The organism is Saccharopolyspora antibiotica, from assembly GCF_047200635.1.
In the GTDB taxonomy this organism is placed as follows: Bacteria; Actinomycetota; Actinomycetes; order Mycobacteriales; family Pseudonocardiaceae; genus Saccharopolyspora_C.
In genome coordinates this window covers 1-56,485 of the sequence record NZ_JBJZOI010000014.1, presented here as the reverse complement: position 1 = coordinate 56,485, position 56,485 = coordinate 1, and the positions used below count along the sequence as shown (strand labels likewise).

Sequence of the window (56,485 nt, the reverse complement as noted above, 5' to 3'; positions counted from 1 at the left end):
ACGTCCGCCCGTGCCGTCCTATCCCCGCGCGGCGTCGCGGAGCACTGCGGAAGGTTGTCCATGAGCACCGAGCGTCCCCACGTCGACTTCTACTTCGACCCGCTCTGCCCCTTCGCCTGGGTCTCCTCGCGCTGGATGCTCGAAGTCGCCCAGGTGCGCGACATCGAGCTGAACTTCCGGGTGATGAGCCTGGCCGTGCTGAACGAGGGGCGGGACCTCCCGGACGACTACGCCGAGCTGATGCGGCGCGCCTGGCGTCCGGTGCGGGTCGCGATCGCCGCCGCGCGCGACCACGGCGAGCAGGTGCTCTCGCCGCTCTACACCGCGATGGGGACCCGGATCCACGACGGGGGCCGGAAGGATTACGACGAGGTGATCCGGGAGGCGCTGGCCGAGGTGGAGCTGCCCGCGTCGCTGGCCGAAGCGGCGGACGGCACCGACCACGACGAGGAGCTGCGGGCCAGCCACCACCGGGGGATGGACCCGGTCGGTGACGACGTGGGCACCCCGACCATCCACGTCGACGGGGTCGCGTTCTTCGGCCCGATCACCACTCGCATCCCGCGCGGGGAGCAGGCGGGCGAGCTGTTCGACGCGGCCCGCGTGCTGGCCTCGTACCCGTACTTCTTCGAGCTCAAGCGAACCCGCACGGAAGCGCCGCAGTTCGACTAGTCCGCGGTAGCGTGCCGGGGCCGTCGGAGTCGGGGAGCTGAGCGTGCTGGAGCCCGAGGTGATGGTCAGCAGTCCCCGGGACCGCGTGCCCGGGGCGCCGACCCTGCTGTGCCTGCCGGGCACCATGTGCGATCCGGCGATCTTCGACGGGCTCGCCGAGGCGACCGGCAGCGACGTGGCGGTGGCTCCCTGGCTGGAGTGGCCGGGACCGCACGAGGTCGCCGCGCTCGGTGCGCGGATCGCCGGGCTCGCGCGTCGGCACGCCCCGGTGGTGCTGCTCGGCCACTCCACGGGTGGTGTGCTCGCACTGGCCGCCGCGCTGCACGACCGGGCACCGGTGCGCGGCGTGCTCTGCTGCGACACGGGCGCCAACATGCGCGGGCACGGCGACGTGGACGCCATCATCGACCGGGTCGCGCGTCGGTGGGGGCCGGAGCTCTGGCGAGCGGTCGCGCTCCGCTCGGTGCGGGACCCGGCCTTCGCGGCGCGGCTGGAGGACTATCCGGCCCGGTTGTCGCGGGAGGCGGTGCTCGCGGTCCTGCGCAGCCAGCGCGACACCGACCTGGGGCCCCGGCTGGGCGAGCTCGCCGGTATCCCGTCGCTGGTCGTGCACGGCAGGTTCGACGCCGCCCGCACCGCGGAGCACGCCCGTGAGCTGGCCGGGCTGCTGGGGGACGCGGAGGTGGTGCTGCTGGAGTGCGGGCACACCCCGCCGCTCGAACTTCCGCAGCGCTTCGGCGCGGAGGTGGCGCGCTTCCTGCGGGGGTCGTCCCGCTGATCCGTCCGCGATGCCGGGAGCGGAACGCCGCACCCGGCGCTCCGGTCGCGAGCGCGTGCCCGGGGTGGCGGGGTGGCCGAGGTCCGGCAGTGGCGCGCGCCGCGTTCCGGGGACGGCTTCCCGACGCGGGCCCGCGCGGCGGCCGGGCCGGACGTCGCCGCTGCCGAGGTGATCCCCGGGGGCCCGGTGCTCGGCCCGGCCGAGCTGTCCGTGCGCTCGGCCGCGATGCGCCGGATCAGGAATCCCGGGCGGGGAACCAGGCGGGGACGTGCTCGGGGGCTCGCGGAAAGCGTTCCAGCTCCAGCGCGTAGTCCGCCTCGGACGGCTCGGCGGTCCACCGCGGCCGCTTCGCGGTGTTGAACTTGAACGCGGTGTCGTCCGGGAAGCGCAGTTCGTACTTCGCGCTCAGCCAGGTTCCGGTCGTGCCGTCCGCCATGGCGGCGCGGAGCAGCCTGAAGTCGTCGCGGAGCTGCGGCGGGGGAGACCACGGAGCGAGCTGTCGCGTGACCAGGTGCACCACGGCCGCGATCTCCTCGTGCGCGCCGAGCGCCCGGTACAGCACCTGGGCGTACTCCCACCCAGCCGGAAGCGTCAGCGCGAGCCGATTGGTGAGGTTCTCGCGCAAGTCGTCGATCGAGGGGCTGTGGCTGTTCATGGCGTCCCTATCCGATCCGCTCGTGGGTTGCTGAAATCATTTTCCTTCGGTGATTTCCTTCAGCCACTGCGGGATGTTCTCGTCGAGGCGCGGGAATTCTTCCAGGTCTTCCGCGAAGGCTTCGGCTGGGAGGGGCGGATCCCACATCGGATCCAGGTTGCGGTTGTACACGGCGAAGAACTCGTCCGGAGGGTCGATCATGTAGCGCAGCGAGAGCCAGGTCCCCCGGCCGGGCTCGTACATCTCCCTCCGGAGATCGGCCAGCGCGGGGACGAGCCCCTCCGGGACCTCGATGGCCGGGCTGCTGCCGTCGCGCATGATGACCGCGCACCTGATGTCGCGCGCCGAAGTGGTCATCGCGGCGCTGAAGTCGATGCGCCGCCACCCCTCGGGGGCGTGGTTGACGAGTTGCGCGCAAATCCAGCTCGCCAGGACTTCAGAGCGCTCCGGGGCGTCGTGCGGGGGCGGGGTTCGGGACATTGTCGAAGCTCCTGTAGTGGACGGTGCGTACGCCGTTCGTCACCTGTTCCCAGAGTACGTGTGCGCGGTCCGGGACATCTCCGACGGTCGCCGCTTCGTACCAGATCCTGCGGTGGATGTCGGTTTTGAACTGCTGGCCCATGAGCATTCCGTCGTATTCCATGCGGCGCCAGCTGAGGTCCTTCTGGTGCTGGCTTCCGGTGAAATTGTTCTGCACGTAAGCCTGGGGCGTGATGTTGATTCTTTCCATCGGCGGATGGGGGGAGTTCCGGTGGTCCTTGCCGTGCCCCCCTCTCCCGGTCTCACCGATGTGCTCCTGGTAGATGTGACCGATGCGGCGCTGCGCGTCCTGATTTCCGCGGCTGCTGCCGGACTGGCTGTAGTCGGTCGTGAACGCGAGCGACCCGTTGCCGTGCTCGTCGACGTGGAAGTGCGTCCCGTCGACCTCGTACTTGACGCCGTTGATGGGAAGTCCGTCGGGGCGGGTGTTGGCGATGTCCTGCATGGTGTTCTTGTCGCCGAGCTCCGGGTTGAGCTGGGAGGTTCCGGCGCCGGTCCACGTGCTGATGTGGGTGAACCGAGGTGGTGAGTCACCGTTGGTGTAGAAGTCGCCGTGCCACTTCAGGTTCCCGCTCCCGTCCTGCGTGTACAGGCGGTACGCGGTGTTCGGGTCCAAGTTCTTCCGGTCCACGTTGCTGAACGGGCCGTGCTGGTCGAGGTCCCACACGCGGTCGACCGGGGTGACCGCGTCGGGGGAGTCGGCGGCGTCGTCGAATTCGTCGTCCGCCACCGGTGGCGAGTCGAACTCGTCGAGATCGAGCACCGGGTGGCCGTTCTCGTTCGTCTCGAAGGTGAACAGCCCGTCGCCCGTGTCGACCTGGTAGGCGATGTCCGGGGTCAGGTGCTGCGCGTCCGGGTTCTGGATCGACTCCGGGGTGGTCGGGGTGACGGGTTTGCCGTCGATGTCGTGGTTGCCGAGCTCCGCGTTCGGGCTGCGCCCGATCCGGTGGTTCGGCGTTTCGGCGTGCACGTGGGTGATGCGGGCCGGGATCTCGTCGTTGGTGTAGAGGTAGGTGACCCGCGGCGGCCGGTTCGTCGGGGCCGGGTCGTCCACGACCGCGTACCTGGTCTTCGGCAGCAGATCCGGCCGCGGTGCGGTCGGGTCGCGATCGGCCAGGGCCTGCTGGACGAGCAGCGGGCTGCGCTCGTTCGGCGGCGCGGTGACGGTCTCCTGGCGCGTGTAGTGCGGTCGCTGCCAGTCGAGTTCTTCCGGCGACGGGTACTGCCGTCCCCGGCTCTCCGCGTCCTCCGGCGCGGCGCCCGGGTCCTCGCCGTCGCGGGAGGGGTGGAAGCCGTCGGCGCTGGCCGGGGTGTCGGTGCCGTCGGGGTGGTGGGTGTCCCAGCCTCCGTTGGGGGGCCAGCCGGGGCGGCCGTCCGGGCCGAGGTCGGTGGCGAAGACGCGGCCGCTGCCATCGGTCCAGGCGAGGCCGCGCGGGGCCGTGACGGGCACGCCGAGCTCGCGCGCCAGCTCCCGGGCGAGCCCGCTGCTCCCCGCGTCGCAAGAGAGCAGGCGCACCGGGCCGCCGTCCCAGTTCGGATCGCGGCGCAGCACGTCCGCGAACTCCCCGGCGCTGAAGGTGCGGTCACCGATGCGGACCCTGCCGTCGGGCAGGGCGTGCGCGTCGACCGTGTGGTGGACGCCGTCGCTGGGAACGCGCTGAGCGAGGTCCCGCATCGCCGGGTCGTGGTGGTAGGAGGAACCGCCGGGAGTGCGCTCGCGGGTGGCCTCGGCCTGATCGATCTGGTGCTGACGCTCCGGGGTCCCCGGCTCGGCGTCGCGGTCGGACGCCGGGTCGTCGTGGCGCTCGGTGCCCGGGGACTGGTCGGTGTCGTGGGTCCGGTCCGCGTCGTGCGGGCGGTCTGCGCCGGGGCGCCGCTCGGTGTCGCGCGGGGGTGCGTCGTGCGGGCGGTCCTGCGGCGCGCGCGCCGCGTCGGTGGTCGGCCGGTCGGCGTCGGGGCGCTGGCCGGGGACCTCGGCGCGGGGGCCGTCGGGGGAGTGGTGGCGCCCGCCGGAGCCGGCCGGGTCCGCGTGCGGGGCGTGCCGCCCGCCGGGCTGGGGCGAGGTCGCGGGACGGGCGGGGCCGTCCACCGGGCCGCGCGCGGCGGGGGCGTCCGGGCGCGCTGCCGCGCTGGGCGACCGCTCGGGGCGCGGGGTGCTCGGGCGCGCGTTCTCGCCGCCCAGCGGGCGGTGCGCGGAGCCGGGGGAACCGGACGTGCCCGTCCAGCCACCGCCCGCGCCGGGGCGGCCGCCGCCGGACCCCGCAGTGCCCGCGCCGCCGGGCGCACCGCTCGCGGGGGCACCGGCCACGCCGCCGCCGGTCGCGGTCTGGTCGCTCCGGGCGGGGGCGGGCTGCGCCGCCGGGCCGATCACGGGTTCCGCCGGTCGCGCCGGGGCGCCCGCATTGGACGCGGACTCGGTCCGGGCCGGGCCCGGCGGGGCCTGGTGGCGCCCGGACGCCTCGCCACCGCCGTGCGGGACCGACCCAGCGGCCCCGGAACCCGCACTGCCGGAACGTCCGGAGCCGGAGCTCCCGGGCCCGTCCGCTCCGTCGTCGCGGGAGCTCGCCGCGCCGGAGCCCTCGCCCGACCGGCCGCCGGAGTCCGCCGCGCTGCCGACCTCGCCGCGCGCTCCGGAACCGCCCGCCGCGGCACCCGAGCCCGCGCTCGGGGAACCGGAGTCGTCCCGCGCGGACCCGCCGCCGGAGCCGGACGAGCTCGCGGGCTCCCCGGCGCCGCTCGCCGCCTCGGTGTCGGACGGGCGGGCGGAGCTCCCTCCGGCGTCCGACGTGCGCGCGGTGGTCGCGTCGGTGTCGGTGGATCGCGTCGACCCGCCGTCGGGATCCCCGGAACGGGCGGCACCCGCGTCCGAGCCCTCGGATCGCGTCGAGCCCGCCTCGGCATCGGCGGAGCGGGTGGAACCGGAGTCGCCGTCGGTGGAGCGGGTGGGAGCGCCCTCGGCCGATCCGGAGCGCGCTGAGCTGGACTCGGCATCGGTCCTGGTCGCGCCGCCGCCCGAGTCGGCGCCCGCCGATCCGTCCTCGGCGGCCGGGCGCGCGGAGCCGCCGTCGGCGTCGGCCGCGCGGGCCGAGGGCGCGTCGCCACCGTCGGAACCCGCGTGCTGCGCACCGCCGGGGGAGTCCCCGGACGAGGCCGAGCTCGCGGAGGAATCGGAGCCGCCCGAGCCTGAATCGCCGGACAGCATGTCCTCGATGGACGGACGGCTGCGGGACCCGCTGTCGGAGCCCGGGTCGGAGCCGCCGGAGGAACCGGTGCCGGAGTCCGAGCCGCTCGAGGACGAGCTCTCCGCCGACGTGCTCGACGCCGATCCGGAATCCCCGGATCCGGAGCCGCCGGAACCGGAATCCCCGCCGCTCGAACCGGAATCGCCCGCACCGGCGCCCGGATCCCCGCCGTCCGAGCCCGCGGCCGACCGGGACGACTCGCCCCCGCCGCCGTCCCCGGACCCGGCCGCGCCCACGTCGGGCGCGTCGAAGTGGTTCGACAGCGCCGCACCCCCGGCGCCCATGCCCGCGCCCATCGCACCGCCGGAGAGGGCGCCGGTGCCCACCTCGCTCCAGTCGATCTCGCCCTGGGTGATGAGCTGCTCGGCCGCGCTGCCGATCGCGCCCTGGGCAGCACCGCTGATGCCCTCCTTCACCGCCTCGGCGCCGATGCTCTTGGCGGCGCTCTCCCCGGCCGCGCTCGCCGCCTCGCCCGCGGCCCGGCCCGCGGCGCCCGCCGCGCTGCCGGCCGCCTCGCCCGCCGCGTCCCCGGCGGCCCGCCCGGCCGCGCCCGCGGCACCACCGGCGGCGTCCCCCGCCGCGTCGCCGAGCGCCCCGGCGGCCTTGCGCGCGGCGACGTTGCCGACGCCCTCGAACACGCCGCCGACCGCGCCGCCGATGGCTCCGCTGATCGCGGCGTCCTTGAACTTCCCGCCGTCGAGGCCCGTGCGCTCGCCGGAAGCGATCTGCACGCCCTGCACCGCGGCCTCGATCGCGACCGAGGTGGCGACCTCGATGGCGACGTTCTTGGCGATGCTCAGCACCAGCTGCTTGAAGATCTGCATCACCACGGTGCGGGTGATGCCCTGCGCGATCGGGATGCCCGCCGTGGAGGCGCCGAAGCTGAACGCCGCGCTCGCGATCATCGCCGCGATCTGGATCGCGAGCGCGATCAGCGAGGCGATGATGGTGAGCTTGGTGTGCTCGACCTCCAGCGCCGCCCCGTCGCAGCCGTCGCCGAGCTGCTGGCACGCCTCCCGCAGCTTCGGCAGCGCTGCTTCACCACCGCTGGCGATGTCCTTCCAGAGCTCGTCGAAGGCGTCGTGCGTCCGGCCTTCCATGCCGCTGAGGGCCTGGCCGGCGCCGCCGTTGGCGTCCTCGGTGACGTCCTCGACGCCCTCGGCGGCGGCGCGCCACGCGTCCGCGAGCCTGCGCAGCGCGTCCTCGTCGCCCTCCGGCCAGGACTGGCCGACCACGATCGGCAGCAGCCACTTGACCTCGTCGGGCATCTCGATGCTCATGGCGGTACGACTCCCCAGTCGGTGTTCGGCGTGCTCAGCGCGGCACGTTGCCGATGTCGGTCGCGGACCGCTGGTCGCGCCCCTCCGTGTCGTCGGCGGTGCCCTGGAGGTTCTCGTCGATGGTGCCGAGGGCCTCGGCGAGCTTCGCGAGGCCGTCGGTGACGTCGCCGCTGTTGGTGACGTAGTCCTTCGCGAACTGCTGCCCGGCCTCGTCGTCGCCCCAGCACTCGCCCTCGCCGTCGAGGCTGGAGCGCAAGGTCGCCAGCACCGAGCTCAGCCGCTCCCCGGCGTCGCCGATGCGCGCACCGCCCGCCCGGATCTCGTCCGGGCGCATCCGCATCCGGCCGCTCACCAGCGCCCCTCCCGCAGGAAGGACCGCGGCGGTTCGTCGTCCTCGTCGTCGGACCGCCGTGCGGGCGCTTCCCCGCCCGCGCGCGCCGCCCGCTCGGCGGCGGGGTCGGGCGGGGTGACCAGCGGCCCGCTGCTGGGCAGGAAGTCGGTCAGCGAGGGGGCTCCGGCGAACAGGTCCGGCAGTTCCGGGTCCTCGGCGAGCGCGGCGAACTCGGAGCGCAGCGACTGCTGCGCGCCGCCGGTGGCCTCCCGGACGACGCTGGTGATGCCGCGCGCCAGCTGCTCGGGCGTGGTGCGTTCGAAGGCCTTCGGGGAGAGCAGCAGCTGCTCCAGCGTGCCGGTGGCGTCGACCCGCGCGGTGATGACGCCGTCCTCGGAGGTCACCTCGTGGATCCTGCTCGCGGCCTCGGTCTGCTTCTGCTGGATCTCGGCGGTGCGGCGGCGCAGGTCGGCGAGCATTCCGTCGATCTGCCCCCGCAGCGCGTCGTTGCTCGCCCGCAGCTCGTGCCGCCGGGCTTCGCCGGATCGGTCCGGAACGGACACTCGCCCTCCCAGTCGGTCGCTCGCCGCACGACGGCGATGGTGTGGATCGGCCCAGCGCAGCGCGCCGCGCGGGCCGGTGGCCGGGTGCAGTCCGACCGCTGCTGAGCTTGACGCCGCCGGTCGGCGATCGGTGCCCTTAGCGGTGGAATTGACGCCGAACGGCCCAGCAGGAAGGGCCGAACGGCCCAGTGCGCCTAGCTGGTCCGCCGAAGCGCCTGCTCCGTCGTCGGCTCCGGGTAGGGGGATTCGCGCAGCGCTGCCGCCGTGCTGATCTCCCCGCGCGCGTGCGCCCCGCACACCCGGGCCAGCAGCAGCAGTTCCGCTCGCTGCTCGCGGACGAAGGCGGCGTCGACGGGGCAACCGTGCCCGGGCACCACCAGCGCCGGATCCAGCGCGAGCAGTCGGCGCAGCGCCTCCGGCCACTCCCGAGGTGCGGCGTCCTCGAAGTCCGGCGGCGCGCCCTGCTCGACGAGGTCGCCGGCGAAGACGACCCCGACGTCCGGGACCTCGACGACCAGGTCGTGCCCGGTGTGCCCGGCGCCGAGGTGCAGCAGCCGCGCGGTGCGACCGCCCAGGTCGATCTCGGCGGAGCCGGTGACCTCGCGGTCCGGGAGCACGACGGTGGTCGCGCCCAGGGCGGTGGCCACCTCGGGCCGCCCCTGCTCCCGGTACCGCTCGCTCCACTCCGCGCGCTGCCGCTCGGCGTGCTCGCGCAGGTAGCCGGTGCAACCGCGATCCGCCCACACCGGTGCGGGCAGGAACGCGGCGGTGCCGAAGCAGTGGTCGAAGTGGCCGTGGGTGAGCACCACATCCCAGGGCAGCGGGGTCAGTTCCCGCACCTCCGCCGCGAGCTCGGCGCCCTGGCGGTGATCGCCGCCGGTGTCGATCACCAGCGCGCGCCGCTCGCCGATCACCAGCCCGGTGGTGAGGTCCAGCTCCGCGTGCCGCCGCACCAGCACCCCGGCGGCCACCGCCTCCCAGCCGTCCATCACGCCTCCAGCGCTCCTGCGCGCAGGGCCGGGGCCGCACCGCTCACGTCCGCCTCGGCCGCCAGCCGCACGTCGTCCGCGAAGCCCAGTTCCCGCAGTTCCGCGCCGGATTCGCAGTCGAGCAGCAGCGGTTCGAGCCGGTCCGCGACGGCGGCGTGCGCGGCGGCCGCCACCTCCGCCTCCGGGCTCCGCGCGCCGGGCAGCGCGCTGATGATCGCTCCCGCGCCGAGCAGGTCCTCCACCGCTGGGCGCAGCGGCCCGCTCACAACGCCCCAGCGCTCACCCGCCGCGATCACGCCGACCTGGCCGGCACCAGCGGCGGCCGCGGCGGCCGCGGCGAGCGCGCCCGCGTTGCGGAGGCAGCCGACGAGAACCGCGACCCCGAGCTCGGCAGCCTCCGCGCACAGCGTCGCCCCGTTCGGCGACGGCAGCGCTAGCAGCAGGCCGGCCGGGACCGAGCGCAGCGAGGACGGGCTCAGCGACCAGGACTCGCGGCTGCGCGGGCCCGCGAGCACCGCCCCGGCGTCCTGCGCGGCGGCCGCGGCGTCCGGTCCCGACATCGGCAGCGGGAGCACCCGGGCGGCCGCGGTGGTCGCGATGTCGACGGCGGTGCTGAACGAGAGCACGTCCACGACGACCAGCGCCGCGCAGCGCGGCGCCAGGTGGCGGACCCCGTTCCTGCCCCAGTCGAACAGCACCTCGCTCATGCCGGGAACCCTAACCAGGGTGCGCAGCGGTGGTGGGGGGTTTGGGACACTGCCTGCGTGCGCGTCTACCTAGGATCTGATCACGCAGGCTTCGAGCTCAAGAACCACCTGGTCACGTGGCTGACCGAGCGCGGTCACGAGGTGACCGACGTGGGCCCGGCGGCCTACGACGCCCAGGACGACTACCCGCCGTTCTGCGTCGAGGCGGCGCGTCGCGTCGTCGCCGACGAGGGCAGCCTCGGGCTGGTCCTCGGCGGTTCCGGCAACGGCGAGCAGATCGCCGCCAACAAGGTCCCCGGCGCCCGCGCGGCCCTGACCTGGAACGTCGACACCGCGAAGCTGGCCCGCCAGCACAACGACGCCCTGCTCGCCGGGATCGGTGCGCGGATGCACTCCGTCGAGGAGATCGAGGCGATCGTCGAGGCGTTCCTCGGCACCGAGTTCGAGGGCGGCAGGCACCAGCGCCGCATCGACCTGCTCTCCGACTACGAGCGGACCGGCGAGCCGCCCGCGCTGCCCGCCGAGTGACCAGGACATGACCGAGCAACGCCCCGCCACCGCCCTGCTGACGCCGCTGACCTCCTTCGGCGTCGCGGTGGTCGGGGTGCTCGTCCTCTTCTTCGGCCAGCGGGTCCTCGCGCCGTTCCTGGCGGGAGGACCCGGCGCCACCTGCACGGCCCCGGACTGCGCGCTGGGGCTCGGGTTGTGGCTGATCCTCGGCGGGTTCCTCGCCGTCTGCCTGGCCTTCGTGATCGGTGTCGTGGTGGCGCTGGTGCGCGGCGCGGCCCCCGGCGCGGTCCGCCGCGGGCTGTTCGTCGGCGGTGGGTGCGTGCTCGCGTACCTCCTCGAGTCCGCCGTGCTGTGGGTGTTGTTCTGAGCGATGCCTGAAGGTCATGCGTTGCACCGCCTCGCGGTCCAGCACGACGAGTCGTTCCGCGGATCGCGGGTGGCGGTGACCAGCCCGCAGGGCCGGTTCGCGGCCGGAGCGGCCCGGGTGGACGGCGCCGTCTTCGAGCGCGCCGAGGCGCACGGCAAGCACCTGTTCCACGTCTACCCCTCCGCGATCGTGCACGTCCACCTCGGGCTCTACGGCGCCTTCACCGAATTCCCGGTGCCCGCGCCGGAACCGCGAGGCCAGGTGCGGATGCGCGTGACCGGCCCGGACGGTGGTGTGGACCTGCGCGGGCCGACCGCCTGCGAGGTGCTGGATCCCACCGAGGTGGCGGCGCTGCGCGATCGGCTCGGCCCGGATCCGCTGCGCGCCGACGCCGATCCGGATCGCGCCTGGGCGCGGATCTCCCGCTCGCGCAGCTCGATCGCCGCGCTCCTGCTGGACCAGAAGGTGCTCGCGGGCGCGGGCAACGTGTACCGGGCGGAAGTGCTGTTCCGGCACGGAGTTCCGCCGCACACCCCGGGCCGCGATCTCACCCCGGGGCAGTGGGAACCGCTGTGGCGGGACCTGGTGGAGCTGATGGAGGCCGGAGTGCGTCTCGGGCGGATCGACACGGTCCGGCCCGAGCACGAGCCGGAGGCGATGGGGCGCGAGCCGCGCCAGGACCGGCACGGCGGCGAGGTCTACGTCTACCGGCGCGCCGGCGCCCCCTGCCTGATCTGCGGTACGCCCGTGGCCACGGGCGAGCTGCTCGGCCGCAACCTCTACTGGTGCCCCACCTGCCAGGACACCCCGGCGGCCTGACGAGGGAGCGGTCCGCTCGCCGGAGCGGGATCAGGCGTTCGGGCCGTGCGCACAGCTCCCGCTGCCGGTGGATCAGAGGCCGAAGTCGCCCAGATCGAGATCGCCGAGGTCCCCCAGGTCGCCAAAGTCGCCCTGGTCGCCCGAGTCACCTTGATCGCCGAAGTCGCCCGGGTCCTGCAGACCGTCGCCCTGGGCCGCTTCCGGAACCCCCGACATGCCGCTGAACAGGCTGCTCATCAGCAGGAACGAGCCCGCTCCCCAGGCGCCCGCGACGAGCGCCGGCTTCCACCACGGCTCGCTGTACCAGCCCTCGGGCACCGGGCGCCCGGCCACGCGGCCGCCCGGGTAGTAGTGCGGGGTCCGGTCGCCAGGGGACGGTGAGGCGATCTGCTGCCTGCCCTCGACCTCGACCTCGCGGAGTTCGCTGACCCTGCCCGCGCCGTGGCTGAGGTCCGGCAGCTCCGGGCCGGGGTCGAGGCCCATCGCGGTGCGCGCGGCCCGCACGTAGTGCAGGCCCTCCAACGCGGTGCGCGTGGTGAGCCGGCACTGCTCGGGGGAGGACGCGCGGTCGAGTTGCGTCACGGCGGCGCCGTGGCGCTCGGCGGCGTCGGCCATGGCCTGCTTCGAGGCGTCGTCGGTGCCGTCGAGGTTGAGCACCTGGCCGCCCAGCCGCTCCACCCACCGGCGCGCTTCGGCCCGGGCGTCGTCCAGTTCGGTGCGCTCGCGCTGCAGGTCCTGCCGCCGGGTCCACCACAGGGCCGCGACGAGGACCACCGCGGCGGCGATGATCAGGATGACTGCGCCCGTCATGGCTCCTCCGAACTGCGGTCGACGCGGCTTCCGTGCTCTCGAAGGTACGCGCGCGACGGTCCGCCGCGCCGGTGTCCGCCCGGCGGCCCGTGCCCGGCACCGCTCGCGCTCCCCGTGCGCCCGGTGCGCGGGCGGGCCGTCAGCCGAGCGGGACCTGGGCGATGGTCTCCCACTCCGAGCAGGAGTGGTCGCGGTTGAGGCGAACCAGGGAGACCGCGCTGGACTTCGCCGTGGTCGGGTCGACGTCGGTGCCGCCGAGCGTGGCCACGGCGAAGATCGCCGGACCTTCGGTGGTGGAGAAGGCCAGGCTGATGTGCCGGTCCACCTCCTCCGGTTCACCGGGCACCTGGTCGGCGCCGAGGACGTCGGCGGTGGCCGCGCGGAGCCGCTCGCGCAGCTCCAGCAGCGAGGTCTGCGGTTCCGCCGGCAGCGACAGCGACTCGGGCAGCACCACCGCCCGGTGGAACGCCAGCGCGAGGGGCGAAGTCCCGGCGAGGCGCTCGCGCGCGGCGGTGACGAGCTCGTCGACCCGTTCCGGCGCGATCTCGTCGGTGAACCCGACCTCCTGCACCAGGACGTGCATCCACTCCAGGGGGACGAGGTCGAATCCGGGGAGGTCGCGCAGCGCGTACTGGTACTGGTTCACCAGGTTGCGCAGTCCCTGCTGGTCGGCGAACGGCACCAGCCACGCGTAGCTGGTGCGCCCCGAGTGCCAGCCCGGGCGCCAGCGGGCGTGGTTGCGGACCTGGTCGGCGTGCGGCAAGTCGGTCACCCTTCAAATAGTGCACCGGCCCGAAGCGTTGTGGGGCGACCTTGAGCTATCTCACGGTGGTGGTGTCGGCCTGCTTCCGGAACCGCCTGCGCCCCCGGCGGGCGGTGGGGTCGAGGGTGGCCGCGGCGTCCGCGTTGCGGACCCGCAGGGAGAGCAGCAGCCCCAGCGCACCGAACCCGATCGAGGTGAGGAAGGCGCCCCGGTAGGCCGCCATCTGCACCTGCTCGGCGGCGCCGGGCGCGGTCAGGTCGGCGGCGGCCGAGTAGGTCTCGACGAGCGCGACGAAGATCGTGGCGCAGACCGCGGTGCCCAGCGCGGTGGCGACCTGCCGGCTGGCGTTGAACAGCGAGCTGGCGTGGCCCATCGCCGAGCCGGAGATCCGGGCGAACGCGGCGGTCTGCAGCGGCGTCATCATCAGCCCCATGCCCAGCCCCAGCCACATCAGCAGCAGCACGAGGAACCACACCGGGGTGCGGGTGTTGAGCAGCTGCAGCGCGAGGCCCACCGAGATGAGCACGGTGAACCCGATCAGCAGCAGCGGCCGGGGCCCGACGCGCCCGTAGAGGCGGCTCACCACCTGGGTGGTGGCGAGCATGGCCAGCGCCTGCGGCATGAGCACCAGCCCCGACTCGAACGGCGAGTAGCCGCGCAGGTTCTGCAGGAACAGCGGCAGCAGGAACAGCGTCCCGAAGATCGCTCCGGTGGAGCAGACCAGCAGCGCGTTGCCGGTGCCGAACAGCCGGTCGCCGAGCAGCCGCAGGTCGAGCATCGGTTCCGGGGTGCGCAGCTCCCGCAGCACCAGACCGCTGAGGAGCGCGGCGGCCGCCAGGAGGGTGCCCCACACCGGCGGGCTGGTCCACCCGGCCTGCGCGCCCTGGTCCAGCCCGACCAGCAGCGCGGCGAGCCCGGCCCCGGCGAGCACGAACCCGGGCAGGTCGAACCGGCCGGGCCGGTCCCGCTGCTCCTCGCGCAGGAACAGCACGGTGAACAGCAGGGCGATCGCGCCGACGGGCACGTTGATGAAGAAGATCCACCGCCAGCTGGCGTACTCGACGAGGACGCCGCCGAGCAGCGGCCCGAGGGTGGGCGCGATGGTGATCGGGACGGACAGCACGGCGGAGGCCTTGGCGCGCTCGTCGGCGGGGAAGGCGCGGAACAGCATCGCCTGGCCGACGGGCACGAGCATTCCGCCCCCGACGCCCTGCAGGATCCGGGCGCCGATGAGCATCCACATCTCGGTGGCCAGCCCGCAGAGCACGGAGGCCAGGGTGAACAGCACGACGGCGAGCTGGAAGGTGCGCTTGCTGCCGAAGCGGTCGGCGATCCAGCCGGAGGACGGCACGAACACCGCGAGGCTGATCATGTAGCCGGTCAGCACCCACTGGAGGGTGCCCTCGCCCACGTGGAACTCCCGCCCGAGCGTCGCGAGCGCGACGTTGAGGACGGTCATGTCGAGGATCTGCATGATCAGGCCGAGGACGAAGGTGATCCCGACCAGCCACTTGTACTCAAGACGTCGCACGGGTTGTCTCCGGCCCTCCTCTGGAGCGACTGCCGTTCCCGGGCAGCGCGGGCGGTCCACCCCGCCCCGCCTCCAGCATGGGGTATCTCACCGACAGCGAGCCATGAGTTCTCCCCGCGCCGGGAAGCGGCGGCCGCACCCGCCACACCCGTACCAGCCGGAACCGCGGACCCCGGGGCGAATCGGTGAAGAACGGCCCGAACGGGGCCGGGGGCCCGCGGCCGGTGCGGTCGCGGGCCCCCGGTTCGACGTGGGGTCGGGCGGGTCAGCGCCCGGTGGGGCGGTGCAGGTAGCGCCCGGTGGGCTCGCCGAGGACCGCCCCGCCGTCGAAGATCCGGCGACCGCGCAGGAAGGTGGTCTCGACCGTGGCGCCGATCTCCGTCCCGCGGAACGGGGTGTACTCCTGGGTGGACTCCGACGCGGCCGGGTCCACGACGAACGACCGGTCGGGGTCGACCAGGGCGATGTCGGCGTCGAATCCGGGCGCGATGTCGCCCTTCGTCGGCAGGCCGAGGCGCTGGGCGGGGTTCGTCGAGATCAGCTCGGCCACGGTGGACATCGGCAGGCCGCGCCTGCGCCCCTCGCCGACGAGGCCGGGCAGCAGGTACTCCGTGCCGCCGAAGCCGGACTTCGCCGCGAACACGTCGGAGGGGTCGTCGCCGAACTTCTTCTCCTCCTTGCAGCAGGCGTGGTCGGACACGACCCAGCTGACGTCCCCGGCGAGCAGGTGCTCCCAGAGCGCTTCGACGTCGGCGCGGGGCCGCAGCGGCGGGTTCACCTTGCCGCCGACGCCGTCGGCGGTGGTCACGTCGGTGAGCAGGTGGCCGATCGTCACCTCGCGGCGGAAGTCGACGTGCGGGAACGCCTTGGCCATCACCATCGCGGCCTCCATCGCCTTCGCCGACGAGAGGTGCAGGAGGTTGATGGTCGGCAGCCCCGTCTCGTGCGCGAGGTAGGAGGCGATGGTCACCGCCAGCCCCTCCGAGTGCGGCGGGCGCGAGGCGCTGTAGGCCTCCAGCCCGGAGAGGGTGCCCTCCTCCTCGACCAGGCGGGTGTAGGCGGTCATGATCTCGGCGGTCTCGCAGTGCAGCGACAGGGAGATCTGGTCGGCGATGTCCGGGTTGGCCTCGCGGGCGGCCTGGATGCCGCGCATGACGAACTCGAAGTGGGCGATGTCGTAGCGCTCGCCCTCCGGGATCATCAGGAAGTCGCTCTGGTCGGTGGAGCGGCCGTGCAGCCCGTGGCTGCCGTAGAACATGAAGATCTTGAACGAGGTGACGCCGTGGTCCCGGACCAGCGCCGGGATCTCGTCGATGTGCGAGGACTGCATCGGCGCCAGGTGGAAGGCGTAGTCCACGTAGGAGCGCCCCTCGGAGGAAGCGAGCACCTCGGGGAAGACCTCGGAGTACGGGCCGCCCCGGTTCAGGTAGTACTGCCCCGTCCGCATGTAGGTGAGCGAGGTGGTCACCCCGCCCTGGGCGCACGCCCTGCTCTCGGTGGCGGTGTCCTCCGACAGCGGGTTGTAGATGCCCCAGTGCTGGTGGGCGTCGACGACGCCGGGGAAGGCGAGCAGGCCGCGGCCCTCGTGGACCTCGGTCCCCTCCGGCACCGCGAGCCCCGGGCCGACCTCGGAGATCACCCCGCCGGTGATCGCGATGTCGGCGGGGACCGGCTCGCCCCCTCCGGGACGGACGACGCGGACGTCGCGGACGATCAGATCGGGTCGGCTCATCAGGCACCTTCCGGGGTGGGGTTGCGGGTGGGGTCGAGGGACCGGGCGAGGTGCCCGGCGGCCAGGTAGGCGAGGCCCAGCGCGGGGAGCAGGCCGTTGCCGGCCAGGTATCCGGCCGCGCCGTGCCCGGAGATCCCGGCGGCGGCACCGCCGGAGGCGTACAGGCCGGGGATCGGTTCGCCGGCGGTGTCGAGCACGCGGGCGTGCTCGTCGACGAGCAGCCCGCCCTGGGTGTGGAACAGCGCGGGGACGATCTCGACGGCGTGCAGCGGCGGGACCAGCGCGGTGGCCGAGGTCCGGCCGAACCGGTCCGCGTCGTCCCCGGCGGCCACGGCGGCCAGCTCGGCGAGCTCGGATTCCAGCGGTCCGGGCGGGACGCCGAGCTCTCCGGCCAGCTCCGCCGGGGTCCCGGCGCTGCGCACCGCGCCGGCGGCCAGCACGTCCTGGTAGTCGCCGAAGGCGCGGCACGCCCGGTCGATCCGCTCGTCGAAGACCATCCAGCCACGCCCGCCGGGGCGTCCGGCGAGGACCGCCGCGTACTCGGAATACCCCGCCGTCTCGTCGCCGAAGCGGGTGCCGCCGGCGTCGACGACGGCGGCACCGTGCATCACCGCCGTCCAGGTCACCAGGGTGCGGGCGGCGGCCGACAGGGCGGCGTGGCCCTGGTAGGCGTCGAGGAAGCCGGTCGCGGCGCCGAGCTCCCGGCCGATCCGCAGCGCGTCGCCTCGCGAGTGCTCGCCGCCGTGGTAGTGGGCCTGCGCGATGTCGGGCAGGTGGGTGGCGACCAGACCGGTGTCGGCGCCGTAGCCGTTGGTGGCCAGCAGCACCGCGCGGGTGGTGATCTCCTCGCGCTCCCCGGCCGGGTTCTCCAGCACCGCCGTCCGGGCGCCGTCCGGGCCCGCCTCGACCGCGACCAGCCGGGCCGGGATCAGCAGGTCGATCCGGTCCTCCCGGCCGACGGCATCCAGCAACCCGTTCAGCAGCGCCGAACCGTGCCGTCCGGGGATGCTGTGCACCCGGGGCACCGAGTGCCCGGGGTAGCTGAAGTCGGTCGGCAGTTCGATCGGCAGCCCGGCTTCGTCCGCGAGCCACTCGACGAGTTCACCGCCGACGCGGGCCAGCGCGGTGGCGATCCGCTGGTCGGCGGTGCCGCCGGTCTTGCGCTCGATGTCGGCCAGGAACAGCGCGGGGGAGTCCTCGACCCCGGCGGCCTCCTGGAAGCGGGATCCGGGGCCCGGGATCATCGCCGTGGACATCGACGTGTTGTTGCCCCGGCGGAAGTCCGCGTCGGAGTCGACCACCAGCACGTGCAGACCCAGCCGCGCCGCTCGGAGCGCGGCGGTCAGCCCGCCACCAGCTCCGGCGACCACGAGATCGGCATCGATCGTCATCGCTTCTCCTCACTGCCAGCCCGCACGTCGTTCCGCTCAGCGAAACAAGCGCGACCCTGGTTGGCATCTCGATAAGAGCACTTGGCCTGGCGCGATGCAAGAAGCGGGCCGAAACTTCTTGACATCGCAAGGGTGATGACCGCACTGTCGTTCCGGTAAGCGGTACGGGACTCGGAGGGGATGACGTGGCGGAGATGACCGGGGGCACCGGGGCCACCGAGCGGGTGGCGGACGTGCTGCTGCTGTTCACCGCGGGCCCGCCCACGCTCGGCGTGAGCCGGGTGTCCCGCGAGCTCGGCCTCTCCAAGGCCGTGGTGCACCGGATCCTGCAGTCGCTGACCTCGCGGGACCTGATCGCCTACGACCAGGAGAGCCGGGAGTACCGCCTGGGGCCGGCCGCGGTGGCGCTCGGCAGCCGCGCGCTGCGCGAGTCCGACCTGCGCACCACGGCCCTGCCGTTCCTCGCGGAGCTGCGCGACCGGTTGCACGAGACCGTCACGGTGAGCGCGAAGGCGCACGGCGGGCGGATCTACCTGGACCAGGTCGTCGGCACCCACGAGATCACCATGTCGGTCGAGCTCGGCCGCCCGTACCCGCTGCACGCCGGGTCCTCGGGCAAGTGCATCCTCGCCCACTCCTCCCCGGACGAGGTGGAGCGGCTGCTCGCGGGCGAGCTCGCCGCGCTCACCCCCTCGACCCCCACCGACCCGGACGCGCTGCGGCGCGAACTGGACCGCATCCGGGAACTCGGCTACGCGGCCTCCGCGGGCGAGCGCCAGAGCGACGCCGGATCGGTCGCCGTCCCGGTGTTCGGTCCCGGCGGCCTCGTCGGCGCGGTCTCCGTGTGCGGTCCCCGGTTCCGGGTCACCGACGAGTTCGTCGCGGCCACGGCACCCGAGCTGATCGAGACCGCCGACCGCGTCACCGCCCGCCTCGGCGGGATCGCCCCGGACCGGGCCCGCCCGATCACCAGCGGAAGGACACGATGAGCCACGAACACCCCGCGGCGTTGGACGGCCTGAAGGTCCTCGACGCCTCCACCCTGTTCGCCGGCCCGCTGGCCGCCACGCTGCTGGCCGACCACGGCGCCGACGTGATCAAGATCGAGCACCCGCGCGGCGACCCCGCGCGCACCCACGGCGCGCAGAAGGACGGCGTCGGGCTCTGGTGGAAGATGCTCTCCCGCAACAAGCGGGCGATCACCCTGGTGCTGTCCACCCCGCGCGGACGGGAGCTGTTCCTGGACCTCGCGGCCGACGCCGACGTGGTGATCGAGAACTTCCGCCCCGGCACCCTGGAGCGCTGGGGGCTCGGCTGGGAGGAGCTCTCCGCGCGCAACCCGCGGCTCGTCCTGGCCCGGGTCACCGGGTTCGGGCAGAAGGGCCCGTACTCCTCCCGCCCGGGCTTCGGCACCCTCGCCGAGGCCATGAGCGGCTTCGCCGCCATGACCGGAGAACCCGACGGGCCCCCGACGCTGCCGCCGTTCGGGCTGGCCGACGGAGTCGCCGCGCTCACCACCGCCTTCGGAATCCTCACCGCGCTGCGGGCCCGCGAGAGCACCGGGCGCGGGCAGGTGCTCGACACCGCGATCATCGAGCCGCTGCTGCACCTGCTCGGGCCGGGCCTGATCGCCTACGACCAGCTCGGCGTGCTCCAGCCGCGCACCGGGAACCGCTCCTCGAACAACGCCCCGCGCAACACCTACCAGTGCGCGGACGGTCGCTGGGTCGCCGTCTCCACCAGCGCCCAGTCGATCGCCGAGCGGGTGATGCGGCTGGTCGGCGCCCCGGAGCTCATCGACGAGCCGTGGTTCGCCAGCGGCGCCAGCCGCGCCGAGCACGTGGAGGAGCTGGACGCGGCGGTCGGTTCGTGGATCGCCGCCCGGGACCGGGACGAGGTCGTCGCCGCCTTCGAGGAGGCCCAGGCGGCGGTCGCCCCGATCTACACCGCGGCCGACGTGCTGGCCGATCCGCACTTCAACGCCCTCGGCAGCATCGTGACGCTCGACGACGAGGAGCTGGGCCCGGTCCGCTTCCAGAACACCCCGTTCCGGCTCTCGGAGACCCCCGGCTCGGTCCGCACCACCGGCCCCCGCCTCGGCGCGCACACCGCGGAGATCCTGGGATCCCTCGGCGTCGACGCCGCCGAGCTCGACCGGCTGCGCGAGCAGGGGGTCGTGTGAGCGCCCTCGGGCGGGCGCGGAGCTGGCTCTACGTCCCCGCCCATCGCGACGACCTGGTGGTCAAGGCGCTGGACGGAGCGGCCGACGCGGTCGTGCTCGACCTGGAGGACGCCGTTCCCCCCGCCTCGAAGGACCTCGCCCGCGAGGTCGCCGCGGCCAGCGGTGGTCGCCGCGGGGCGGACCGGATCTGGGTGCGGATCAACGGCGCCGGGACCCCGTGGGCCGAGGCCGACGCCGCCGCGCTGGCCGGGTCCGGCATCGCCGGGCTGCGGGTTCCCAAGGCGGAGGACCCGGACGCGGTCGCCGCGCTCGCCGAGCGGACGGGCCTCCCGCTGCACCTGCTGGTGGAGAGCGCCCGCGGCCTCCGGCGGGCCTTCGAACTCGCCGAGAGCCACCCGCTCGTCGGCGGGATCTCCCCGGGGGAGACGGACCTTGCCGCCGACCTGCGGATCCGGGACCGCGCCCAGCTCGGCTGGGCCCGGGCCCGGATCGTGGCCGCCAACCGCGCCGCCGGGCTGCCCAGCCCGGTCGCCAGCGTCTGGACCGAGCTGGCCGACACCGCCGGCCTCGCCGCCGACAGCGCCGCGCTGCGCGACGCCGGTTTCTTCGGCCGGTCGGTGATCCACCCCCGGCAGATCGCCCCCGTGCACGAGGCCTTCACCCCCGACGCCGGGGAGGTCGCGCGGGCGCGCGCCCTGCTCGCCTCCGTCGGCGCCGCGGGCGACGCCGCCTGGGTGGACGCCGACGGCCGCTTCGTCGACCCGGCCGTCGTCGCCGGGGCCCGCTGGGTCACCGAGCTCGCCGACGCGCTGGAGCAGCCAGCCGACCACCACGAACCGGGCCGCGCGACGGCCGGGGAGGAGAAGCCGTGAGCGCCACCACCGATCTGCTCGACGCCGTGCGCGCCGGGACCCGGATCATCGAGCTCGGGCACCCGCTCTACACCGGGATGGCGGGCTCGCCGAACCACCCGGGCTTCCGGATGACCCTGGAACGCCGCCACGGCGACGCGGTCCGCCCGGACGGCGGATCGGCCTCCAACGAGGTGATCGTCACCGGTGGGCACACCGGAACCCACGTCGACGCGCTCGCGCACGTCAGCCACGAGGGCAGGTTGCACGGCGGCGCCGACGCGGCCGAGTCCCAGCGGGGCGGCAAGCACACCGTGCACGGCGCGGAGACCATCCCGCCGATGGTCACCCGCGGGGTGTTCCTCGACGTGGCCGCGCTGCACGGCGTCGACGTGCTGGAAGCCGGCTACGGCATCACCGCCGACGACCTGGCGCGGGCCGCCGCCCGGGTCGGCGCCGAGCCCGGGCCGGGCGACGTCGCCGTGGTGCGGACCGGCTGGGGGAGGCTGTTCGGCGATCCGGCCGCCTACGTCGGCAAGGAGACCGGCGTGCCCGGGATGACCGTCGACGGCGCCCGCTGGCTCGTCGAGCGGGGGATCGTCGCCACCGGCACCGACACCACCGCCTACGAGCAGATCCCCGCGGGCGCGGGGCACCGCGTGCTGCCGGTGCACCGGGTGCTGCTGGTGGAGCACGGCATCCACATCGTCGAGCACCTCGCCCTGGAGGACGCGGCGGAGGCCGGGCTCGGCGAGTTCCTCGCCGTGTTCGCCCCGCTGCGGATCGTCGGCGGCACCGGCGCCCCGGTCCGCCCGCTGGCGGTGGTGCGGTCATGACGACGCCAGCGCAGCGGATCGGCGAGGTCGGTGCCCGGCTGGCCGCCGGGGGCGTGGACGACGAGCTCGCCGAGGACGTGGTCCGCCGCATCGTCGACGTGCTCGGGAACTCCCTCGCCGCCACCCGCGAGGAACCCGCCCGGATCGCCGGGGCGGTCGCCGCCGAGTGGGGCGGCGGCCCCGCCGCGACCGCGATCGGACTCTCCGGCCGGGTGCCCGCGCCCTCGGCCGCGCTCGTGAACGGAACCCTGGCGCACAGCCTCGACTTCGACGACACGCACCTGCCCTCGGTGCTGCACCCCTCGGCCTCGGTCGTTCCGGCGGCGCTCGCGACGGCGGAGCGCACCGGTGCCGGGGGACGGGCCGTGCTGGCCGCGACCGCGATGGGCATCGAGGTCACCTGCCGCCTCGGCATGGCCGGTTACGACGAGGACCTGGGCAACTCGGTCTTCTTCGAGCACGGCCAGCACGCCACGGCGATCTGCGGCGCGATCGGAGCCGCCGTGGCCTCCGGCATGGTCCAGGGGCTCGACGCCGACCAGCTGACCTCCGCGGTCGGCATCGCCGCCAGCATGGGCGCCGGGGTGATCGAGGCGAACCGCACCGGCGGCACGATCAAGCGGGTGCACTGCGGGTGGGCCGCGCACTCCGGGGTGGCCGCCGCCGACCTGGCGCGCCACGGGCTCACCGGCCCGCCGACGGTGATCGAGGGCAGGTTCGGCTTCCTGCGGGCGTTCTGCGGCGAGCGGGTGCACCCGGAGCGGGTCACCGACGGGCTCGGCGAGCGGTGGGAGACCCCGGGCGTGTTCTTCAAGCCCTACCCGTGCAACCACTTCACGCACGCGGGCATCGACGCCGCGCTCCGGCTGCGGGAGCGGGGCGTGACCGCGGAGCGGGTCCGCGAGCTGGTGCTCGGGGTGCCCGCCCCGGTGCTGCGCACCATCGCCGAACCCGCCGAGGAGAAGCGCCACCCGCGTTCCGGCTACCACGCAGCGTTCTCCGGTCCCTACACCGTGGCCGCGGCGCTGCTGGGCGGTGGCGGGCTCGGCGTCTTCCACGAGGACTTCACCGACTCCGCCGCGGCCGACCCCCGGCGCCTGGAGCTGGCCGGGCGGGTCCGGGTCGTCGCCGACGAGCGGGCCACGGCCGGTTTCCCCCAGCAGTTCCCCGCGGTGCTGACCGCCGAGCTGACCGACGGCGGCTCGGTGACCGAGCGGATCGCGGAGAACCGGGGCGGCCCGCAACGGCCGCTGTCCTCCGCGGAACTGGCGGCGAAGTTCACCGGCAACGCGAGCCGGGTGATCGAACCGGACCGGGCGGCGGAGGTCGTCGCCTCGGTGTGGGACCTGCGGGAGGACCGCCCGATCGGTGAGGTGATGACCGGCGTCCAAACCGCGCTCGCGGCCGGTCGCTGAACCGGCCTGCCAGGTGGCGGAGGCCCGGCGGTGCCCTCTCCCCGCGGACATCGCCGTCCTCGCCGGAGCTCCGCCGGTAACCCGCCGCGGTGCCTCGGAGACCGCCGCCCGAGGGCTCGACCAGGCCCGGACGAGTGGGCCCCAGCGCCCGATCCACCCCAGACAGGACAACGACGTCTCGTCCGCTCCGCGCTGAGGAGCGAACGATTCCCCACCGGAATCAAGGGATTACGAGCATGAGCACACGGTTTCGCTTCGTGACGCTGGGGCTGGTGGTCGGCCTCATCGTCATCAACTACATCGACCGCAGCGCGGTCTCCTACGCGGTGGAACCGCTGGAGCAGGCGTTCGGGATCACCACCGCGCAGTACGGGATCATCAGCTCCGTCTTCTCCATCGGGTACATGGTCGCGGCGTTCGTGTCCGGACCGCTGGTGGACCGGTTCGGGACCCGCCGGGTGCTGCTCGCCGCCATCGCGCTGTTCTCGGTGACCACCGCGCTCATCCCGGTCGCGGGGTCGTTCGCCGGCCTGCTGGTGATCCGGTTGCTGCTGGGCATCGGTGAGTCCCCCGCGTTCCCGGCCGCGACCCGGACGGTGAGCCGGTGGCTGCCGATCCGCGAGCGCGGCGTGGCGCTGGCGCTGTGCGGCGGGGTCGCCGTCTCCGGCAGCCTGCTGATCTCCGGGCCGCTGCTGACCTGGCTGACCGATCTCGTCGGCTGGCGCGGGATGTTCTGGACGCTGGCGCTGCTCGGCGTGGTGTGGGCGCTGTTCGCCGCGGTGCTGCTGCGCGACCTGCCGGAGGAGTCCTCGCGGGTCAACGACGCCGAGCGCGCGCTGATCGCGGAGGGCCAGGAGGCCCAGTCCTCGGCGGGCCGGTCCCGGGTGCGGTGGCGCCCGCTGCTGACCAACCGGAACCTGTGGGTGGTCGCCGGCGGCTACTTCGCCTGGGGCTTCATGTTCTGGGGCTTCATGTACTGGCTGCCGTCCTTCCTGTCCAACGCCTACGGGCTCAGCGTCGAGCAGGCCGGTGCGTTCTCCATCGCCCCCTGGGCCTGCGGCATCGTCGGTGCGCTGGTCGGCGGGTACGTCGTGGACCGCGTGTACCGGCGCAGCCCGCGCATCCGCACCCGCTTCGCCGTGATGGGCGTGGCCCTGCTGCTGGCCGGGTGCTCGCTCATCCCGCTCGCGATCGCCCCGACGCTCACCGTCGCGCTCATCTCCATCTCGCTCGGCGTCGGGTTCGGGTTCATCACCGGCGGGATCTGGTGGGTCGCCTCGATCGACGCGGCCCCGGACCAGCCGGGCAGCGCAGCGGGCTTCGCCGACGCGGCCTTCGCCTCCTCCGGCATCGTCGCCCCGTCGGTGATGGGCTTCATCGTGGCCGGAACCGGCAGCTTCACCAGCGGGTTCATCGTGATGGCCGGGCTGGCCGTGGCGGGTGCGCTCCTCATGCTGCTGGTGCCCCGCGAGCCCGCCGCCACCGCGTCCGCCGCCCGCCCCCTCAGCGAGCGGGCATGACCGGGACCGGTGCGGTCCGGGACGCGGTCGGCGGGCTCGGCCGGTGGGCGTCCGGGCTGCGCTGGCCCGACGTCCCAGCCGAGGTCCGGGAACGGCTGCTGACCGTGCTCGTGGACGCCGTCGCGGTCACCGCCCTCGGGGCGCGGGAACCCGCGCAGCGGGCGCTGGTCGAGGCGTGGGACCCGCCGGAGGGTCCGTCCCCGCTGTACGGCACCGGCCGCACCGCCGAGGCGGACGCCGCCGCCTGGCTGAACGCGATCGCCTCGGTCCGGCTCGAACTCGACGACGGCCACCGGCTCGCCGCCGGACATCCGGCCGCGCACGGCTTCCCCGCCGTGCTCGCGCTGGCCGCGCGGCGGGGCGCGAGCGGCCCGGAGCTGTGCTGCGCCCTGCTCGTCGCCTACGAGGTCGCCGCGCGGTTCGGCCGGGCCACCCGGCTCCGGCCGGGCACCCACCCGCACGGCAACTGGGGCGTCACCGGAGCGGCGGCGGGGTGCGCGCGCCTGCTGGGACTGGGGCCTGCGGAGACCGCGATCGCGATCGACGCGGGCGGCGGGATGCCCGTCGCCGGGCCGTTCTCCGCCGCGCTGGACGGAAACCCCGTCCGGGACGCCTGGGTCGGTGCGGCCAACCAGTCCGGCCTGGTCGCGGCCCGGCTGGCCGCCTCCGGCGGCGGGCACCTCACCGGGGTCGCCGGGGACGCGCTCGGCGAGCTGCTCGGCTCGCTCGACCACGCGGCGCTCACCGAGGACCTCGGCGAGCGCTGGGAGGTGCTGGGCGGCTACTTCAAGCAGCACTCGTCGTGCTCGTTCACCCACGCCGCCATCGACGCCGCGCTGTCCCTGCGCGACCGGGTCGGCGCCGAGCCCGGGGACGTCCTCGTCGAGATCCACTCGCTCGGCGCGGGGCTCGACCGGACCAGCTGGCCGACCGCGCTGGCGGCGCGGTTCTCGCTGCCCTACGTCGTGGCGACCGCGTTGCGGCGGGGGAGGGTCGGACCGGACGAGTTCTCCGCCGAGGCGCTGGCCGATCCCGCGACGGCCGCCCTCGCCCGCCGCGTCACCGTGCGGGCGGCCGCGGACCTGGACGCGCGACTTCCGGCGGAGCGGCCGGTCCGGCTCAGCGCGACCGGACCGGAGGGCCGCCTCGTCGCGGAACGGCCGAACCCGGTCGGCGACGCCTCGCACCACCCGTTCTCCGCCGAGGACCGCGTGCGCGTCCTGGGCGAGCTGCTCGGCGCCCCCGAGGCGGTGGCCGGGATCCGGGAGCGGTGCACCGCGCTGCCGGACGCGACGGACGCCGCGGCGGCCCTGCGCGCGCTCGGCGCGCTGACCCACGTTCGATGAGGAGGAACGCCATGCTCGTCCGCGCCGTCACCCCGATCGTCGTCGGGCCCCAGGAGGTCGCCCGGCGGCAGGCCCGCTACGACGCGCTGTCCCCGGCCGGGGTGCGGGTCGTGCTGTCCGACCTGCCCCCGGGAGGCCCGCGCGCCCTCAACACCGCCGACGACATCGACCGCTCGACGGCCCTGGTGGCCGAGGCCCTGGCCGCGGTGCCCGACTGCGACGCCGTGCTCCCGGACTGCGTCCTCGACCCGGCGATCCCCGCCCGCGGCGGCACGATCGGCGGCCGCCCGGCCCTGGGGCTGCTCCGGCTCACGGTCGGCGCCGCCGTCGCCGCGGGCCACCGGATCGGCGCGGTCACCCGGAACGAGGCCATCGCGGCCGAACTCCGGCGCCGCGTCACCGACTACGGCTGGGCGGACGCGTTCGGCGAGGCGGCGGTCCTGGACCTGACCGTCGACGACATCACCGATGCCGCCCGCTGGTCCGACGCGATGCGCCACCCCCTGCGACGCGCGGCGGAGAACGGCACCACGGCAGTGATCAACGGCTGCTCGGCGGTGGAAACGGCCCAGGCGGAGAACGCCCCCCTCGTCCTGGATCCCATCCGGACGGCCCTGGGCGTCCTGGGCGCCCTCACCTGACCCGGGACCGGGAGAACGAGAAGGCCGAGCACGCCCCGGGCGCGCTGCGCGGGGGCCCGCGGGACCGGCCCGCGAAAACGAGCCGGGCCGGAGATCTCTGATCTCCGGCCCGGCTCCTCACTTGAGCGGGCGACGGGAATCGAACCCGCGTAGCCAGTTTGGAAGACTGGGGCTCTACCATTGAGCTACGCCCGCGTGCCTGGTCAGGCGATCGTCCCGGCGACCTCGCGCCGAGCTCTTCCCGACCTTGCGTGCCCCAGCTTAACGGGTCGCGATAGGCTCTCCGCAACGCACCCGGGCCTCTCGGGTGCGGCGCAGGTGAGACGGGGTGTGGCGCAGCTTGGTAGCGCACTCGCTTTGGGAGCGAGGGGCCGTGGGTTCAAATCCCGCCACCCCGACGGGCGGAGACACCGTTGCGAGCGGTCCGCCGGAGGCGTCCGGCAGTGATCTCGCCGCTCCCCGGTGACCGGCGGGCCGGATGGTCCTCTCCGCGAGCTGATGTCGCCGGGAAGCCGCGCGTCCCGCTGCTCCGGGACGCGGTCCTCGTGCCGCTGGTCGCGCCCGGCAGCGACGCACGACACTCCCCGACGCGGCGGCCCGAGCTCGTTCGGGAGCGCTTCCGGCGGGTCGACTCGGGAGACGCCGCGCCTTCGCGGCGCCGGGGCGCGGAGCTCGTCATCGCGCGGGCGCCGCGGCGGTGCGCCCGACTCGCTCGCGGGACCCGTTCCCGATCTCACGCACCGTGATTCGCGCGGGTGACGGTTCTCGTTCCCGGTAACGCTCAGCAGCGGCCCGCCGATTCCGTCGACGTGCACGTTCACTTCGCCGTCTCCCGGCTCGCGCGCCGCGTCCGGATCCCCGCCCTGCTGGTGGGGCTGGCGCTGGCGCTGGCGGTGCTGCTGCTCGTCGGGGTCTCGTTGTTCGTCGAGGTCCCGGGTTCGCGGATCGTCCCGCCGACCGCCGGGTTGGGGACGGCGGTGAACCCGACCCCGCTGGGCTCCGCCGTCCCCGGGGCCGTCCCCGGGCTGGGCGACGCGGTGTTCCCGGGCGAGGGCCTCCGCTGAGACAACCCCCCAGGGCCCCGGCGTCGCCAGGGCAATAGACTCGGAGGTCAGCCCGGCGTCGCCGGAGCGCGCCCTACGCGGGTCGCGTTCCCGCCGGCACCGCCGGGGTCCGAAGCACGTTCGCACTAGGAGACCACGTGAAGAGCACCGTCGAGCACCTGAGCCCGACGCGCGTACGGATCAACGTCGAGGTGCCGTTCGACGAGCTCAAGCCGAACTTCGACCGCGCGTACAAGGCACTGGCCAACCAGGTCCGCATCCCGGGCTTCCGCCCCGGCAAGGTTCCCGCCCGCGTGCTGGAGAGCCGCATCGGCCGCGCGCCCGTGCTCGACGAGGTCGTCAACGAGGCGGTTCCGGCGAAGTACATGGAGGCCATCAACGGCTCCGAGGTCCGCACCCTGGGCCGCCCGGAGATCGAGGTCACCAAGATCGAGGACGGCGACCAGATCGAGTTCACCGCCGAGGTCGACGTCCGCCCGGAGATCACCATCCCGGCGTTCGGCGAGCTGTCGGTGTCGGTGGACGACGTCGAGACGACCGAGGACGAGGTGCAGGAGCAGCTGGACGAGCTGCGCGCCCGCTTCGGCACGCTGACCGGCGTCGAGCGTCCCGCCGAGCAGGGCGACTTCGTCAGCATCGACCTGTCGGCCACCGTCGACGGCGAGGACGTCGAGGAGGCGCGGACCAGCGGCCTGTCCTACGAGATCGGGTCCGGTCAGCTCATCGAGGGCATCGACGACGCGCTGATCGGCGCGTCGGCGGGTGACACCAACACCTTCACCACGCAGCTGGTGGCCGGCGAGTACGCGGGCCGCGAGGCCGAGGTGACCGTGAAGCTCGTCTCCGTCAAGGAGCGGCACCTGCCCGAGGCGGACGACGAGTTCGCCCAGATGGCCAGCGAGTTCGACACGGCCGAGGAGCTGCTCGCCGACCTCCGCGAGCGACTGGGCCGCGTCAAGCGGATGCAGCAGGGGATGCAGGCCCGGGACAAGGTCCTGGACGCGCTCCTGGAGACCATCGAGGTCCCGCTGCCGGAGAACGTGGTCCAGTCCGAGGTCGACGCCCGCGTCCACGACGCGATCCACCCGCACGACCACGACGAGGACAAGTTCGGCGAGTGGCTGGAGCAGCAGGACCAGACTCGCGAGCAGTTCGACGCCGAGACCCGCGAGGAGGCGGAGAAGGCGGTCCGCACCCAGCTGGTGCTGGACACGATCGCCGACGCGGAGGACGTGTCGGTCTCGGACAACGAGCTGACCGAGCGGATCATCTACCAGGCGCAGCGCTTCGGCGTCAGCCCGGACCAGTACGTCCAGCAGGCCCAGCAGTCCGGCCAGCTCGGCGCGATCTACGCCGACGTGCGCCGCAGCAAGGCCCTGTTCTCGGTGGTCCGGCAGGCCACCGTGGTGGACGCCTCGGGCACCGAGCTGGACCTGGACGAGCTGTTCGGCTCCCAGGACGACTCGGCTGAGCCGGAGGTCGTGGCGGGCGAGGTCGAGCAGGCCGCGGACAAGGACGAGACCGCGGGCGCGGCGAAGTCCGAGTGACGATCCCGCGGCGGTGAATTTCGCTGTCGGCAGAAGGAATTCGCGGGCAGCGGAAGGAATCCGCGAGCAGCGGGAGCGATGCGCAAGCTCTGAGCGAACGTGGGCGGTACCGGGAAGCTGGTGCCGCCCACGTTCGTTAGGGTCGGTTGCAAGCGGATCACCAGACGCGGACCAAGTCCGGAACGCGACAAGCAAGGCATCCCGAAGGGGTCGGCGGCGATCTGCGCCGGTCCACTGTGGAAGCTCTCATGGAAGAAGGCAGGGGAGACGTGACGCAGCACCTGACTGTTCCGGCGTCGGACTCGACGCCGCACATGCGGTCGACGAACGGGCTCTCGCTCAACGACTCGGTTTACGAGCGGTTGCTGCGGGAGCGGATCATCGTCCTGGGGTCTCAGGTCGAGGACACCATGGCCAACCAGATCTGCTCGCAGCTGCTCCTGCTCGCGGCCGAGGACCCGGAGCGGGACATCTCGCTCTACATCAACTCGCCGGGCGGTTCGGTCACCGCGGGCATGGCGATCTACGACACCATGCAGCTGATCAAGCCGGACGTGGCCACCGTCGCGATGGGCTTCGCGGCGTCGATGGGCCAGTTCCTGCTCTCCGCCGGTGCGCAGGGCAAGCGCTTCACGCTGCCGCACGCGCGGATCATGATGCACCAGCCGTCGGCGGGGCTCGGCGGCACGGCCTCCGACATCGCGATCCAGGCCGAGGTCTTCTCCAAGCACAAGCGGGAGATGGCGGAGCTGATCGCGGCGCAGACCGGCCAGACGGTGGAGAAGATCACGGCCGACTCCGACCGGGACCGCTGGTTCACCGCCGAGGAGGCCCGCGAGTACGGCTTCGTGGACCACATCGCCACCGCGGCCAACCTGCCCGGCTGACCCCGCGCCCGGAACGATTAACGAGGAGTCACCTGTCGTGAGCTCATTCCAGCTTCCGCAGTCCCGGTACGTGCTGCCCTCCTTCGTCGAGCGCACCGCGTACGGGGTCAAGGAGTCCAACCCCTACAACAAGCTGTTCGAGGAGCGCATCGTCTTCCTCGGCGTCCAGGTCGACGACGCCTCGGCCAACGACGTGATGGCGCAGCTGCTGTTCCTGGAGTCCGACGACCCGGACCGCGAGATCCAGATCTACATCAACTCGCCGGGCGGTTCGTTCACGGCCCTGATGGCCATCTACGACACCATCCAGTACGTCCGGCCGGACGTGCGCACCATCTGCCTGGGCCAGGCGGCCTCGGCGGCGGCGGTCATCCTGGCCGCGGGCACCAAGGGCAAGCGGCTCGCGCTGCCGAACTCCCGGATCCTGATCCACCAGCCCTCCACCGAGGGCATCTACGGTCAGGTCTCCGACCTGGAGATCCAGGCCAACGAGGTGCAGCGGATGCGGGACCTGATGGAGTCCACGCTCGCCACGCACACCGGCAAGGACAAGGAGCAGGTCCGCCAGGACGTCGAGCGCGACAAGATCCTGACGGCCCAGCAGGCGCAGGAGTACGGGATCGTGGACGAGGTCCTCCCGTACCGCAAGCTCTCCGCGCAGTCCTGATCGCGCCCGTCGGGCTCCGCTCGGCGGAGCGGGTGGCGGAACCCGCGGCGGCCCTCCCGGCGACGTCCTCGTCGGTGCGGAGGGCCGCCGGGAGCCCGTTCCCGGCGCGGAGCGCCTCGCGGCGAGTCGCGGGCGGTGACGTTCCGGGATGTGGGATGCTCGATCAGCGGCACGCCGAGCGAGCGCGACACGCCGGAGGGTGACCGCGGTGGCCACCGGCCCCGGGCCATGACGGAGACTGGCAGGGAGCGGAGCCCGTGACTCTCCCCGAATCCGGGGAGCGACAGGTACCGTCGAAACGAGCACATACGGTCAGGCACGTCACCGGACGGCGTGCCGGAGGGGACGGGGTCAGCGGTCATGGCACGTATCGGTGACGGCGGCGACCTGCTGAAGTGCTCCTTCTGCGGGAAGAGCCAGAAGCAGGTGAAAAAACTCATCGCCGGCCCCGGCGTGTACATCTGCGATGAGTGCATCGATCTCTGCAACGAGATCATCGAAGAGGAGCTGGCGGAGGCCGGTGAGGTCAAGCTCGACGAGCTGCCCAAGCCGACCGAGATCCACGAGTTCCTGGACCAGTACGTCATCGGGCAGGACCCGGCGAAGCGCAACCTCTCGGTCGCGGTCTACAACCACTACAAGCGCATCCAGATGGGCGAGCGCACCCGGGACACCCGCGAGGAGAACGTCGAGCTCGCGAAGTCCAACATCTTGATGCTCGGCCCCACCGGCTGCGGCAAGACCTATCTCGCGCAGACGCTGGCGAAGATGCTGAACGTGCCGTTCGCCATCGCCGACGCCACGGCGCTCACCGAGGCGGGTTACGTCGGCGAGGACGTCGAGAACATCCTGCTCAAGCTCATCCAGGCCGCCGACTACGACGTCAAGCGCGCCGAGACGGGCATCATCTACATCGACGAGGTCGACAAGATCGCTCGCAAGAGCGAGAACCCGTCGATCACCCGCGACGTCTCCGGCGAGGGCGTGCAGCAGGCGCTGCTGAAGATCCTGGAGGGGACGACGGCGAGCGTGCCGCCGCAGGGCGGTCGCAAGCACCCGCACCAGGAGTTCATCCAGATCGACACGACGAACGTGCTGTTCATCGTGGCCGGTGCGTTCGCCGGGCTGGAGAAGATCGTCGAGGACCGGGTGGGCAAGGCCAGCGTCGGCTTCGGCGCCCAGCTGCGCTCGAAGGAGGAGGCGAACTCCGCCGACCGGTTCTCCGAGGTGCTGCCCGAGGACCTGATCAAGTTCGGTCTGATCCCCGAGTTCATCGGCCGGTTGCCCACCGTGGCCAGCGTGACGAACCTGGACAAGCCCTCCCTGGTGAAGATCCTCACCGAGCCGCGCAACGCGCTGATCAAGCAGTACAAGCGGCTGTTCGAGATGGACAACGTCGAGCTGGAGTTCACCCGCACCGCGCTGGAAGCCGTCGCCGACCAGGCGATCCTGCGCGGCACCGGCGCTCGCGGCCTGCGCGCGATCCTGGAGGAGGTGCTGCTGCCGGTGATGTACGACATCCCGAGCCGCACCGACGTCGCCAAGGTCGTCATCACCGAGCAGACCGTCCGGGAGAACGTCAATCCCACCATCGTGGCCAGGCAGGCCACTCGCCGGGAGCGGCGCGAGAAGTCGGCCTGATCGCGGGCCGGACGCAGCAGCGATGTCGCGCGGGCGGGTGAGTTCGGGGCGGTGATCCTCGAACTCCCCCGGCGGCATCCGCGGTCATGCCCGATCATGCTCGTCGGAGAGCGTTGTCCGGTCGAGCACGCCGAGGGAGTGGCCCGATGAGCGAGTTGCACGTGCTGCTGCTTCCCGGCGGTTCGGACCCGGGACCGTGGCACTGGCAGCGGTGGCTCGCCGCCCGGGCGCGGGAGGCCGGAGCGGTCGTGACCAGGTGGGCGGACGCGGACGGGCTCGGTGCCCTGCGCGCCGGGCTGTCGCGGGTTCCACCGGACGCGGAGCTCGCCGTCGTGGCGCACCGCGGCGGAGCGGACGCCTGGCTCCGGCACGTCGCGGCCCCGGCCCCGTCGGCACCGGCCGCCACCGCGCCTCGTCGCGCCGATCGGGTCCTGCTCGTCGCTCCCCCGCCGTCCCGGCCGGGGAGCTCCGAAATCGACGCTCCCGCGCTGCGGCACGCCGGCGGCCCCACCAGGCTGGTGGTGGGGGAGGCGGATCCGGTGCTGCCGGAACGCGCCGCGGCGGCCCTGGCGCGGCGGCTGCGGGTGGAACTCGACGTGCTCCCCGGGGTCGGTGAGCTCGACACCGCGGCCGGGTACGGCCCGTGGCCGGCGCTGTTGCGCTGGGTGCTCTACGGCTCGGTCCCGGTGGCCGATCGCGTCGAGGCCGCACCGCGCACCGCGGGCTGCTCCCCCGTCCCGGAAGGCGCCCGCTGACCCGACGTGCCGGGGGCGTCGGGGTAGCGACCCGGCCCGCTGGGACGATGGGGGGTGCGGAGGGGAACGAGGGCCCGGAGGTGCCATGCAGCGCGGGGAGCCGCGGAACGTCCCGATGCTGAACCGGCGCACGCTGCTCGCCTCGGGTGTGGCCGGTGCGGGGGCGCTGGCGCTGGGGCTCAGCAGCGACTCGGGCGGTGCTCTCGTGGAGGCCGAGCCCTCGGCGCTGGCCCAGCAGAGCAACGTCTCGGTCGAGCGGGTCCACTCGCAGGCCCGCAACCGCGAGGTCGAACTGGTCACGATGTACCCGAGCGGGGTGTCCCGCGACCGGATCCCGGTGTGCCTGATGCTGCACGGCCGCTTCGGCGACGCGCGCAGGTCCGCGGGCGGGCTGCCCGCCTGGCTCACCAACGCGGTGAAGTCCGGGGAGGTACCGCCGTTCGCCTTCCTCGCGGTGGACGGCGGCGGCAACAGCTACTGGCACCAGCGCTCCGGCGACGATCCGATGTGGATGCTGCTGGAGGAGGTGCCGCGCTGGCTCGCCGAGCGCGGGCTGGGCGGCCAGGACGGGCAGCCGTTCGCGGTCTCCGGGATCTCGATGGGCGGGTTCGGCGCGCTGCTCTACACGCGGCGCCGCAACGAGCTCGACGACCCGGTGCGCGCGACCGCCGTGGTCTCCCCGGCGCTGATCAACGACTGGCGGGAGATGTCGAAGCGGCGGGCGTTCGCGGACGAGGCGGAGTGGAACTCGATCGATCCGATGAAGCACGTCGCCGCGCTGGGCGACGTGCCGCTGGGCGTCTGGTGCGGGACGCGGGACCGGTTCATCGCGGGTACCCGCCGTTTCGTCCGCGAGGCGAAACCCGAGGTGGCCTCGGTGAGCACCCCGGGCGGGCACAACAGCCGCTACTACCGGCTCGCGCTGCCCGAGGTCGTGGACTTCATCGGTGGCCACGCACCCGACCGCGCCTCGCACGGCTAGCGGCCGGGGCCATCAGGGGGCCGGGGCCGGTTCGGTCTCGGTGATCCGCTCGGCTCCGGTGTAGACGTTCATCGAACTCCCCCGCAGGAAGCCCACCAGCGTCATCCCCTGCTCCTCGGCGAGCTCCACGGCCAGCGAGGACGGCGCCGACACGGCGGCCAGCGCCGGAACGCCCGCCATCGCCGCCTTCTGCACCAGCTCGAACGAGGCGCGGCCGGAGACCATGAGCACGCAGCCGCGCAGCGGCACCCGCTGCGCCAGCACGGCCCAGCCGAGAACCTTGTCCACCGCGTTGTGCCGCCCCACGTCCTCCCGGCACACCAGCAGCTCGCCCGCGGAGTCGAACAGCGCCGCGCCGTGCAGCCCACCGGTGGAGTCGAAGACCTTCTGCGCCGCTCGGAGCTGGTCGGGCAGCCCGGAGAGCAGCTCGGGGCTGATCCGCAGCGCGTCCTCGGCGGGGGAGTGCCGGGTGCTCAGCCGCACCGAGTCGAGGGCGGCCTTGCCGCACACCCCGCAGGACGAGGTGGTGTAGAAGTTCCGCTCCACCGAGGTGTCGGGCGGGGCGACGCCGTCCGCGAGCACCACGTCCAGCACGTTGTAGGTGTTGCGCCCGTCCGGGCCGGGGCTGTCGCAGAACCGGGCGCCCCGCACGTCGTCCCCGCTCGCGATGACGTTCTCGGTGAGCAGGAAGCCGTGCGCCAGTTCGACGTCGTGCCCCGGGGTGCGCATGGTCACCGACAGCGCCCGGCCGCCGATGCGGATCTCCAGCGGCTCCTCGGCGGCGAGCGTGTCGGGCCGGGTGCGGGAGCCGTGCTCGGTCACGCGCAGCACGGGGCGGCGGACGGTGACTCGACCCATCGGGGCCTCCTGCGTGGGTGGCGGGGGTTGCTCCGCACAGTACGCCCGCCGCCTGCGCGCCTCCCGGCGCCGTCGCGGGGACCGCTGCTCCGTTCGGGTGTGAGCCGGGGGCGACCTCGTGCGGTCGGCGCCGCGGGGTCGGGGCGGCTCGCTACTGTCTCGCCGGGCGTCGCGCGCTGCCGCGGCGCCGCCCGCGCAACCCGGCGACAGCGAGGAAGCCACGCCATGCCCAGTGCCCCGGTCCGCCAGAGCCTGCGGTTCGTCGAGTCCGACGAGCCGATCCTGGAACCCGTGACGAAGTTCGGCGGTCAGCCGGTGTGGCTGCGCGCCCCGGCCTGGCCGCTGTCGGAGTCGCTGGGCAGGCCGATGCGGTTCCTCGGCCAGATCCGGCTGCCGGGGGAGCAGGTGCGGCTGGCGTACCTCTTCCTCACCGAGGACTACCCGGAGGACGACCAGGACGTCGTGGACACCTTCGAGCCGGACGGCGGGGAGAACGCCTTCTTCGCCCAGCCCGGCGAGCCCGCCGAGTTCTACCAGGTGGCGAGCATCGCCAAGGGCCCCACGTTCGGCCCGGACCACCGGGTCGAGTTGACGCCCTTCGACGGCGAGGTGAACGTGGACGACTTCGCGACCCGGTTGTTCGGCTCGCCGCAGTGGTTGCAGGGAGACGAGGCCCCCGGCGCGCCGTTCCGGTTCATCGGCCAGTTCGACAGCGCGACCGACTTCCCCTTCGAGGTCAACTTCGGCGACGCCGGGGTGGGCTACGCCTTCCTCGACGAGGAGACCGGGCAGGGCCGCTTCCTCTGGCAGTGCAGCTGACCGCTCGCCCGTGGCGGGCCTGCGCGGGCCGGGAACGCGCCGGTGAGGCCGGTGGGCGGTGAGCTCCCCGCCCCGGTCCGAGCGGGACGTTCGTCGGCTCAGCCGGGGTGCTGGCAGGTGCCGGCAGCGCCGTCGCCGGACGGCGCGGAGGAGAGCGGCGGATCGCCCGGTCACGCGGTGCGGGGGAGGGGGCGGGCGTCGCGGGCGGCGAAGAACCCGGCGACACCGGGGGCCGCGCGGTGTTCGCGCAACGCCGCCGCGAGCTCGTCCAGCCTGCCGCACACCCGGGCCGAGGACAGCGCGGCCGCCTCGGTGAGCACGGTGATCCCGGTGTCGGCGGCCTCGTCGTACCGCCCCGACTCGCAGAGGACCTGCGCCAGCGCCACCATGCTCAGCGCTCGGCTGCGCACCCGCTCCAGCGGCCGGAGCCGGATCGCCTCGCGGGCGTGGAGCTCACCCCGCCGCAGCTCGCCGAGGCTGCGCCAGCACTCGGTGGTCTCGCTGGACAGCGAAGCCAGGTCGAAGGGCGCGGTCCAGGCGCTCGGCGCGCCCCGCCCGTCCAGGCTCGCCCTGGCCAGCGCCAGTTGCTGCTCGGTGCCGCGCCGGTCGCCCTGCGCGGCCAGCGCTCGCGCGTGCAGGGCGTGCAGCCGGGCGACGAGCTGGCTCGAACCCTCGGTCCGCCGCACGTGGGCGAGCCCGTCCAGCGCGTGACCGGCGGCCTCCCGGGGGCGGCGCAGTTCGGTGCTCAGGTGCGAGAGGGAGGCGCACGCGTGGGCCACGAGCGCGTGATCGGCGGCGGCCGTGGCGAGCCGGTGGGCCGTGCGGAAGTGCCGCTGCGCGGGACCGTCCTGGCCGCTGTCGTGCGCCATCCAGCCCGCGAGCTCGATCACCGAGGCCGCCGCGGACAGCACCGCGGCGTCGTCGCCCTCGCGCCGCACCAGCGGCAGCACGACGGTGTCGAAGTAGTGCCGGACGGTCCCGTAGAGGGTGCCGCCACCGATGCGCCGGTCCGCGGCCTGGAAGGAGTTCGACACCACCCGGATCGCGTCGACCGCGCTCGTCGGCGGCGGAGGTGCCGGGGAGGCCCGTCCCCCGCGCGGCCGGAAGCCCAGCGCTTCGTCGTCGGCCGAGCCCAGCACCGCGCGCAGCGCCGCGCGGTAGGCGGCCGTGGGCCAGCGGACCGCGCCGCGCTCCCACTTCGCGATGTGGTGCGCGGAGAGGGTGTAGCGGCGGCCGGTGGACTCCCAGAGGTAGGCGTTCACGGCCTCGGCGAGCTCGGCGCGGGACAGCGGTTCCCCGGGAGCGACGCGCGAGGGCCGCGCCTCCCGGGCCTCCCGCAGCCGGTCGTTGCGCTCGGGCCGGAACCCGGGGCTTCGGGGCATGATGATCGACCTCCTGAACGTGCGCGGAGTGTATCCAGCCGAACTCGCTCGGTCATCATTCTTGCCTCAGGTTGCCCCGAAGGATCTTCGCCCGATCCGCTGTTCCCCCGTCCTGCCAGCAAGGTTGGCCTGATTCGGAAGGTTCCCCGGGTTGCCCCGCCGGAGCGCCTGCGGAGCGGGTCCCGCCGTGCCGATGAGGAGGACATGCGGTGGCAGCGAGCCCGGGTCGTGTCCCTGACGAGCGTGCACGACGGGTGTGATCACTTCGTCGACGATGTCGAGATGGCGGCGGGTCTCGCCGGGGGGCAGGGGCGGTATCGGGCGCTCTGCGGGCGGATCGTGCTCGCCGCGGACCTTGCCCGTCCGCCGCTCGCGCCCTGCTCGCGGTGCGTCGCGGTGCGGTCCCCGCGTCGCGGCCGCCTGGCGCGCTGAGCGGATCGCTCGCGCGCCGGGTGCCCGCCGCCGCGTCGTGCCGCGGCGTTGTCCCCGCGCGGCACGGCGCGGCGGCCCCGGCCGGTGCGGGCGGCGGTCACGCGCGCCCCGCCGCCCGCGCCGGTCCGCTCCGCGTCCGGGTCGTGCCGTGGCGGAACCGCTCAGCTCTCGACGCGGTCCAGGCGGATGAGCACGGCCTTGGAGACCGGGGTGTTGGACTTCTCCGCGACCGAGCCCAGCGGCACGAGCGGGTTGGCCTCCGGGTAGTAGGCGGCGGCGCAGTCCCGGGCGGTGGGGTAGGCGACGATGCGGAACCGCTCCGCGCGCCGCTCCTCCACGGTGGACTCACCGCTCGGGCCGGGCTCGCCGGGCCACTCCGAGACGAGGTCCACCAGATCGCCCTCGGCGAAGCCCAGCGCGGCGATGTCCGCCTCGTTGACCATGATCACCCGTCGGGCGTCCTCGATGCCCCGGTAGCGGTCCGAGAGCCCGTAGATCGTGGTGTTGTACTGATCGTGGCTGCGCAGCGTCTGCAGCAGCAACCTGCCCTCCGGTACCACCAGCGGCTCCGGCGTGTTCACCGTGAAGTTCGCCTTGCCGGTGGCCGTGGGGAAGGTGCGGCTGTCCCGCGGCGGGTGCGGCAGCACGAAGCCGTCCGGGCGGCGCACCTTCTCGTTGTAGTCCTCGCAGCCCGGCACGACGGCGGCGATGTGCTCGCGCACCGCGTCGTAGTCCCGCTCGAACTCCTCCCAGCGCACCGGGTGGTCGTCGCCGAGCAGCTTGCGGGCCAGCCGGGCCACGATCGCCACCTCGGACAGCAGCGATTCGGAGGCGGGCTTGAGCCGGCCGCGCGAGGCGTGCACCACCGACATCGAGTCCTCGACGGTGACGAACTGCGGCCCGGTCTCCTGCACGTCCCGCTCGGTGCGGCCCAGCGTCGGCAGGATCAGGGCGGTGCTGCCGGGAACCGCGTGCGAGCGGTTCAGCTTCGTCGAGACCTGCACGGTCAGCTGGCAGCCGCGCAACGCCTTCTCGGTGCCCTCGGTGTCCGGCGTCGCCGAGACGAAGTTGCCGCCCACGGCGAAGAACGCCTTCACCCCGCCGCGCCGCATCGCGCGCAGCGTGTCGACGGTGTCGTGGCCGTGCTCGCGCGGCATCGGGATGCCGAACTCGGCCTCCATCGCCGCCAGGAACTGCTCCGGCATCTTCTCCCAGATGCCCATCGTGCGGTCGCCCTGCACGTTGGAGTGGCCGCGCACCGGGCAGACGCCCGCGCCCGGCTTGCCGATCATGCCGCGCAGCAGCAGCAGGTTCACGGCCTCGCGGATGGTCGGCACGGCCTTCTTGTGCTGGGTGAGCCCCATCGCCCAGCAGATCACGGTGCGCTCGGACCGCACGAGCAGCCGCGCGATCTTCTCGATCTGCTCCCGGGGCAGGCCGGTCGCCGCGATCGTCGCGTCCCAGTCGATCTCGGCGGCCTGCGCGAGGAACTCCTCGGAGCCGTGGGTGTGCTGGTCGATGAACTCGCGGTCGAGCACCGTGCCCGGGGCCTCCTGCTCGGCCCGCACCACCAGCGCGGTGAGCGCCTTGAACAGCGCGAGGTCGCCGCCGATGCGGATCTGCGCGAACTCGTCGCACAGCGGGGTTCCGCTGCCGACGACGCCCCGGACGTTCTGCGGGTTCTTGAACCGCATCAGCCCGGCCTCGGGCAGCGGGTTCACCGCGACGATCGTGCCGCCGTGCCCCTTGACCTTCTCCAGCGTGGACAGCATCCGGGGGTGGTTGGTGCCCGGGTTCTGCCCCACGACCAGCACCAGGTCCGAGTGCTCGACGTCGGCCAGCGACACCGAGCCCTTGCCAACGCCGATGGTCTCGGTCAGCGCCGAGCCGGAGGACTCGTGGCACATGTTCGAGCAGTCCGGCAGGTTGTTCGTGCCGAAGCTGCGCACCAGCAGCTGGTAGAGGAACGCGGCCTCGTTGCTGGTGCGCCCCGAGGTGTAGAACGCGGCCTCGTCGGCGCTCTCCAGCCCGCGCAGCTGTTCGGCGACCACGTCCAGCGCGCCGTCCCAGTCGATGGGCCGGTAGTGGGTGTCGCCCTCGCGCCGGATCATCGGCTCGGTCAGGCGGCCCTGCTGGCCCAGCCAGTAGTCGGTCTTCTCCGCGAGCTCCTCGATCGAGTGGCGCGCGAAGAACTCCGCGTCGACCCGGCGGGTGGTGGCCTCCTCGGCCACGGCCTTCGCGCCGTTCTCGCAGAACTCGGCCACGCTGCGCTTGTCGCCGTCGGCCTCCTGCGGATCGGGCCACGCGCAGCCCGGGCAGTCGAATCCGGCGCGCTGGTTGAGCAGCGGCAGCGTCAGCGCGGTGCGCCCGACGCCCATCTGCTCCCAGCCGCGTCGCATCGAGACGAGCACGGCCTTGACGCCGGCGGCGTGGTCCTTCGGCGCGTGCGTGTGCAGGGCCGATTCGTCGATGTCCTGGGCGGGGGCTTTGCGCGGCATGCCCTCAGCGTCCCCCTTCGCGACCACGTGAGCACGCCACACGTGATGTGGTTCACATGGTGATGCAACGCGGGAGGTGAGGCCCGGTAGGCCCGCCGAGAGCGGTTCGTAGAATCGGCGTGTGACACAGACCAGCGCACCCGCACAGCCCCGCGAACTTCCGTCGAGCTGGAACCCGGCCGACGTCGAGGCCGAGCTGTACCAGCGCTGGGTAGCCGCCGAGTACTTCACCGCCGACGCGAGCAGCGACAAGCCGCCGTTCTCGATCGTGATCCCGCCGCCGAACGTCACCGGCAGCCTGCACATCGGCCACGCCTTCGAGCACACCCTGATGGACGTGCTGACCCGCCGCCGCCGGATGCAGGGCTACGAGGCGCTCTGGCTGCCCGGCATGGACCACGCCAGCATCGCCGTGCAGGCGCTGGTGGAGAAGCAGCTCCGCGCGGAGGGCGTCGACCACCGCGTGCTCGGCCGGGAGAAGTTCCTGGAACGGGTGTGGGAGTGGAAGGAGCAGCACGGCGGCTCGATCCTGTCCCAGATGCGCAGGCTCGGGGACAGCGTCGACTGGAGCCGCGAGCGGTTCACGATGGACGCCGGGCTCTCCCGGGCCGTCCAGACGATCTTCAAGAAGCTCTACGACGACGGCCTGATCTACCGGGCCGAGCGCCTGGTGAACTGGTCGCCGTCGATGCGCTCGGCGATCTCCGACATCGAGGTCGAGCACCGCGAGGTCGAGGGCGAACTCGTCTCGATGCGCTACGGCTCCGGTGCCGCCGAGATCGTGGTGGCCACCACCCGGGTCGAGACGATGCTCGGCGACACCGCCGTGGCCGTGCACCCCGACGACGAGCGCTACCGCGCGCTGGTCGGCACCGAGATCGAGCTGCCGCTGACCGGCCGCCGCATCCCGGTCGTCGCCGACGAGCACGTCGACCCGGAGTTCGGCACCGGTGCGGTGAAGGTGACCCCCGCCCACGACCCGAACGACTTCGAGATCGGCCGCAGGCACGACCTCCCGATGCTCACGATCATGGACGAGCAGGGGCGGATCGCCGGTACCGGCACGGAGTTCGACGGCATGGACCGCTTCGAGGCCCGGGGCGCCGTCCGCGAGGCGCTGCGCGCCCAGGACCGGATCGTCGGCGAGAAGCGCCCGTACACCCACAGCGTCGGGCACAGCTCCCGGTCCAAGGAGCCGATCGAGCCCCGGCTGTCGTTGCAGTGGTTCGTCAAGGTCGGCCCGCTGGCTCGGGCCGCCGGGGACGCGGTGCGCGACGGCCGGGTCGCGGTGCACCCGCCGGAGATGGCGAAGCGCTACTTCGACTGGGTGGACAACCTGCACGACTGGGCCATCTCGCGGCAGCTGTGGTGGGGTCACCGGATCCCGATCTGGTATGGCCCGGACGGCGAGGTCGTCTGCGTCGGACCCGACGAGGAGCCGCCCTCGGGCGAGGGCTGGAGCCAGGACGAGGACGTGCTCGACACCTGGTTCTCCTCCGGCCTGTGGCCGTTCTCCACGATGGGCTGGCCGGACGAGACCCCGGACCTGGCGAAGTTCTACCCGACCAGCGTGCTGGTCACCGGCTACGACATCCTCTTCTTCTGGGTCGCCCGGATGATGATGTTCGGCCTGTACGCGATGGACGGCGTGGCGCCGTTCAACGTGATCGCGCTGCACGGCATGGTCCGCGACGCGCACGGCAAGAAGATGTCGAAGTCCGCGGGCAACACGGTCGATCCGCTGGAGTGGATGGACAACTACGGCACCGATGCGCTGCGCTTCACGCTGGCGCGCGGCGCCAACCCCGGGGCGGACGCACCGATCAGCGAGGAGTGGGTGGCCGGTTCGCGCAGCTTCTGCACGAAGCTGTTCAACGCCACCAAGTTCGCGCTGATGAACGGCGCCCGGGTGCCGGCGGCGCTGCCGGACCGCGCGGAGCTCACCGACGCCGACCGCTGGATCCTGGACCGCGCCGACCAGCTCGCTTCCGAGGTGGACGAGCTGCTGGAGGACTTCCAGTTCGCCAAGTCCACCGAGGCGCTCTACCACTTCACCTGGGACGAGTTCTGCGACTGGTACCTGGAGCTGTCCAAGGTCCAGATCGACGCGGGCGGCGAGCGCGCCGAGCGCACCCGCGAGGTGCTGGGCCACGTGCTCGACGTGCTGCTGCGGCTGCTGCACCCGACGATCCCGTTCGTCACCGAGCTGCTGTGGACGACGCTGACCGGCCGCGAGTCCGTGGTCATCGCGGACTGGCCGAAGGCGGTGGGCGCACCGACCGACGAGGGCGCGGCGCGTCGTGTCGAGGCGACCCAGAAGCTCATCACCGAGATCCGCCGGTTCCGCTCCGACCAGGGGCTCAAGCCGGGTCAGCGGGTGGCGGCCCGGCTGAGCGGCCTGGACGCGCTCGGGCTGGCGGAGCACCTGCCGGCGGTGCGCTCGCTGGCGAAGCTGAACGAGCCGGGCGAGGAGTTCACCTCCTCGGCCTCCCTGGAGATCGGCCTCGTCGGCGGGAACGTCGAGGTGGAGCTGGACCTCTCCGGTGCGGTGGACGTGGCCGCCGAGCGCAAGCGGTTGGAGAAGGACCTCGCGGCGGCGCGCAAGGAGCTGGAGGGCACCGAGAAGAAGCTCGGCAACCCCTCCTTCACCGACAAGGCCCCGGCCGAGGTCGTCGAGAAGATCAAGGTCCGTCGCGAGACGGCGCGGACCGACATCGCCCGCATCGAGTCGCGCCTGGCGGCCCTGCCGGCGGCGTGACGCGAGCCGGTGCCCGGCGCTGCTCGGGTGGCCGGTGCTGCGTGAGCGAACGGCCCGTTCGCCCAGTCCCGCTGGGCGGACGGGCCGTTCACCTGTTCCGCCGGATCACGACGCGGCGGCGAGCTCGGAGAGCGCTCGGGTGCCCGCCTCGACGACGTTCGCCAGGGTCTCGTGGCCCAGGTGCAGGACGAACTCGTCCCGGCCGAAGAACAGGGTGATCCGGTCGTTGAGCTCGTCGACCTCGTGCCGCATCGGCACGCCCGGGGCCAGGTCCACGAACGACTCGACGGACACCTTCGACGATCGGTGCAGGACCATGCTTCTCCTCCGTGTCGGATGACTACCATGAGTGCGCATGAGCGCAACTAAGACTGACTGTCAGTCTTGAAGGTAGACCGATGCGCGGTCCGCTGTAAGTCGATCTTTCAGGTGAAGACGGAGATTGCCCGTGGGCAGAGCACGGCAGACCTTTGAACGCCGCCAGCTCGGCCTGACCCTCCGCCGCCTGCGTGCGGAAGCGGGCAAGTCCCAGCAGGAGGCCGCGACCGCGATCGGCAAGGCCCGCTCGCGCGTCGTCCAGCTCGAAGACGGCGAAGGTGCCCCGGCAGCCGCGGACCTGGACGCCTTGCTGGACCTCTACGCCGTCCCCGTCGAAGGGCGGGAGACGGTCCGGGCACTGGCTGTTGAGGCCCGCAAGCGCCAGGGGCGGCGCTCCTACGTCGACTCCTTGCCCAACGCTTACCAGCGGTTCGCGGATCTCGAAGCGAGCGCTACGGCCGTGAGCACCTTCGAGCCGGGAATCATCCCCGGTCTGCTGCAGGCCCCGGCGTTCGTGCGGGCGGTCATCGAGGAGTGGTCCGAGATCTTCCCCGAAGAACAACCCACGGAGATCGAGGACCGCGTCGCGTTCAGGCTCGCCAGGCACGCCCGGGTCTTCAGCGCCTCCGGGCCGAGGTCGGTCCGCGCGATCGTCGATGAGCAGTCGTTGCGCAGCGCCATCGGTGATGTCGGGGTCATGCGGGATCAGCTCCGTCACCTGCTCGCGCTGATCGAAGAGCACCCGCGCCTCGATCTGCGCGTGTTGCCGCGCGGGAGTTTCGCGCACCCCGGTCGCGGTGGCGGATTGACGATCTTCGAGTTCGGCGGTCGCGGACCGGCGGTCGCGTTCTCCTCGGTCGTCTACGGCCCGTCGGTTTACCTGGATGCGGAGTCCGATCTGACCGTGATGTCGAGGATCTTCGAGACGACATATCGGAGTGCGCTCGATCCGGAAGACTCGCGATCAGCAATCGAGCGGGCCCTCCAGGAGGCGTGATGGACACCGGGTGGTTCAAGAGCAGCAGGAGCTCCGGCGGCAGCGACAACTGCGTGGAGGTGCGGTTCGCCGCCGGGGAGGTGGGGGTGCGGGATTCCAAGGAGCGTTCGGGTGCGGCGTTCGCGTTCCCGTTACCGGCGTGGTCGGCCTTCCTGTCCCGGGCGAAGGCGGGCCGCTTCGACGGTCCGGTGTGATCGGGGTGAACGGACCGTTCGCCCAGCGGGAACGGGCGAACGGTCCGTTCACCTGAGCGGCATCGGGTGCCCCTGCGTGCGGGCGATCGCGCTCCGGAGGGCGCGGGGCCGGGCCCCGGAGTCTCCGACGTAGACTTGAGCTGGACCTTTTGCCGTCGGGGACAGGAGAGTGCCAGGTGTCCGGCACCGAATCCGGTGCGCTGCACGAGCTGCGCGTGGTGGAGGCCGAGCTCAACGAGCGCTGGCCGGAAACGAAGATCGAGCCGTCGCTGGACCGCATCCGCGCGCTCACCGACCTGCTCGCCGAGCCGCAGCGCAGCTACCAGGTGGTGCACATCGGCGGGACCAACGGGAAGTCCTCCACCTCGCGGATGGTGGACGCCCTGCTCTCGCGCATCGGGTTGCGCGTCGGCCGCTACACCAGCCCGCACCTGCAGCTCGCCACCGAGCGCATCAGCATCGACGGCGCCCCGATCAGCCCGGAGGCCTACGTCGAGGCCTACCGGGACATCGCGCCGTACGTGTCGATCGTGGACTCGAACCACGACGTGAAGATGTCGAAGTTCGAGGTCCTGACCGGGATGGCGCTCGCGGCCTTCGCCGACGCGCCCGTGGAGGCGGCCGTGCTGGAGGTCGGTCTCGGCGGCGGTTGGGACGCCACCAACGTCGCCGACGCGCACATCGCGGTGCTCTGCCCGATCGCGCTGGACCACGCCGACTACCTCGGCACCGATCTGGCGGGGATCGCGCGGGAGAAGGCGGGGATCATCAAGCCCGGGTCGGTCGTGGTGCTCGCCGCGCAGGCCGCCGAGGTGCAGACCCCGATCATGGAGCGGATCGCCGAGGTCGACGCCACCGTGGCCCGCGAGGGCAACGAGTTCGGCGTCCTCTCGCGCACCGTCGCGGTCGGCGGGCAGATGCTCAAGCTCCAGGGGCTCGGCGGCGTCTACGACGAGATCTTCCTGCCGCTGCACGGCGAGCACCAGGCGCGCAACGCCGCCGTCGCGCTCGCCGCCGTCGAGGCGTTCTTCGGCGCGGGCAAGAACCAGCAGCTCGACGTCGAGGCCGTCCGCGAGGCCTTCGCCGGGATCATCACCCCCGGCCGCCTGGAGCGGGTCCGCGCGGCGCCCGCCGTGCTCGTCGACGCCGCGCACAACCCGCACGGCGCCCGCGCCCTGGCCGACGCGCTCAGCTCCGAGTTCTCGTTCCGCCGCCTCATCGCCGTGATCAGCGTGCTGGCGGAGAAGGACGTGCGCGGGGTGCTGCGCGAGCTCGAACCGGTGGTGGAGGAGGTCGTGCTCACCCGGAACTCCTCGCCGCGCGCGATGGACCCCGACGAGCTCGCCGCGCTGGCCAAGGACATCTTCGGGCCGGAGCGCATCGTCGTGGAATCCCGCCTGGACGACGCGGTGGAGACCGCGATCCGGATGGCGGAGGAGACCACCGACGACTCCGACACCGTCTCCGGCGGCGGCGTCGTGATCACCGGCTCGGTGGTCACCGCCGGCGAGGGGCGGGCCCTGTTCGGCAAGGAGCCGATGTGACCGACGACCGCGCGTCCTTCTGGACGCTGCCCACCGCCCCGGAAGGCGTGCGCGACCCGTGGAAGGGCCTGCGCGGCGTCATGGCGGGCACGCTGGTGATGGAGTTCCTCACCTTCGGGCTCGCGCTGCCGGTGGTGTGGCAGTTCGGCGGCGGGGTCACCGGCGCCGGGTTCAGCGTCGTCGGGGTGCTCACGGTGCTGATGCTGATCGCCGGGTTCACCCAGCGGAAGCCGTGGGGGCTGCCGTTCGCGCTGGTGCTCCAGGTCGCGATGGTCGCCTGCTACCTCGTGCACCCGGCCGTCGGGATCATGGGCCTGCTGTTCGCGGCGGTGTGGGGCTACATGCTCTACCTGCGGCACGACGTGGCGAAGCGGATGCGCGAGGGCCGCCTGTTCGACCAGCTCGGACACCCCGAGGGCTACCCCCCGGAGCAGTGAGCACCGCCTGTTCCAGCGAAGGTGCATCGCGTCCCCGCCGCTTCACTCCCGCGGATGCGCTGGAGGAGATCGCCCTCATCCGGACGGCACCGGCCTTCGTTTCCCCTGGAGCCCGGCCCGCGCCGTGGGGAGATCTTCACCCAGTTGTGCCGCGAGTCCGCGGCATCGGGAGATCACATCCCCGACGCCTACCTCGCCGCCATCGCGATCGAGCACGGTGCGGAGTGGATCACCGCTGACCGGGGGTTCGCCCGCTACCCGGGCTTGCGCCGGCGGCATCCGCTGGACTGACCGGCGATCGGCGCCGCCGCGAACCAGGTGCGAATCGCCGAGCGCGTTCCGGCCCCGGTTCCGGGCCCGCCGAACGCCTCGGCCCCTCCGGGCCCGCCGAACGCCTCGGCCCCTCCGGGCCCGCCGACGGCGGTCAGGCGATGTCGATGACCGCGCGGCCCCGGATCTCGCGGCGGTCCAGGGCGTCGTAGGCGGACTGCACGTCGTCGAAGGCGAAGCGCCGGCTCACCGCGTCCTGCGGGCGCAGCAGGCCCCGGGCCACCAGGTCCAGCAGCACCGGCATGTCCCGCTGCGGCTTCGCCCCGTAGGAGCCCTTGATCTGCAGCTTGCGCCGGGCGATGGTGGCCAGGTCGAACTCGCCCGTGCTGCCCTTCGGCGCGATGCCCACGACGACGACCTGCCCGCCCTCCACCACGGAGTCCCGGGCGATGCCGAAGGTGGCCGTGCTGCCCAGCGCCTCGAAGGCCACGTCCACCCCGCGACCACCGGTGAGCTCGCGGATCGCGGCCGCGGCGTCCACCTCGGCGGAGTTCACGGTGTGCGTGGCGCCCAGCGCGGCCGCCGCCTCCAGCTTGTCGGCGGCGATGTCCACCGCGATGATCGACGACGCGCCGAACAGGCTCGCGAGCTGGATCAGCGAGCTGCCCACGCCACCGGCCGCGATGACCGCCACGGTGTCGCCGACCCGCACGTCCGCGGCGTGCCGCAACGCCCCGTAAGCGGTCATCGTCGAGCAGCCCACCGAGGCGACGTCGGCCAGCTCGACCTCGTCCGGGACCTGGTACACCGAGGTCACCGGCGTCACCGAGCGCTCGGCCAGCCCGCCCATCGAGTACATCCACACCGGCTCGCCGCCGGGCCGGAACAGCCGGGTCTGGCCGTCGTAGAGCAGGCCCTTCGCGCGGTTGTGCGCGAAGAACTCCAGGCAGATCTCCGAGCTCCCGCGCGTGCACTGGGCGCAACGCCCGCACGGCATGATGAAGCTGGTGACCACCCGGTCGCCCACCCGCACCCCGGTCACGTCCGGCCCGACCTCGGAGACCACCCCGGCGACCTCGTGGCCGAGCACGGCGGGGACGGGGAACGGCAGCTCGCCCTTGAGCACGTGCAGGTCGGAGTGGCAGGCCCCGCAGGAGAGCACGTCGATCGCGACCTCACCGGCCTTCGGGTGCGGGTCGGCGATCTCCTCGATGGTCATCGGCTCGTTCACGGCGGTGTGCACGGCTGCTCGCATCCGGACCTCCTCGTCGGACCGGCCGGTCGTACGGCCGGGGGCGAATCTAGCCCGCGATCTCCGCGCACACCAGGGAGCGGAGGTCCAGCCGTTCGCCGATCGCAGGTCACCGGGCCGGCGCCGGGCTCGGACGGGCGAGCGGGTGCGCTCACCGCGAGCCCGCGCCGCGGTCCGCGACCCCGGACCCGGGCCGGCAGCGCGATGATCACCGCGATCGAGGTCAGGTGGCCCCGGGTCGCCCCAGGGCGAGCCGCGTCACCTGCGCCGATACCCTTTTGCGCACAGACGGGCGCGGCGGGTTCGCACGAGGCCGCGCCTCCCACTCGAAGGAGAGAAACGTGAGCGAGCGCACCCTGGTCCTGGTCAAGCCCGACGGGGTCGAGCGCGGCCTGGTCGGCGAGGTCATCGGCCGGATCGAACGCAAGGGGCTCAAGCTGGTCGCGCTGGAGCTGCGCCAGGTCGGCGAGGAGCTCGCCAAGCAGCACTACGCCGAGCACGACGGCAAGCCGTTCTTCGGCTCGCTGCTGGAGTTCATCACCTCCGGCAAGGTGCTGGCCGCCGTCGTCGAGGGTCCGCGCGCGATCTCGGCGTTCCGCCAGCTCGCCGGTGGCACCGACCCGGTGGACAAGGCCGCCCCGGGCAGCATCCGCGGCGACTTCGGCCTGGAGGTCCAGTACAACCTCGTGCACGGCTCGGACTCGCCGGAGTCCGCCGAGCGCGAGATCAAGCTCTGGTTCCCGGAGGTCTGATCCCGCCCGAGGCGGTGGAACCCCGGGGCCGGGGTTCCACCGCGCGGTGGGCTGCTGCGGCGGCGGAGCGGGCCTCTACCCTGGCGGGTGTGAGTGTGGAGTCGGTGTTCGATCGCCTGGAGCCGCTGCTGCCCCGCGTCTCCAAGCCCGTGCAGTACGTGGGCGGGGAGCTCAACGCGACCGTCAAGGAGTGGGACGCCACCTCCGTGCGCTGGGCGCTGATGTACCCGGACGCCTACGAGGTCGGCCTGCCCAACCAGGGCGTGATGATCCTCTACGAGATCCTCAACGAGCTGCCGGACGTGCTCGCCGAGCGCACCTACTCGGTGTGGCCGGACCTCGAAGAGCTGATGCGCGAGCACGGCATCCCGCAGTTCACCGTGGACGCGCACCGCCCGGTCGGCGCCTTCGACGTGCTCGGCGTCAGCTTCGCCACCGAGCTCGGTTACACCAACCTGCTCAGCGCCCTGGACCTCGCGGGCATCCCGCTGCACGCCGTCGACCGCACCGAGGAGCATCCGGTGGTGCTCGCGGGCGGCCACGCCGCGTTCAACCCGGAGCCCGTCGCGGACTTCCTCGACGCCGCCGTGCTCGGCGACGGCGAGGAGTCGGTCCTGGAGGTCACCGCCGCGATCCGGCGCTGGAAGGACGAGGGCCGCCCCGGCGGCCGCGACGAGCTGCTGCTGCGGCTGGCCGAGAGCGGCGGCGTCTACGTGCCGAAGTTCTACGACGTGCGCTACGCCGAGGACGGCACCATCGCCGAGGTGGTGCCGAACCACGAGCGCGTCCCCTACCGGGTGTTCAAGCGCACCACGATGGAACTCGACGAGTGGCCCTACCCGAAGCAGCCGCTGGTGCCGCTGGCCGAGAGCGTGCACGAGCGGATGAGCGTGGAGATCTTCCGCGGCTGCACCCGGGGTTGCCGCTTCTGCCAGGCGGGCATGATCACCCGTCCGGTGCGGGAGCGCTCGCCCGAGGGCATCGGCGAGATGGTGCAGCGGGGCCTCGAAGCGACCGGTTTCGAGGAGGTGGGGCTGCTGTCGCTGAGCTCCGCCGACCACTCGGAGATCGCCGAGGTCACCAAGGGCCTCGCCGACCGCTACGAGGGCTCCAACACGAGCCTGTCGCTGCCGTCGACCCGCGTCGACGCGTTCAACGTGGACCTCGCCAACGAGCTGTCCCGCAACGGCCGCCGGTCCGGACTCACCTTCGCCCCGGAGGGGGGAAGCGAGCGAATCCGGCGCGTCATCAACAAGATGGTGTCCGAGGAGGACTTGATCCGGACCGTCTCGGCGGCCTTCGCGAACGGCTGGCGGCAGGTGAAGCTCTACTTCATGTGCGGCCTGCCCACCGAGGAGGACGAGGACGTGCTGCAGATCGCCGAGATGGCCAAGGAGGTCATCCGGGCCGGTCGGCAGGCGTCCGGGCGCAAGGACGTCCGCTGCACCATCTCCATCGGCGGCTTCGTGCCCAAGCCGCACACCCCGTTCCAGTGGGCCTCGCAGTGCGACCCGGAAACCGTCGACGAGCGGCTGCGCAAGCTGCGCCAGGCGATCAACTCCGATCGGTCCCTCGGGCGCAACATCGGGATGCGCTATCACGACGGGAAGCCGTCCCTGGTCGAAGGGCTGCTCTCGCGCGGGGACCGCCGGCTCGGCCGGGTCATCGAGCGGGTGTGGCGCGAGGGCGGTCGGTTCGACGGCTGGAACGAGCACTTCTCCTACCAGCGCTGGGTGGACTGCGCGGGCGAGGAGCTGGCCGCGCTCGGCGTGGACGTCGCCTGGTTCACCACGCGGGAGCGGGGGGAGCAGGAGGTCCTGCCCTGGGACCACCTGGACTCGGGGCTGGACAAGGAGTGGCTCTGGGCCGATTGGCAGGACGCCCTGGAGTCCCGCGAGCAGGACGACTGCCGCTGGACCCCGTGCTTCGACTGCGGCGTGTGCCCGACGATGGGCACCGACATCGAGATCGGCCCCTCCGGCCGCCCGCTGCTGCCCATCAGCCCGGTCGGTCAGGGTTCACCCATCCGCAACCCGGCCTTCCAGGACTGAGTCGCGCCCGCGGACCGGGCGGCCGTCCTGGAGCGGGGCAGCCGCTCGGCCCACCGGAGCCGCGCGGCCCAGCGCGGGGTGGATCACCCGACGGCCGAGCGGGCGTCCACGAGACCGTGGCCGTAGAAGCCGTTGTAGGTGGCGTAGCCGCGGCAGAGGGCGTCCTGACCGCCGTCTGCGTCGAGGTCGTAATCGCTCGGGCAGGTCAGCGGTCGCGCGCCGTCGAGCAGCAGGCGGCCCAGCTCGGCCGCGCCCGCCTCCGGGTGCCGAGCGGCCAGCAGGGCCGCCACACCGGCCACGTGCGGCGCCGCCATCGAGGTGCCGCAGAGCGAGCGGTGCTCGCCACCCGGCACCGTCGAGCGCACGCACCGCCCGCCCCGCTGGTCCCCACCCGGAGCGGCCAGGTCCACCTCGCCCAAACCGTAGGAGCTGTACCCGGACTTCACCGCGTCCGGGCCCACTGCGGCCACCGACACCACGCCGTCCAAATCGGCGGGAACCGCGGCGCACACCGGCCGCTGCCGGTGCGGGACGGTGGTGAGGTCGGTGCGGTCGTTGCCCACCGCCGCGACCGTGAGCACGTCGCGCGAGGTCGCGTGGGCCACGGCGCGGCGCACCGCCTCGCGCGGCACCGGTGATCCGGCGCGGGTGCAGCCCAGTTGCGCGGACTCCACCAGGAAGCTGCTGTTGACCACGTCGACGCCGTGCTCGGCGGCCCACATGAACCCGCACACGGCGGCCTCGGGATGCGCGTAGCCCTCCCGGTCGACGACCCGGATCGAGGCGATCCGGGTCCGCGGAGCGACGCCCCCGCCGCGGCCGTCGTCGTCGGCGGCGATGATGCCCGCGACGTGCGTGCCGTGCGCATCGCCCTCCGGAGGGGCGTCGAGCTCGGGGTCCTCCGGGACGAGGCAGTTCGCGGAGCGCCCCACGTCCACCGCTTCCGCCAGCTGCGGGTGCGCGCCGTCGACGCCGGAGTCGAGCACTCCGACCACGACGTCCGGGCTGCCGCGCGTGATCGCGTGCGCTTCGGGAACGTGGATCTGGCGGAGGTTCCACCGCTCGTCCGGCCCGGGGGCGGTCTCGGCGGCGGCGTTCTGGCTCTCGCCGGCCTTGATCCGGTCCGCGCGGATCTGCCGCTCGGCGCTGAACGCGCGATCCGGACCCATCCGCTGACCGAATCCGGGATCGGCCGAATCGACGACACCGACGCCGATCTCCGCGTAGTAGGCGGCCACCTGACCGCACCGGTCGGCGACCTCGTCCTCGGCCTCGGCGCGGGCCGAGCCCGGTGCGAACAGCACGACGTAGCGCAGCGGGGCGATGCCGTCGACGCAGCCGGGCGCCGACTCCGCCACCGCGTGCGGGCCGGTGCTCGCCAGCGCGCCGGCGACCAGCAGGCCGGTGGCGGCGGCGCTGACCCGCCTGACGAGGGGCACGGCCCACCTCCCACGTGGCCGGGACGGACGCGACGGTAGTCACCCCGGACCAGGAGGTACAAGGGCCGGACGAACATACCGCGCGGCGCACGACCGCCCGCGCGCCACCAGCCGGTACGGTCGTGGCGCGGCGTGGCGCCGCCGGTACCGGCTGCCCGTCGCCGCGGACCACGACCGGCCGCCGCGAGCGGCCCTTCCCGGGAGGAGCCTGGTGAGTCGTCGCGACCACCCCAACCCGTCGGCGGCACCGGTGCAGAAGCTGCGCCTGCGCTACGCCAAGCGGGGACGCCTGCGGTTCAGCTCGCACCGCGACCTGGCCCGGGTCTTCGAGCGGGCCCTGCGCCGCGCGGGCGTGCCGATGGCGTACTCGCAGGGGTTCAGCCCGCACCCGAAGGTCTCCTGGGCCGGGGCGGTGCCGACGGGAGTGGCCAGCGAGGCCGAGTACGTCGAGCTGCACCTGGTCCAGCGGGCCGATCCCGAGGTGTTGCGCGCCGAGCTGAACCGGGTGCTGCCGCCCGGGATGGAGCTGCTGGAAGTGGTCGAGGCAGGCCCCGGATCGCTCGCGGAGCGCCTGGAAGCGAGCAGGTGGGGGATTGCGCTGCCGGGCCTGCCCGCGGCCGAGCTCGGCGATGCGGTGGCGGCCCTGCTGGCCGCCGAGCGCGTCGAAGTCGAGCGGATGACGAAGGACGGTCGCCGGACCCTGGACGCCCGGGCGGCGATCCTCTCGGCAGAAGCCCAGGACAGTGCCGATCTGGATGCGCTGAGTGACCTATATCCCGCTTGCGTCGCCCAAGTGGACGATTGGCCGAAGGGCCGTGCACCGTATGGGATACTCGTAACGGTCGTGCGGCAGACAACACCCGTCGTGCGACCCGACGATGTGCTGAACGCCCTGCGCGTCGTCGCCGATCTGGACCCGTCGATCAGCGCGCGAGCGACCCGGTGGGAACAAGGTCGGCTCGACGACGAGGGAGGGCTCGCCGACCCGTTGACCCTGGACAGGGCGACGGCCGTGGCCCGCTTGGGGACTACCCCGGCCGGGTGACGGGCCAAGGCGCGGCCATCGTCGGACCCGCCGTGGGACTTCCCGGTTCACCCAGAGCCGGGACGGGGGGGACCAACAGAATTGCCGCCGCCTCCGGGTGGCGGAGACCGCAGAACGCACGTGCCCCTGTGCGGCCGCGTCCACGGACGCGCCCGGGGGCGGAGGAGTTGAATGTCGAACACGGAAACGCCCGCTGGGAACGCCAGCGGGCCATCGCCCACATCCACGCAGGGCAGCGGCTCGGACACCTTCGAGCTGCCCGCCAAGCTGCGAGTGCACGCGCTGGCGAAGCTGCTGGGTTCCAGCAGCCGGGAGGTCATCACCTCCTTGGAGCAACTCGGCGAGCCGGTGCGCAGCGCTCAATCCAACATCACCCGCGAGGTCGCGCTCCAGGTCGTGCGCGCCCTGCGGCCCGAGCAGCTCGTCGAGGGCGAGGCCCCGGCCGCTGAGCAGCCCGGCGAGTCCGCTCCCGCCGAGCCGGAGGCCCCCGCCGAGCCGGAGGCCCCCGAGGAGTCGGCCGCCGTCCTGAACCCGGTGTTCGCGGCTCCGCAGGCGATGTTCCTGGCGCCGGAACCGGCCGCCGCGCGCCCCGCGCCGAAGCCGGTCGCCGAGCAGCAGCAGCCTCCCGCCGAGGAGGAGCCCGAGCAGGACGAGCACGACGAGCAGGACGAGTCCGCCGACGGTGAGTCCGACGGTGACGACGAGCAGGGCGGCCGTCGCCGCCGCCGTCGCGGCCGTCGCGGCAGGGGCCGGGGCAAGGGCGGCGAGGGCGACCAGGCCGACGCCGAGGACCAGCAGCAGGAGGACGAGGTCGCGGAGAAGCCGGCCAAGTCCGGCAAGCAGTCCCGCAAGGACCGCAAGGACGGCCGCAAGGGCGAGGAGTCCGAGTCCGCTGGCGACAGCGAGCAGGAGTCCAAGGGCGACAGCGGTCCTTCCGAGTCCGAGGGCGAGGGGGGCTCCGACGAGGGCTCTCGCCGTCGTCGGCGTCGCCGCCGCCGCAAGGGCGCCGGGGACGACGACGGTTCGCGCGACGACGACCCGCCGAACACCGTCGTGCACGTCCGCGAGGAGCGGCAGGACAACGGTCGCGAGAGCAGCGACGACGAAGTCCGCGCGATCAAGGGCTCCACCCGGCTGGAGGCCAAGCGCCAGCGTCGCCGGGACGGCCGGGAGGCCGGTCGCCGCCGGGCCCCGGTGCTGTCCGAGTCGGAGTTCCTGGCCCGCCGCGAGTCCGTGGACCGCCGCATGGTGGTGCGCGAGAACGGCGACCAGACCCAGATCGCGGTGCTGGAGGACAACGTCCTCGTCGAGAACTTCGTCACCGCCTCCGGCTCCGGCTCGCTGGTCGGCAACGTCTACCTGGGCCGGGTGCAGAACGTGCTGCCCAGCATGGAGGCCGCGTTCGTCGACATCGGCCGGGGGCGCAACGCGGTCCTCTACGCCGGCGAGGTCGACTGGGACGCCGCCGGGCTCGCGGGCAAGGCGCGCCGCATCGAGCAGGCCCTGTCCACCGGCGACAGCGTCCTGGTGCAGGTCACCAAGGACCCCGTCGGTCACAAGGGCGCCCGCCTGACCACCCAGATCAGCCTGCCCGGCCGGTTCCTGGTCTACGTGCCGGGCGGCGGTGCCACCGGCATCAGCCGGAAGCTGCCGGACAACGAGCGCAAGCGGCTCAAGGAGATCCTCAAGCGGATCGTCCCGGACAACGCGGGCGTGATCATCCGCACGGCGTCCGAGGGCACCAGCGAGGAGGCCCTGGACCGCGACGTGCGCAGGTTGCAGGCGCAGTGGGAGGTCATCAAGGAGAAGGCCGACACGCCGAAGGCCCAGGCCCCGCAGCTGCTCTACGAGGAGCCGGACCTGTTGATCAAGGTCGTGCGGGACCTGTTCACCGAGGACTTCTCCTCGCTGGTCGTTCAGGGCGGGGACGCCTGGGAGACCATCGAGGCCTACGTCCAGCACGTCGCGCCGGACCTGCTGAGCAGGCTCACCAAGCACACCGGCAAGAACGACGTGTTCACCGAGCAGCGGATCAGCGAGCAGATCGCGAAGGCGCTGGACCGCAAGGTGTGGTTGCCCTCCGGCGGCTACCTGGTGATCGACCGCACCGAGGCGATGACCGTCATCGACGTCAACACCGGCAAGTTCACCGGATCCGGTGGCAACCTGGAGGAGACGGTCACCAGGAACAACCTGGAGGCGGCCGAGGAGATCGTGCGCCAGCTGCGGCTGCGCGACATCGGCGGCATCATCGTGATCGACTTCATCGACATGGTCCTGGAGTCGAACCGGGACCTGGTGCTGCGCCGGCTCACCGAGTGCCTCGGGCGGGACCGCACCCGGCACCAGGTGGCCGAGGTGACCTCGCTCGGGCTGGTGCAGATGACCCGCAAGCGGGTCGGCACCGGTCTGCTGGAGGCCTACAGCAGCACCTGCGAGCACTGCCGGGGCAGGGGCCTGCTGGTCTCCACCGACCCGGTCGTGCACCAGCACGGCCAGGGCGGCGGCAACAACTCCGGCAACGGGGGCGGCAACGGCGGTTCCCGCCGCAACCGCAAGGGCAAGCACGACGGGCACTCCGAGCAGGACGGTGCCCAGCACGCCGAGCGCAACGGCGCGGTGCAGGAGTCGGGCAAGCAGGAGTCGGGCAAGCAGGAGTCGGGCAAGCAGGACTCCGGTAAGCAGGACTCCGGTAAGCAGGACTCGGGCAAGCAGGACTCCGGTAAGCAGGACTCCGGTAAGCAGGACTCCGGCAAGCAGGACTCCGGCAAGGGCAAGGACTCCCGCAAGCACGAGCAGCCCGCGAAGCAGGAGTCCGGCAAGCCGGACCACGGCAAGGCGCAGGAACCGGTCAAGCAGGAGTCGGGCAAGCAGGAGCCGAAGGCGCCTGAACCGGCCCAGCAGGCCGAGCGGCCCGCTCCGGCGGCGAAGCCCGAGCCCGTGAAGCCCGAGCCCGTGAAGCCCGAGCCCGCGAGGTCCGAGGCCCCGGCCCAGCCCGCGGCCTCCGGTGAGACGAACGGCCGCTCCCGCCGCCGCAAGGTCAGCAGGCCCGCCGGGAGCACCGGCACCCAGGCCGAGCCGGTCGTCCTCTCGGTCCCGGCAGCCCCGGCCGAGTCCGCGACGCCGCCGGCGGCCAACGGAGCCCCCGAGGTGCCCGCACCCGCGACCGCCTCGGTCACCCGCAGGCCGCGCCGCCGGTCCGCCTCCCGGCCCGCCGGTCCGCCGCCGGATTCGCCGGAGGCGGTGCCCGGTGCCGACGAGGACGTCACCGCGGGCACGAACGCCGAGAGCTGAGCGCACGAGGAGCGGGGGGGGGGGGGGGGGCGACCCCCCCCCCCCCCCCCCCCCCCCCCCCCCCCCCACCACCCCCCCCCCCCCCCCCCCCCCCCCCCCCCCCCCCCCCCCCCCCCCCCCCCCCCCCCCCC

General features: G+C 73.3%; 49 protein-coding genes and 2 tRNA genes. 32 read left to right on the top strand and 19 right to left on the bottom strand.

Annotation, left to right across the window (positions count from 1 at the left end; all coding sequences use genetic code 11):
• Positions 1 to 60: 60 nt before the first annotated feature.
• Both ACL03H_RS13535 and ACL03H_RS13530 read left to right on the top strand, forming a co-directional pair.
• Positions 61 to 672, top strand: coding sequence for a mycothiol-dependent nitroreductase Rv2466c family protein (locus tag ACL03H_RS13535; protein ID WP_412811554.1), 612 nt, complete (start codon positions 61 to 63; stop codon positions 670 to 672).
• A 43-nt stretch (positions 673 to 715) separates the two neighbouring features.
• Positions 716 to 1,450, top strand: a complete 735-nt coding sequence (locus tag ACL03H_RS13530; RefSeq protein ID WP_412811553.1) for an alpha/beta fold hydrolase — start codon at positions 716 to 718, stop codon at positions 1,448 to 1,450.
• 235 nt (positions 1,451 to 1,685) lie between these two features.
• Here the strand turns inward: ACL03H_RS13530 and ACL03H_RS13525 are convergent, their stop codons facing one another.
• The 7 genes from ACL03H_RS13525 to ACL03H_RS13495 all read right to left on the bottom strand — a co-directional run bounded on the left by ACL03H_RS13525 (position 1,686) and on the right by ACL03H_RS13495 (position 9,757).
• Positions 1,686 to 2,105 (bottom strand): hypothetical protein, encoded by a 420-nt coding sequence (locus tag ACL03H_RS13525; protein WP_412811552.1) that lies wholly within the window; start codon positions 2,103 to 2,105, stop codon positions 1,686 to 1,688.
• A 36-nt stretch (positions 2,106 to 2,141) separates the two neighbouring features.
• Positions 2,142 to 2,585, bottom strand: coding sequence for a hypothetical protein (locus ACL03H_RS13520; RefSeq protein WP_412811551.1), 444 nt, complete (start codon positions 2,583 to 2,585; stop codon positions 2,142 to 2,144).
• A complete protein-coding gene (locus ACL03H_RS13515) occupies positions 2,542 to 7,167 on the bottom strand; it encodes a WXG100-like domain-containing protein (protein WP_412811550.1) in 4,626 nt (1,541 codons plus the stop codon). Before ACL03H_RS13515 ends, ACL03H_RS13520 begins: the two co-directional genes overlap by 44 nt.
• 34 nt (positions 7,168 to 7,201) lie before the next feature.
• The gene (locus ACL03H_RS13510) at positions 7,202 to 7,519 is read right to left on the bottom strand and encodes a WXG100 family type VII secretion target (protein ID WP_412811549.1); all 318 of its coding nucleotides are present in this window, start codon (positions 7,517 to 7,519) and stop codon (positions 7,202 to 7,204) included.
• Positions 7,516 to 8,061, bottom strand: coding sequence for a YbaB/EbfC family nucleoid-associated protein (locus tag ACL03H_RS13505; RefSeq protein ID WP_412811548.1), 546 nt, complete (start codon positions 8,059 to 8,061; stop codon positions 7,516 to 7,518). The genes ACL03H_RS13510 and ACL03H_RS13505 overlap by 4 nt, the downstream gene beginning before the upstream one ends.
• A gap of 194 nt (positions 8,062 to 8,255) precedes the next feature.
• Positions 8,256 to 9,050 carry an MBL fold metallo-hydrolase gene (locus tag ACL03H_RS13500; RefSeq protein ID WP_412811547.1) on the bottom strand — a complete coding sequence of 265 codons (795 nt, stop codon included), beginning with the start codon at positions 9,048 to 9,050 and terminating at the stop codon, positions 8,256 to 8,258.
• On the bottom strand, positions 9,050 to 9,757 hold the full coding sequence (locus ACL03H_RS13495) for a 2-phosphosulfolactate phosphatase (RefSeq protein ID WP_412811546.1): 708 nt from the start codon (positions 9,755 to 9,757) through the stop codon (positions 9,050 to 9,052). The genes ACL03H_RS13500 and ACL03H_RS13495 overlap by 1 nt, the downstream gene beginning before the upstream one ends.
• Before the next feature lie 57 nt (positions 9,758 to 9,814).
• On the opposite strand from ACL03H_RS13495, the gene ACL03H_RS13490 reads away from it, so the two are divergent.
• The 3 genes from ACL03H_RS13490 to ACL03H_RS13480 are packed head-to-tail and all read left to right on the top strand — an operon-like array spanning position 9,815 to position 11,453.
• Entirely contained in the window at positions 9,815 to 10,285 is a 471-nt protein-coding gene (locus ACL03H_RS13490) for a ribose-5-phosphate isomerase (protein WP_412811545.1), read from the top strand.
• Between the two features lie 7 nt (positions 10,286 to 10,292).
• Positions 10,293 to 10,634, top strand: coding sequence for a hypothetical protein (locus ACL03H_RS13485; RefSeq protein WP_412811544.1), 342 nt, complete (start codon positions 10,293 to 10,295; stop codon positions 10,632 to 10,634).
• A 3-nt stretch (positions 10,635 to 10,637) separates the two neighbouring features.
• On the top strand, positions 10,638 to 11,453 hold the full coding sequence (locus ACL03H_RS13480) for an Fpg/Nei family DNA glycosylase (protein WP_412811543.1): 816 nt from the start codon (positions 10,638 to 10,640) through the stop codon (positions 11,451 to 11,453).
• A gap of 72 nt (positions 11,454 to 11,525) precedes the next feature.
• Here ACL03H_RS13480 and ACL03H_RS13475 read toward each other — a convergent pair whose 3' ends face one another.
• The 5 genes from ACL03H_RS13475 to ACL03H_RS13455 form a co-directional block, all read right to left on the bottom strand.
• The gene (locus ACL03H_RS13475) at positions 11,526 to 12,263 is read right to left on the bottom strand and encodes a hypothetical protein (RefSeq protein WP_412811542.1); all 738 of its coding nucleotides are present in this window, start codon (positions 12,261 to 12,263) and stop codon (positions 11,526 to 11,528) included.
• A gap of 139 nt (positions 12,264 to 12,402) precedes the next feature.
• Positions 12,403 to 13,035, bottom strand: coding sequence for a 2'-5' RNA ligase family protein (locus ACL03H_RS13470; RefSeq protein WP_412811541.1), 633 nt, complete (start codon positions 13,033 to 13,035; stop codon positions 12,403 to 12,405).
• Between the two features lie 46 nt (positions 13,036 to 13,081).
• Positions 13,082 to 14,557: an MDR family MFS transporter gene (locus ACL03H_RS13465; protein WP_412811540.1), complete on the bottom strand. Its 1,476-nt coding sequence runs from the start codon at positions 14,555 to 14,557 to the stop codon at positions 13,082 to 13,084.
• 265 nt (positions 14,558 to 14,822) lie between these two features.
• Complete coding sequence (locus tag ACL03H_RS13460) at positions 14,823 to 16,289, bottom strand: dihydroorotase (protein ID WP_412811539.1); 1,467 nt, start codon at positions 16,287 to 16,289, stop codon at positions 14,823 to 14,825.
• Positions 16,289 to 17,680, bottom strand: a complete 1,392-nt coding sequence (locus ACL03H_RS13455; RefSeq protein WP_412811538.1) for an FAD-dependent oxidoreductase — start codon at positions 17,678 to 17,680, stop codon at positions 16,289 to 16,291. Before ACL03H_RS13455 ends, ACL03H_RS13460 begins: the two co-directional genes overlap by 1 nt.
• Positions 17,681 to 17,874: 194 nt before the next feature.
• Between ACL03H_RS13455 and ACL03H_RS13450 the strand changes: the two genes are divergently transcribed.
• The 8 genes from ACL03H_RS13450 (at position 17,875) to ACL03H_RS13415 (ending at position 26,471) form a co-directional block, all read left to right on the top strand.
• On the top strand, positions 17,875 to 18,669 hold the full coding sequence (locus ACL03H_RS13450; RefSeq protein ID WP_412811640.1) for an IclR family transcriptional regulator: 795 nt from the start codon (positions 17,875 to 17,877) through the stop codon (positions 18,667 to 18,669).
• Positions 18,666 to 19,862 carry a CaiB/BaiF CoA transferase family protein gene (locus ACL03H_RS13445; protein ID WP_412811537.1) on the top strand — a complete coding sequence of 399 codons (1,197 nt, stop codon included), beginning with the start codon at positions 18,666 to 18,668 and terminating at the stop codon, positions 19,860 to 19,862. The genes ACL03H_RS13450 and ACL03H_RS13445 overlap by 4 nt, the downstream gene beginning before the upstream one ends.
• Positions 19,859 to 20,734: an HpcH/HpaI aldolase/citrate lyase family protein gene (locus ACL03H_RS13440; protein ID WP_412811536.1), complete on the top strand. Its 876-nt coding sequence runs from the start codon at positions 19,859 to 19,861 to the stop codon at positions 20,732 to 20,734. The genes ACL03H_RS13445 and ACL03H_RS13440 overlap by 4 nt, the downstream gene beginning before the upstream one ends.
• Positions 20,731 to 21,549, top strand: a complete 819-nt coding sequence (locus ACL03H_RS13435; protein WP_412811535.1) for a cyclase family protein — start codon at positions 20,731 to 20,733, stop codon at positions 21,547 to 21,549. The genes ACL03H_RS13440 and ACL03H_RS13435 overlap by 4 nt, the downstream gene beginning before the upstream one ends.
• Positions 21,546 to 22,964, top strand: a complete 1,419-nt coding sequence (locus ACL03H_RS13430) for an MmgE/PrpD family protein (RefSeq protein ID WP_412811534.1) — start codon at positions 21,546 to 21,548, stop codon at positions 22,962 to 22,964. Before ACL03H_RS13435 ends, ACL03H_RS13430 begins: the two co-directional genes overlap by 4 nt.
• Positions 22,965 to 23,200: 236 nt before the next feature.
• Positions 23,201 to 24,484: an MFS transporter gene (locus ACL03H_RS13425; protein ID WP_412811533.1), complete on the top strand. Its 1,284-nt coding sequence runs from the start codon at positions 23,201 to 23,203 to the stop codon at positions 24,482 to 24,484.
• Positions 24,481 to 25,830 carry an MmgE/PrpD family protein gene (locus tag ACL03H_RS13420; protein ID WP_412811532.1) on the top strand — a complete coding sequence of 450 codons (1,350 nt, stop codon included), beginning with the start codon at positions 24,481 to 24,483 and terminating at the stop codon, positions 25,828 to 25,830. Before ACL03H_RS13425 ends, ACL03H_RS13420 begins: the two co-directional genes overlap by 4 nt.
• Before the next feature lie 11 nt (positions 25,831 to 25,841).
• Entirely contained in the window at positions 25,842 to 26,471 is a 630-nt protein-coding gene (locus ACL03H_RS13415) for an aspartate/glutamate racemase family protein (RefSeq protein WP_412811531.1), read from the top strand.
• A gap of 124 nt (positions 26,472 to 26,595) precedes the next feature.
• Here ACL03H_RS13415 and ACL03H_RS13410 read toward each other — a convergent pair.
• Positions 26,596 to 26,666, bottom strand: a tRNA-Gly gene (locus tag ACL03H_RS13410).
• A gap of 129 nt (positions 26,667 to 26,795) precedes the next feature.
• Between ACL03H_RS13410 and ACL03H_RS13405 the strand changes: the two genes are divergently transcribed.
• From ACL03H_RS13405 to ACL03H_RS13370, 8 genes are all read left to right on the top strand, one after another.
• Positions 26,796 to 26,869 (top strand) — tRNA-Pro (locus tag ACL03H_RS13405).
• A 357-nt stretch (positions 26,870 to 27,226) separates the two neighbouring features.
• On the top strand, positions 27,227 to 27,535 hold the full coding sequence (locus ACL03H_RS13400) for a hypothetical protein (RefSeq protein WP_412811530.1): 309 nt from the start codon (positions 27,227 to 27,229) through the stop codon (positions 27,533 to 27,535).
• A 137-nt stretch (positions 27,536 to 27,672) separates the two neighbouring features.
• Positions 27,673 to 29,082 carry a trigger factor gene (tig, locus tag ACL03H_RS13395; protein ID WP_412811529.1) on the top strand — a complete coding sequence of 470 codons (1,410 nt, stop codon included), beginning with the start codon at positions 27,673 to 27,675 and terminating at the stop codon, positions 29,080 to 29,082.
• A 314-nt stretch (positions 29,083 to 29,396) separates the two neighbouring features.
• On the top strand, positions 29,397 to 29,969 hold the full coding sequence (locus ACL03H_RS13390; protein WP_412811639.1) for an ATP-dependent Clp protease proteolytic subunit: 573 nt from the start codon (positions 29,397 to 29,399) through the stop codon (positions 29,967 to 29,969).
• Positions 29,970 to 30,006: 37 nt separating this feature from the next.
• Positions 30,007 to 30,636 carry an ATP-dependent Clp protease proteolytic subunit gene (locus tag ACL03H_RS13385; protein ID WP_412811528.1) on the top strand — a complete coding sequence of 210 codons (630 nt, stop codon included), beginning with the start codon at positions 30,007 to 30,009 and terminating at the stop codon, positions 30,634 to 30,636.
• 360 nt (positions 30,637 to 30,996) lie between these two features.
• Positions 30,997 to 32,277, top strand: coding sequence for an ATP-dependent Clp protease ATP-binding subunit ClpX (clpX, locus tag ACL03H_RS13380; RefSeq protein WP_412811527.1), 1,281 nt, complete (start codon positions 30,997 to 30,999; stop codon positions 32,275 to 32,277).
• Between the two features lie 146 nt (positions 32,278 to 32,423).
• The gene (locus ACL03H_RS13375; protein WP_412811526.1) at positions 32,424 to 33,032 is read left to right on the top strand and encodes an alpha/beta hydrolase; all 609 of its coding nucleotides are present in this window, start codon (positions 32,424 to 32,426) and stop codon (positions 33,030 to 33,032) included.
• 115 nt (positions 33,033 to 33,147) lie between these two features.
• Positions 33,148 to 34,014, top strand: coding sequence for an alpha/beta hydrolase (locus ACL03H_RS13370; RefSeq protein WP_412811525.1), 867 nt, complete (start codon positions 33,148 to 33,150; stop codon positions 34,012 to 34,014).
• A 12-nt stretch (positions 34,015 to 34,026) separates the two neighbouring features.
• On the opposite strand, the gene fdhD is transcribed toward ACL03H_RS13370, so the two are convergent.
• Positions 34,027 to 34,872, bottom strand: a complete 846-nt coding sequence (fdhD, locus tag ACL03H_RS13365) for a formate dehydrogenase accessory sulfurtransferase FdhD (protein ID WP_412811524.1) — start codon at positions 34,870 to 34,872, stop codon at positions 34,027 to 34,029.
• Between the two features lie 225 nt (positions 34,873 to 35,097).
• Between fdhD and ACL03H_RS13360 the strand changes: the two genes are divergently transcribed.
• Positions 35,098 to 35,691 (top strand): YwqG family protein, encoded by a 594-nt coding sequence (locus ACL03H_RS13360; RefSeq protein WP_412811523.1) that lies wholly within the window; start codon positions 35,098 to 35,100, stop codon positions 35,689 to 35,691.
• A gap of 170 nt (positions 35,692 to 35,861) precedes the next feature.
• Here ACL03H_RS13360 and ACL03H_RS13355 read toward each other — a convergent pair whose 3' ends face one another.
• On the bottom strand, positions 35,862 to 37,073 hold the full coding sequence (locus ACL03H_RS13355) for a helix-turn-helix domain-containing protein (protein WP_412811522.1): 1,212 nt from the start codon (positions 37,071 to 37,073) through the stop codon (positions 35,862 to 35,864).
• Between the two features lie 593 nt (positions 37,074 to 37,666).
• Complete coding sequence (locus ACL03H_RS13350) at positions 37,667 to 40,003, bottom strand: FdhF/YdeP family oxidoreductase (RefSeq protein ID WP_412811521.1); 2,337 nt, start codon at positions 40,001 to 40,003, stop codon at positions 37,667 to 37,669.
• Positions 40,004 to 40,124: 121 nt separating this feature from the next.
• On the opposite strand from ACL03H_RS13350, the gene ACL03H_RS13345 reads away from it, so the two are divergent.
• A complete protein-coding gene (locus ACL03H_RS13345) occupies positions 40,125 to 42,761 on the top strand; it encodes a valine--tRNA ligase (RefSeq protein WP_412811520.1) in 2,637 nt (878 codons plus the stop codon).
• Positions 42,762 to 42,866: 105 nt separating this feature from the next.
• Here ACL03H_RS13345 and ACL03H_RS13340 read toward each other — a convergent pair whose 3' ends face one another.
• Positions 42,867 to 43,079, bottom strand: coding sequence for a hypothetical protein (locus ACL03H_RS13340; RefSeq protein ID WP_412811519.1), 213 nt, complete (start codon positions 43,077 to 43,079; stop codon positions 42,867 to 42,869).
• A 130-nt stretch (positions 43,080 to 43,209) separates the two neighbouring features.
• Here ACL03H_RS13340 and ACL03H_RS13335 point away from each other — a divergent pair, with 130 nt between their 5' ends.
• The 5 genes from ACL03H_RS13335 to ACL03H_RS13315 all read left to right on the top strand — a co-directional run bounded on the left by ACL03H_RS13335 (position 43,210) and on the right by ACL03H_RS13315 (position 46,542).
• Positions 43,210 to 44,076: a helix-turn-helix domain-containing protein gene (locus ACL03H_RS13335; RefSeq protein ID WP_412811518.1), complete on the top strand. Its 867-nt coding sequence runs from the start codon at positions 43,210 to 43,212 to the stop codon at positions 44,074 to 44,076.
• The gene (locus tag ACL03H_RS13330; RefSeq protein ID WP_412811517.1) at positions 44,076 to 44,270 is read left to right on the top strand and encodes a DUF397 domain-containing protein; all 195 of its coding nucleotides are present in this window, start codon (positions 44,076 to 44,078) and stop codon (positions 44,268 to 44,270) included. The genes ACL03H_RS13335 and ACL03H_RS13330 overlap by 1 nt, the downstream gene beginning before the upstream one ends.
• A 176-nt stretch (positions 44,271 to 44,446) precedes the next feature.
• Positions 44,447 to 45,814 (top strand): bifunctional tetrahydrofolate synthase/dihydrofolate synthase, encoded by a 1,368-nt coding sequence (folC, locus tag ACL03H_RS13325; protein WP_412811516.1) that lies wholly within the window; start codon positions 44,447 to 44,449, stop codon positions 45,812 to 45,814.
• The gene (locus ACL03H_RS13320; RefSeq protein ID WP_412811515.1) at positions 45,811 to 46,251 is read left to right on the top strand and encodes a DUF4233 domain-containing protein; all 441 of its coding nucleotides are present in this window, start codon (positions 45,811 to 45,813) and stop codon (positions 46,249 to 46,251) included. The genes folC and ACL03H_RS13320 overlap by 4 nt, the downstream gene beginning before the upstream one ends.
• A 144-nt stretch (positions 46,252 to 46,395) precedes the next feature.
• Positions 46,396 to 46,542 (top strand): PIN domain-containing protein, encoded by a 147-nt coding sequence (locus ACL03H_RS13315; protein WP_412811514.1) that lies wholly within the window; start codon positions 46,396 to 46,398, stop codon positions 46,540 to 46,542.
• 133 nt (positions 46,543 to 46,675) lie between these two features.
• Here ACL03H_RS13315 and ACL03H_RS13310 read toward each other — a convergent pair whose 3' ends face one another.
• Positions 46,676 to 47,776, bottom strand: a complete 1,101-nt coding sequence (locus ACL03H_RS13310; RefSeq protein ID WP_412811513.1) for a zinc-binding dehydrogenase — start codon at positions 47,774 to 47,776, stop codon at positions 46,676 to 46,678.
• Between the two features lie 338 nt (positions 47,777 to 48,114).
• Between ACL03H_RS13310 and ndk the strand changes: the two genes are divergently transcribed.
• Together ndk and ACL03H_RS13300 are read left to right on the top strand one after the other, a co-directional pair.
• Positions 48,115 to 48,525 carry a nucleoside-diphosphate kinase gene (gene ndk, locus ACL03H_RS13305; protein ID WP_243789488.1) on the top strand — a complete coding sequence of 137 codons (411 nt, stop codon included), beginning with the start codon at positions 48,115 to 48,117 and terminating at the stop codon, positions 48,523 to 48,525.
• Positions 48,526 to 48,614: 89 nt separating this feature from the next.
• Complete coding sequence (locus ACL03H_RS13300; RefSeq protein WP_412811512.1) at positions 48,615 to 50,576, top strand: TIGR03960 family B12-binding radical SAM protein; 1,962 nt, start codon at positions 48,615 to 48,617, stop codon at positions 50,574 to 50,576.
• Positions 50,577 to 50,659: 83 nt separating this feature from the next.
• Here the strand turns inward: ACL03H_RS13300 and ACL03H_RS13295 are convergent, their stop codons facing one another.
• Positions 50,660 to 52,015 (bottom strand): S8 family peptidase, encoded by a 1,356-nt coding sequence (locus tag ACL03H_RS13295; protein ID WP_412811511.1) that lies wholly within the window; start codon positions 52,013 to 52,015, stop codon positions 50,660 to 50,662.
• Positions 52,016 to 52,265: 250 nt separating this feature from the next.
• Between ACL03H_RS13295 and ACL03H_RS13290 the strand changes: the two genes are divergently transcribed.
• Positions 52,266 to 53,060, top strand: a complete 795-nt coding sequence (locus ACL03H_RS13290; protein WP_412811638.1) for a TIGR03936 family radical SAM-associated protein — start codon at positions 52,266 to 52,268, stop codon at positions 53,058 to 53,060.
• A gap of 171 nt (positions 53,061 to 53,231) precedes the next feature.
• On the top strand, positions 53,232 to 56,354 hold the full coding sequence (locus tag ACL03H_RS13285) for a translation initiation factor IF-2 N-terminal domain-containing protein (protein WP_412811510.1): 3,123 nt from the start codon (positions 53,232 to 53,234) through the stop codon (positions 56,352 to 56,354).
• Positions 56,355 to 56,485: the final 131 nt, after the last annotated feature.

Excerpts from the sequence above, each read along its gene's own strand:
- ACL03H_RS13535 (WP_412811554.1), top strand. The coding sequence starts at position 61 with ATGAGCACCGAGCGTCCCCACGTCGACTTCTACTTCGACCCGCTCTGC.
- ACL03H_RS13525 (WP_412811552.1), bottom strand. The coding sequence starts at position 2,105 with ATGAACAGCCACAGCCCCTCGATCGACGACTTGCGCGAGAACCTCACC.
- ACL03H_RS13520 (WP_412811551.1), bottom strand. The coding sequence starts at position 2,585 with ATGTCCCGAACCCCGCCCCCGCACGACGCCCCGGAGCGCTCTGAAGTC.
- ACL03H_RS13515 (WP_412811550.1), bottom strand. The coding sequence starts at position 7,167 with ATGAGCATCGAGATGCCCGACGAGGTCAAGTGGCTGCTGCCGATCGTG.
- ACL03H_RS13500 (WP_412811547.1), bottom strand. The coding sequence starts at position 9,050 with ATGGACGGCTGGGAGGCGGTGGCCGCCGGGGTGCTGGTGCGGCGGCAC.
- ACL03H_RS13495 (WP_412811546.1), bottom strand. The coding sequence starts at position 9,757 with ATGAGCGAGGTGCTGTTCGACTGGGGCAGGAACGGGGTCCGCCACCTG.
- ACL03H_RS13485 (WP_412811544.1), top strand. The coding sequence starts at position 10,293 with ATGACCGAGCAACGCCCCGCCACCGCCCTGCTGACGCCGCTGACCTCC.
- ACL03H_RS13480 (WP_412811543.1), top strand. The coding sequence starts at position 10,638 with ATGCCTGAAGGTCATGCGTTGCACCGCCTCGCGGTCCAGCACGACGAG.
- ACL03H_RS13475 (WP_412811542.1), bottom strand. The coding sequence starts at position 12,263 with ATGACGGGCGCAGTCATCCTGATCATCGCCGCCGCGGTGGTCCTCGTC.
- ACL03H_RS13460 (WP_412811539.1), bottom strand. The coding sequence starts at position 16,289 with ATGAGCCGACCCGATCTGATCGTCCGCGACGTCCGCGTCGTCCGTCCC.
- ACL03H_RS13455 (WP_412811538.1), bottom strand. The coding sequence starts at position 17,680 with ATGACGATCGATGCCGATCTCGTGGTCGCCGGAGCTGGTGGCGGGCTG.
- ACL03H_RS13450 (WP_412811640.1), top strand. The coding sequence starts at position 17,875 with ATGACCGGGGGCACCGGGGCCACCGAGCGGGTGGCGGACGTGCTGCTG.
- ACL03H_RS13445 (WP_412811537.1), top strand. The coding sequence starts at position 18,666 with ATGAGCCACGAACACCCCGCGGCGTTGGACGGCCTGAAGGTCCTCGAC.
- ACL03H_RS13430 (WP_412811534.1), top strand. The coding sequence starts at position 21,546 with ATGACGACGCCAGCGCAGCGGATCGGCGAGGTCGGTGCCCGGCTGGCC.
- ACL03H_RS13425 (WP_412811533.1), top strand. The coding sequence starts at position 23,201 with ATGAGCACACGGTTTCGCTTCGTGACGCTGGGGCTGGTGGTCGGCCTC.
- ACL03H_RS13420 (WP_412811532.1), top strand. The coding sequence starts at position 24,481 with ATGACCGGGACCGGTGCGGTCCGGGACGCGGTCGGCGGGCTCGGCCGG.
- ACL03H_RS13415 (WP_412811531.1), top strand. The coding sequence starts at position 25,842 with ATGCTCGTCCGCGCCGTCACCCCGATCGTCGTCGGGCCCCAGGAGGTC.
- ACL03H_RS13390 (WP_412811639.1), top strand. The coding sequence starts at position 29,397 with ATGCGGTCGACGAACGGGCTCTCGCTCAACGACTCGGTTTACGAGCGG.
- clpX (WP_412811527.1), top strand. The coding sequence starts at position 30,997 with ATGGCACGTATCGGTGACGGCGGCGACCTGCTGAAGTGCTCCTTCTGC.
- ACL03H_RS13375 (WP_412811526.1), top strand. The coding sequence starts at position 32,424 with ATGAGCGAGTTGCACGTGCTGCTGCTTCCCGGCGGTTCGGACCCGGGA.
- ACL03H_RS13370 (WP_412811525.1), top strand. The coding sequence starts at position 33,148 with ATGCTGAACCGGCGCACGCTGCTCGCCTCGGGTGTGGCCGGTGCGGGG.
- fdhD (WP_412811524.1), bottom strand. The coding sequence starts at position 34,872 with ATGGGTCGAGTCACCGTCCGCCGCCCCGTGCTGCGCGTGACCGAGCAC.
- ACL03H_RS13360 (WP_412811523.1), top strand. The coding sequence starts at position 35,098 with ATGCCCAGTGCCCCGGTCCGCCAGAGCCTGCGGTTCGTCGAGTCCGAC.
- ACL03H_RS13355 (WP_412811522.1), bottom strand. The coding sequence starts at position 37,073 with ATGCCCCGAAGCCCCGGGTTCCGGCCCGAGCGCAACGACCGGCTGCGG.
- ACL03H_RS13350 (WP_412811521.1), bottom strand. The coding sequence starts at position 40,003 with ATGCCGCGCAAAGCCCCCGCCCAGGACATCGACGAATCGGCCCTGCAC.
- ACL03H_RS13340 (WP_412811519.1), bottom strand. The coding sequence starts at position 43,079 with ATGGTCCTGCACCGATCGTCGAAGGTGTCCGTCGAGTCGTTCGTGGAC.
- ACL03H_RS13330 (WP_412811517.1), top strand. The coding sequence starts at position 44,076 with ATGGACACCGGGTGGTTCAAGAGCAGCAGGAGCTCCGGCGGCAGCGAC.
- ACL03H_RS13310 (WP_412811513.1), bottom strand. The coding sequence starts at position 47,776 with ATGCGAGCAGCCGTGCACACCGCCGTGAACGAGCCGATGACCATCGAG.
- ACL03H_RS13285 (WP_412811510.1), top strand. The coding sequence starts at position 53,232 with ATGTCGAACACGGAAACGCCCGCTGGGAACGCCAGCGGGCCATCGCCC.